This window comes from Streptomyces sp. NPDC104367 (assembly GCF_055583825.1).
Genome location: NZ_JBVJND010000027.1, coordinates 1 through 57671 on the forward strand (window position 1 = coordinate 1; position 57671 = coordinate 57671).

The 57671-nt window shown below is 73.4% G+C and carries 46 protein-coding genes and 1 pseudogene (1 of these 47 running past the window's edge); 21 read left to right on the top strand and 26 right to left on the bottom strand.

From position 1 onward, the window contains the following. Positions 1 to 309, top strand: a 309-nt coding sequence (locus ACZ619_RS32780) for a LuxR C-terminal-related transcriptional regulator (RefSeq protein WP_469606688.1), incomplete at its 5' end; no start/stop codon positions are given. A gap of 67 nt (positions 310 to 376) precedes the next feature. Here ACZ619_RS32780 and ACZ619_RS32785 read toward each other — a convergent pair. Genes ACZ619_RS32785 through ACZ619_RS32795 form a run of 3 tightly spaced genes read right to left on the bottom strand, consistent with a single transcriptional unit; the run spans position 377 to position 3438 of the window. Continuing rightward, positions 377 to 2248, bottom strand: coding sequence for a rhamnogalacturonan lyase (locus ACZ619_RS32785; protein WP_469606691.1), 1872 nt, complete (start codon positions 2246 to 2248; stop codon positions 377 to 379). A gap of 36 nt (positions 2249 to 2284) precedes the next feature. Next, positions 2285 to 3127 (bottom strand): class I SAM-dependent methyltransferase, encoded by an 843-nt coding sequence (locus ACZ619_RS32790; RefSeq protein WP_469606694.1) that lies wholly within the window; start codon positions 3125 to 3127, stop codon positions 2285 to 2287. A 5-nt stretch (positions 3128 to 3132) separates the two neighbouring features. Then, the gene (locus ACZ619_RS32795; protein WP_469606697.1) at positions 3133 to 3438 is read right to left on the bottom strand and encodes a 4a-hydroxytetrahydrobiopterin dehydratase; all 306 of its coding nucleotides are present in this window, start codon (positions 3436 to 3438) and stop codon (positions 3133 to 3135) included. Between the two features lie 315 nt (positions 3439 to 3753). Between ACZ619_RS32795 and ACZ619_RS32800 the strand changes: the two genes are divergently transcribed. The 6 genes from ACZ619_RS32800 (at position 3754) to narI (ending at position 12025) form a co-directional block, all read left to right on the top strand. Continuing rightward, a complete protein-coding gene (locus ACZ619_RS32800) occupies positions 3754 to 4617 on the top strand; it encodes a helix-turn-helix domain-containing protein (protein WP_469606699.1) in 864 nt (287 codons plus the stop codon). A gap of 12 nt (positions 4618 to 4629) precedes the next feature. Continuing rightward, on the top strand, positions 4630 to 5445 hold the full coding sequence (locus ACZ619_RS32805; protein WP_469606701.1) for an SAM-dependent methyltransferase: 816 nt from the start codon (positions 4630 to 4632) through the stop codon (positions 5443 to 5445). A 79-nt stretch (positions 5446 to 5524) separates the two neighbouring features. Continuing rightward, entirely contained in the window at positions 5525 to 9208 is a 3684-nt protein-coding gene (locus tag ACZ619_RS32810; protein ID WP_469606703.1) for a nitrate reductase subunit alpha, read from the top strand. Then, complete coding sequence (gene narH / locus ACZ619_RS32815; protein WP_469606706.1) at positions 9208 to 10812, top strand: nitrate reductase subunit beta; 1605 nt, start codon at positions 9208 to 9210, stop codon at positions 10810 to 10812. The genes ACZ619_RS32810 and narH overlap by 1 nt, the downstream gene beginning before the upstream one ends. After that, positions 10812 to 11306, top strand: coding sequence for a nitrate reductase molybdenum cofactor assembly chaperone (gene narJ / locus ACZ619_RS32820; protein WP_469606708.1), 495 nt, complete (start codon positions 10812 to 10814; stop codon positions 11304 to 11306). Before narH ends, narJ begins: the two co-directional genes overlap by 1 nt. Beyond that, positions 11303 to 12025 (top strand): respiratory nitrate reductase subunit gamma, encoded by a 723-nt coding sequence (gene narI, locus ACZ619_RS32825; protein WP_469606711.1) that lies wholly within the window; start codon positions 11303 to 11305, stop codon positions 12023 to 12025. Before narJ ends, narI begins: the two co-directional genes overlap by 4 nt. Positions 12026 to 12046: 21 nt before the next feature. On the opposite strand, the gene dnaK is transcribed toward narI, so the two are convergent. Beyond that, positions 12047 to 13894 (bottom strand): molecular chaperone DnaK, encoded by a 1848-nt coding sequence (dnaK, locus tag ACZ619_RS32830; protein ID WP_469606714.1) that lies wholly within the window; start codon positions 13892 to 13894, stop codon positions 12047 to 12049. Positions 13895 to 14030: 136 nt separating this feature from the next. Next, positions 14031 to 14456, bottom strand: a complete 426-nt coding sequence (locus ACZ619_RS32835) for an OsmC family peroxiredoxin (RefSeq protein WP_469606717.1) — start codon at positions 14454 to 14456, stop codon at positions 14031 to 14033. Positions 14457 to 14606: 150 nt separating this feature from the next. Between ACZ619_RS32835 and ACZ619_RS32840 the strand changes: the two genes are divergently transcribed. From ACZ619_RS32840 to ACZ619_RS32850, 3 genes are read left to right on the top strand one after another with little or no spacing between them, the layout of a single operon-like run. Next, entirely contained in the window at positions 14607 to 15383 is a 777-nt protein-coding gene (locus tag ACZ619_RS32840) for a hypothetical protein (protein WP_469606720.1), read from the top strand. Next, positions 15373 to 17883, top strand: coding sequence for a VWA domain-containing protein (locus tag ACZ619_RS32845; RefSeq protein ID WP_469606721.1), 2511 nt, complete (start codon positions 15373 to 15375; stop codon positions 17881 to 17883). The genes ACZ619_RS32840 and ACZ619_RS32845 overlap by 11 nt, the downstream gene beginning before the upstream one ends. Positions 17884 to 17940: 57 nt before the next feature. Continuing rightward, positions 17941 to 18327 carry a hypothetical protein gene (locus ACZ619_RS32850; protein WP_469606724.1) on the top strand — a complete coding sequence of 129 codons (387 nt, stop codon included), beginning with the start codon at positions 17941 to 17943 and terminating at the stop codon, positions 18325 to 18327. 16 nt (positions 18328 to 18343) lie between these two features. Here the strand turns inward: ACZ619_RS32850 and ACZ619_RS32855 are convergent, their stop codons facing one another. Further along, a complete protein-coding gene (locus ACZ619_RS32855; protein WP_469606893.1) occupies positions 18344 to 20464 on the bottom strand; it encodes a PT domain-containing protein in 2121 nt (706 codons plus the stop codon). A 132-nt stretch (positions 20465 to 20596) separates the two neighbouring features. Next, positions 20597 to 21028, bottom strand: coding sequence for a hypothetical protein (locus ACZ619_RS32860; protein ID WP_469606727.1), 432 nt, complete (start codon positions 21026 to 21028; stop codon positions 20597 to 20599). Between the two features lie 84 nt (positions 21029 to 21112). Here ACZ619_RS32860 and ACZ619_RS32865 point away from each other — a divergent pair, with 84 nt between their 5' ends. Beyond that, complete coding sequence (locus ACZ619_RS32865; protein ID WP_469606729.1) at positions 21113 to 21886, top strand: MBL fold metallo-hydrolase; 774 nt, start codon at positions 21113 to 21115, stop codon at positions 21884 to 21886. Positions 21887 to 21900: 14 nt separating this feature from the next. Beyond that, positions 21901 to 22527 carry a DedA family protein gene (locus ACZ619_RS32870; RefSeq protein ID WP_469606896.1) on the top strand — a complete coding sequence of 209 codons (627 nt, stop codon included), beginning with the start codon at positions 21901 to 21903 and terminating at the stop codon, positions 22525 to 22527. An 18-nt stretch (positions 22528 to 22545) separates the two neighbouring features. Here the strand turns inward: ACZ619_RS32870 and ACZ619_RS32875 are convergent, their stop codons facing one another. From ACZ619_RS32875 to ACZ619_RS32885, 3 genes are all read right to left on the bottom strand, one after another. Further along, a complete protein-coding gene (locus ACZ619_RS32875; protein WP_469606731.1) occupies positions 22546 to 23703 on the bottom strand; it encodes an MBL fold metallo-hydrolase in 1158 nt (385 codons plus the stop codon). Further along, positions 23700 to 25022: an aminotransferase class I/II-fold pyridoxal phosphate-dependent enzyme gene (locus ACZ619_RS32880; RefSeq protein WP_469606734.1), complete on the bottom strand. Its 1323-nt coding sequence runs from the start codon at positions 25020 to 25022 to the stop codon at positions 23700 to 23702. Before ACZ619_RS32880 ends, ACZ619_RS32875 begins: the two co-directional genes overlap by 4 nt. A gap of 272 nt (positions 25023 to 25294) precedes the next feature. Beyond that, entirely contained in the window at positions 25295 to 25606 is a 312-nt protein-coding gene (locus ACZ619_RS32885; protein WP_469606737.1) for a hypothetical protein, read from the bottom strand. A 1061-nt stretch (positions 25607 to 26667) separates the two neighbouring features. Here ACZ619_RS32885 and ACZ619_RS32890 point away from each other — a divergent pair. Then, the gene (locus ACZ619_RS32890) at positions 26668 to 27048 is read left to right on the top strand and encodes a DUF2795 domain-containing protein (protein ID WP_469606740.1); all 381 of its coding nucleotides are present in this window, start codon (positions 26668 to 26670) and stop codon (positions 27046 to 27048) included. A gap of 34 nt (positions 27049 to 27082) precedes the next feature. Here ACZ619_RS32890 and ACZ619_RS32895 read toward each other — a convergent pair. The 3 genes and pseudogenes from ACZ619_RS32895 to ACZ619_RS32905 form a co-directional block, all read right to left on the bottom strand. Continuing rightward, a pseudogene (locus ACZ619_RS32895) lies at positions 27083 to 27366 on the bottom strand (DUF6158 family protein); the annotation flags it as partial. Positions 27367 to 27424: 58 nt separating this feature from the next. Further along, entirely contained in the window at positions 27425 to 29044 is a 1620-nt protein-coding gene (locus ACZ619_RS32900) for an ABC-F family ATP-binding cassette domain-containing protein (protein WP_469606742.1), read from the bottom strand. Positions 29045 to 29243: 199 nt separating this feature from the next. Continuing rightward, complete coding sequence (locus ACZ619_RS32905; RefSeq protein WP_469606744.1) at positions 29244 to 29903, bottom strand: histidine phosphatase family protein; 660 nt, start codon at positions 29901 to 29903, stop codon at positions 29244 to 29246. 70 nt (positions 29904 to 29973) lie between these two features. On the opposite strand from ACZ619_RS32905, the gene ACZ619_RS32910 reads away from it, so the two are divergent. Together ACZ619_RS32910 and ACZ619_RS32915 are read left to right on the top strand one after the other, a co-directional pair. Further along, positions 29974 to 31455 (top strand): phosphatase PAP2 family protein, encoded by a 1482-nt coding sequence (locus ACZ619_RS32910; protein WP_469606747.1) that lies wholly within the window; start codon positions 29974 to 29976, stop codon positions 31453 to 31455. A gap of 124 nt (positions 31456 to 31579) precedes the next feature. Beyond that, positions 31580 to 32401: a class I SAM-dependent methyltransferase gene (locus ACZ619_RS32915; RefSeq protein ID WP_469606750.1), complete on the top strand. Its 822-nt coding sequence runs from the start codon at positions 31580 to 31582 to the stop codon at positions 32399 to 32401. A 22-nt stretch (positions 32402 to 32423) separates the two neighbouring features. Here ACZ619_RS32915 and ACZ619_RS32920 read toward each other — a convergent pair whose 3' ends face one another. Both ACZ619_RS32920 and ACZ619_RS32925 read right to left on the bottom strand, forming a co-directional pair. Next, positions 32424 to 33098 carry a GvpL/GvpF family gas vesicle protein gene (locus ACZ619_RS32920; protein WP_469606753.1) on the bottom strand — a complete coding sequence of 225 codons (675 nt, stop codon included), beginning with the start codon at positions 33096 to 33098 and terminating at the stop codon, positions 32424 to 32426. Next, a complete protein-coding gene (locus ACZ619_RS32925) occupies positions 33095 to 34942 on the bottom strand; it encodes a transketolase (RefSeq protein ID WP_469606756.1) in 1848 nt (615 codons plus the stop codon). Before ACZ619_RS32925 ends, ACZ619_RS32920 begins: the two co-directional genes overlap by 4 nt. 200 nt (positions 34943 to 35142) lie before the next feature. On the opposite strand from ACZ619_RS32925, the gene ACZ619_RS32930 reads away from it, so the two are divergent. After that, a complete protein-coding gene (locus tag ACZ619_RS32930; protein ID WP_469606758.1) occupies positions 35143 to 35493 on the top strand; it encodes a VOC family protein in 351 nt (116 codons plus the stop codon). 46 nt (positions 35494 to 35539) lie between these two features. On the opposite strand, the gene ACZ619_RS32935 is transcribed toward ACZ619_RS32930, so the two are convergent. From ACZ619_RS32935 to ACZ619_RS32980, 10 genes are all read right to left on the bottom strand, one after another. Further along, positions 35540 to 37441 carry a DUF5107 domain-containing protein gene (locus tag ACZ619_RS32935; protein WP_469606759.1) on the bottom strand — a complete coding sequence of 634 codons (1902 nt, stop codon included), beginning with the start codon at positions 37439 to 37441 and terminating at the stop codon, positions 35540 to 35542. 74 nt (positions 37442 to 37515) lie between these two features. After that, positions 37516 to 38139 (bottom strand): GNAT family N-acetyltransferase, encoded by a 624-nt coding sequence (locus ACZ619_RS32940; RefSeq protein WP_469606762.1) that lies wholly within the window; start codon positions 38137 to 38139, stop codon positions 37516 to 37518. 44 nt (positions 38140 to 38183) lie between these two features. Beyond that, positions 38184 to 39107 carry a S66 peptidase family protein gene (locus tag ACZ619_RS32945; protein WP_469606764.1) on the bottom strand — a complete coding sequence of 308 codons (924 nt, stop codon included), beginning with the start codon at positions 39105 to 39107 and terminating at the stop codon, positions 38184 to 38186. Further along, positions 39104 to 41035: a S9 family peptidase gene (locus ACZ619_RS32950; RefSeq protein ID WP_469606767.1), complete on the bottom strand. Its 1932-nt coding sequence runs from the start codon at positions 41033 to 41035 to the stop codon at positions 39104 to 39106. Before ACZ619_RS32950 ends, ACZ619_RS32945 begins: the two co-directional genes overlap by 4 nt. Before the next feature lie 8 nt (positions 41036 to 41043). Then, positions 41044 to 42348, bottom strand: coding sequence for a M20/M25/M40 family metallo-hydrolase (locus ACZ619_RS32955; protein WP_469606770.1), 1305 nt, complete (start codon positions 42346 to 42348; stop codon positions 41044 to 41046). Continuing rightward, positions 42341 to 43174, bottom strand: coding sequence for a M55 family metallopeptidase (locus ACZ619_RS32960; RefSeq protein ID WP_469606773.1), 834 nt, complete (start codon positions 43172 to 43174; stop codon positions 42341 to 42343). The genes ACZ619_RS32955 and ACZ619_RS32960 overlap by 8 nt, the downstream gene beginning before the upstream one ends. 122 nt (positions 43175 to 43296) lie before the next feature. Then, positions 43297 to 44022 carry a class I SAM-dependent methyltransferase gene (locus tag ACZ619_RS32965; RefSeq protein WP_469606776.1) on the bottom strand — a complete coding sequence of 242 codons (726 nt, stop codon included), beginning with the start codon at positions 44020 to 44022 and terminating at the stop codon, positions 43297 to 43299. A 136-nt stretch (positions 44023 to 44158) separates the two neighbouring features. Beyond that, the gene (locus tag ACZ619_RS32970) at positions 44159 to 46606 is read right to left on the bottom strand and encodes an ATP-binding SpoIIE family protein phosphatase (RefSeq protein WP_469606778.1); all 2448 of its coding nucleotides are present in this window, start codon (positions 46604 to 46606) and stop codon (positions 44159 to 44161) included. Between the two features lie 162 nt (positions 46607 to 46768). Then, the gene (locus ACZ619_RS32975; RefSeq protein WP_469606780.1) at positions 46769 to 49168 is read right to left on the bottom strand and encodes an MFS transporter; all 2400 of its coding nucleotides are present in this window, start codon (positions 49166 to 49168) and stop codon (positions 46769 to 46771) included. Between the two features lie 156 nt (positions 49169 to 49324). Continuing rightward, the gene (locus tag ACZ619_RS32980; RefSeq protein WP_469606782.1) at positions 49325 to 49768 is read right to left on the bottom strand and encodes an SRPBCC family protein; all 444 of its coding nucleotides are present in this window, start codon (positions 49766 to 49768) and stop codon (positions 49325 to 49327) included. 182 nt (positions 49769 to 49950) lie between these two features. Between ACZ619_RS32980 and ACZ619_RS32985 the strand changes: the two genes are divergently transcribed. Together ACZ619_RS32985 and ACZ619_RS32990 are read left to right on the top strand one after the other, a co-directional pair. Beyond that, positions 49951 to 50988, top strand: a complete 1038-nt coding sequence (locus tag ACZ619_RS32985) for an Rv2578c family radical SAM protein (RefSeq protein WP_469606784.1) — start codon at positions 49951 to 49953, stop codon at positions 50986 to 50988. A 199-nt stretch (positions 50989 to 51187) separates the two neighbouring features. Continuing rightward, entirely contained in the window at positions 51188 to 52756 is a 1569-nt protein-coding gene (locus ACZ619_RS32990) for an alpha/beta hydrolase (RefSeq protein ID WP_469606785.1), read from the top strand. A gap of 111 nt (positions 52757 to 52867) precedes the next feature. Here the strand turns inward: ACZ619_RS32990 and ACZ619_RS32995 are convergent, their stop codons facing one another. Continuing rightward, complete coding sequence (locus tag ACZ619_RS32995) at positions 52868 to 53443, bottom strand: adenylosuccinate lyase (protein WP_469606787.1); 576 nt, start codon at positions 53441 to 53443, stop codon at positions 52868 to 52870. Between the two features lie 382 nt (positions 53444 to 53825). Between ACZ619_RS32995 and ACZ619_RS33000 the strand changes: the two genes are divergently transcribed. From ACZ619_RS33000 to ccrA, 3 genes are all read left to right on the top strand, one after another. Beyond that, complete coding sequence (locus ACZ619_RS33000; protein ID WP_469606790.1) at positions 53826 to 55631, top strand: 3-hydroxyacyl-CoA dehydrogenase family protein; 1806 nt, start codon at positions 53826 to 53828, stop codon at positions 55629 to 55631. Between the two features lie 136 nt (positions 55632 to 55767). Further along, positions 55768 to 56577, top strand: a complete 810-nt coding sequence (locus tag ACZ619_RS33005) for a TetR family transcriptional regulator (protein WP_469606792.1) — start codon at positions 55768 to 55770, stop codon at positions 56575 to 56577. A gap of 405 nt (positions 56578 to 56982) precedes the next feature. Beyond that, positions 56983 to 57671 carry the 5' portion of a crotonyl-CoA carboxylase/reductase gene (gene ccrA, locus ACZ619_RS33010; protein ID WP_469606794.1) on the top strand. 655 nt of this gene lie beyond the right edge of the window, so only the first 689 of its 1344 coding nucleotides appear in the window; it begins with the start codon at positions 56983 to 56985; the stop codon falls past the right edge of the window.

Sequence of the window (57671 nt, forward strand, 5' to 3'; positions counted from 1 at the left end):
ACGGTGGCCTCCGGCCAGTCGATGCTGGACCCGGCGACCACGGCCCGGCTGATGCGTTCGCTGCGCGCCGAGCCCGCCGAGACGCCCTCCGTGCCCGCCGAGCTGGCCAGCCTGTCGCCCCGCGAGCGCGACATCCTCGCCCTGATCGGCGACGGTCTCACCAACCGCGAGATCGGCCGGAAGCTCTACCTCTCCGAGAAGACCGTGAAGAACCACATCTCGCGGCTGCTCGCCAAGCTGGGCGTCCAGCGCCGGGTGCAGGCCGCCGTCCTCGCCACGCACCTGGAGCAGCCGCCGGAGTCCCGGTGAGGCGGGCGGGCGCGTGCCGCGGGGGCACGCGCCCTCCCCTGCCTCAGGGGTTTCAGACCGCGGGCCCTCAGGGGGTGTAGACCGCGGGCCGCGGCGCCGTGGCCATCCCGTCGCCGATGAAGAAGCTCGGGTGCGGCGGCTGGTTGTAGGCGGTGTTCTGCCAGGCCAGGGCGGTGCGGTACTGGGTGTCGTGGAGCAGGGTGGTGATCCTGGTGCTCGTCTCGTACGGCGTCGAGTAGATCCGCAGGGCCGTGTTGTCCGTGGTCGGCCAGACGACCTCCTCGCGCCAGTCGCCGAGGATGTCCCCGGACAGCGACGGGGTCGCCTTGGTGCTGTTGTTGGAGTGGACACCGGCGCCGGTCAGCAGGCGGGTGTCGGACGAGGTGCCGTACTTGTCGATGTGGGTGTCGTCGAGGAGTTCGCGGACGGTGTCCCCGTCCCACCAGGACAGGAAGTTGATGCTGGAGGGCTTGCGGTCGGCGACCACCGTGCCCTTGGGGTCGCGGACGCCGTCCGCGTGCGAGGACCAGGACTCGGCGCCGGCGCTGCCCGCCCAGATGTCCCCGCAGACGCCCCGCCCGTTGTCGCCGTCGGCGTCGGTGGACCAGAGGATCTCGCCGGTCTTCGCGTCGGCCATCCAGGACGAGGGCTTGGAGCTGTCCTCGTCCACCTTGAACTCCTCCAGGCCGGACCGGGACGGGTCCAGGTCGCCGACGTGCATGGCGTCGCCGTGGCCGTTCTTGGTCGTCCACAGGCCGGAGCCGTTGTCGTCGACGGCCATCGAGCCGTACACGATCTCGTCCTTGCCGTCGCCGTCGACGTCCGCGACCGACAACTGGTGGTTGCCCTGGCCGTCGTACCCCTTGCCGCTGTTGGTGGAGGAGTTGGTGTCGAAGGTCCAGCGGCGGGTGAAGGCGCCGCCCCGCCAGTCCCAGGCCGCGACGACGGTACGGGTGTAGTAGCCGCGCGCCTCGATCAGCGAGGGCCGGGAGCCGTCGAGGTAGGCGGTGCCGGCGAGGAAGCGGTCCACCCGGTTGCCGTACGAGTCGCCCCACGAGGAGACCGTGCCGCGTGCCGGGACGTAGTCGACCGTGCCCATGGCCTTGCCGGTCTGCCCGTTGAACATGGTCAGGTACTCGGGACCGGACAGGACGTAGCCGCTGGAGTTGCGGTAGTCGGCCGTCGAGTCGCCGATCACCGCGCCGGTGCCGTCGACCGTGCCGTCGGCGGTCTTCAGGGCGATCTCCGCCTTGCCGTCGCCGTCGTAGTCGTAGGCCTGGAACTGCGTGTAGTGGGCGCCGGAGCGGATGTTGCGGCCCAGGTCGATGCGCCACAGGCGGGTGCCGTCGAGCTTGACGCCGTCGAGGATCGTGTCGCCGGTGTACCCGGACTGGGAGTTGTCCTTGGCGTTGGTGGGCTGCCACTTGAGGACGAAGTCCAGGGCTCCGTCGCCGTCGAGGTCGGCCACCGAGGCGTCGTTGGCCTCGTAGGTGTAGGAGACGCCGTCGGGGGTGGTCCCGCCCGCCGGCGGGGTGAGGGGGACGTCCTTGTAGCCGGCGCGGAACTGGATCGCGTGGACCGAGTCGGCCTGTTCGACGCCGTCGACGACGGCGCGGACCGTGTAGTCCGCCTGGGCCGGGGCGCCGGAGTGGAAGTAGTTCGTGGAGCCGGTGACCGGGGTCGGGTTGACCTTCGTACCGGCGCGGTAGACGTTGAAGGAGACGCCGTCGGGGTCGGTGCCGAGCCAGCGCCAGCTGACCAGGTTGCCGGCGTCGGTGTGGACGCTGACCACGCCCCGGTCGAGGGCCTCGACCTGGCGGGCGGTGGCCGCCGCGGCGGGGCCGGCGGACAGGGCGGTCAGCCCTGCGCCGACCAGGGCGGCCGCGGTGATGAGCGCGGCCAGGGCCGCGGAACGTCGTCTGCGATGCGGGTGCTGCACGTGGGGTACCTTCCGGGAGTCGGACGGGTTCTGCTGTCAGTCGCAGCCGTCCGCACCGGAGTTGCCGTGTCTTTCGGCCAGTCGGGGCGTGATCTCGCCCCGGCCCACCGCCGGTTTCGTGAACGCCCGGACGGCGAAGCGGGGGTCGGGGCGGCGGCGGTCCTGGTCCGGCAGGGCCGCGAGCCGCTCGGCGAAGTGCTCGATGCGCGGATCGCCGGGCCGCAGCAGGGTGAACCAGCCGCGCCGCAGGTCGGCGATGGTGGAGCGGGGGCTGCGGCCCTGGCCGACGCCGGTGAAGGCGGCCTGCCCGGCCGGGTGCAGACCGCTCGCCACGGCCTGCGCGGTCACGTGTCCGGCGGCGTCGGGGGCCGGGCGGCGCGGGCGCGGGGCGAGGACCGCGTCGATGTCACTGCCGACGTCGTGCGCGGCGGCCTTGTCGACGGTGGTGACGTAGACGCCGCCGGGCCGCAGCACCCGCGCGCACTCGCCGACGATCGCGCGGATCCCGGCGGGGTCCTCGATGAGGTGGAGCAGCCAGACGGTGGTGACCGCGTCGAACGTGCCGTCCGGGAAGGGCAGTCGGCGGCTGTCGGCCAGCAGCACGCGGCCCGGCATCCGGTCCGCCGCCATCCGGGCCATGCCGTGGGCGCGGTCCGCGCCGGTGACCCGGAGCGCGGGGCGGGCCGCGGCCAGACGGCGGGTGACGATGCCGGTGCCGCAGGCGAGGTCGAGGAGCCGGCCGGGACGGTCCGGGCCGCCGCCGGGGTGCCGGGGGCGGTCGGGGATCAGGCTGAGGACGGCGTCGGCGGCCGCCTCGGCGCGGGGCTCACCGCCGCGCGAGGCGTCGTAGCGGCCGGCTTCCTCGTCGTAGTCGAGCACATGCCTCAGTGTGCGCCGTGGCCTGGGGCGATGTCCTCCACTTTGCGGGCGAGCGCGAAGTCCAGGTCCGTGACGGCGCCGCCGACGCTGTGGGTGTTCACGGTGAGGGTGACGGTGTGGTAGCCGAGGGTGAGGTCGGAGTGGTGGTCGAGCTCGTCCTGGATGCGGGCGATGTGCACGACCAGGGCGGTGGCGGCGAAGTGCGAGTCGAGGCGGTAGGCGCGGGCGAGCCGGTCGCCGTCCAGCGACCAGCCGGGCAGTGCGGCCAGCCGGTCCTCGATCTCCTCCTGCGGCAGCGGTACGACGGCCATGGCGCGGTTTCCTTCCCTGTGACCGGCGGGTACCCGACCAGCCTGCCACGGGCGGGCCCCGAGGGTCCGGCGCCGCGCGTCCGCGACCCGCGCGCGTGGCGCGGGCACCGGGTGCCGTCGTTCGGAGCGCCGGTCCCGACGCTAGGCACACCGAAGGACGGTGACGGACGGTGACGGTCTCCGAGTCGGCCGGGTGACCCAAGTGTCCCGTGTTGAAACGTCGGTTCGCCCGTGAGTCTGGCTCGACCGCGTGTGCGAGGCGGCAACGCGTGGCACACTGCTCCCCGTACTTGTGCACGTAAGGGGAGGCGTGGCGTGAGTGAGCGGCGTGCTGCGCCCACCGTAGGTCAGGTCGTGCTCGGAAAACGGCTTCAGGAACTGCGTGAGGCGGCGGGTCTGGGCCGTGACGAGGCGGCCCAGGTACTGAGGGTGGCCCAGGCGACCGTACGGCGGATGGAGATGGCCGAGGTCGCGCTGAAGATCCCGTACGTGCAGGTGCTGCTGGAGACGTACGGGGTGGCCGAGGAGGAACAGGCCGCGTTCGTGCGGCTGGCCGAGGAGGCCAACCAGCCGGGCTGGTGGCAGCGGTTCCACGACGTGCTGCCGGACTGGTTCAGCATGTACGTGAGTCTGGAGGGGGCCGCGCGCGTCGTCCGCTCCTACGAACCGCACTTCTTCCCCGGGCTGTTGCAGACCGAGGCGTACGCGCGGGCCGTGATGGAGGCCGGCACGATCGGCCACGCCGATCCCACCGCGGTGGAGCGGCACGTGGCGCTGCGGATGACCCGGCAGCGGCTGCTGGAGCAGGACGATCCGCCCCACCTGTGGGTGATCATGGACGAGACGGTGCTGCGGCGCCCGGTCAGCGTCGACCCCACGGTGATGCGCGACCAGGTCGACAAGCTGCTCGCCTTCGTCGAGCGGGACCGGATCACGCTCCAGATCGCCGAGTTCGCGAGCGGCCCGCACCCGGGGACGTACGCGCCGTTCACACTGTTCCGGTTCGCCGAGCCCGAGCTGCCCGACATGGTCTTCACCGAGTACCTGACCGGCGCGCTGTACCTGGACTCCCGTGACGAGGTAGGGGCCCATCTGGAGGTCCTGGACCACATGACGGCCCGGGCGGCGTCGGCGCAGCGGACCGCGGAACTGCTGCGGGAGTACCTCGACAAACTCTGAGGAGCAGACACAGTGACCGCATCCGAGCCCGCGCCCACCGCCGTCGACACCGGCCGGCCGCATCCGGCGCGGGTGTACGACTGGTGGCTGGGCGGCAAGGACAACTACCCCGTGGACGAGGAACTCGCCCGCAGGATCCTCGCCGTGGACGGCACGGTGCTGCGCGGGGCGCGCGCCAACCGCCGGTTCATGCAGCGGGCGGTGCGCGCCGTCGCCGAGTCCGGCACCCGGCAGTTCCTGGACCTGGGCACCGGCATCCCCACCGAGCCCAATCCGCACCAGGTGGCGCAGGGCGTCGCGCCGGAGTCGAGGGTGGTGTACGCGGACAACGACCCGATCGTGCCGCGGCACGCCGAGGCGCTGCTGCGGGGCACGCCGGAGGGCAGCACCGCGTACGTGCACGCGGACGTCCGCGACATCGACACCCTGCTGGCGCGGGCCGCCGAGACGCTGGACTTCGGGCAGCCGGTCTGCCTGTCGCTGGTGGCGCTGACCCACTACCTCGACGACGACCCGGCCGGTGACGACGTGTACGGCCTGCTGAGCCGGTACGTCGAGGCGCTCGCCCCGGGCAGCCACCTGATCCTCTCCCAGGTCACCCCGGACCTCAGCCCGGCGGCCGTCGAGCAGGCGGCCGCGAACTTCCGGCGCGGCGGCACGCCCTTCCACCCGCGCGCGCTGCCCGCGTTCGCCCGCTTCTTCGACGGCCTGAAGCTGCTCGGACCCGGGGTGATCCCGGTCTCCGGCTGGCGCCCGGCCCCCGAGGACGTGGCCCTCCAGCAGGAGGGCATCGTGCCCGTGTACGGCGCGGTGGCCCGCAAGGTCTGACCCGTCCGGGTGCCTTGAACAGGTGCGTTCCCGCGCCCGCCCCTAGCGTCGAAGCGACAGGGTGAGCAAGGGAGCGCAGGTGACGGACACGGAGACACCCCCGAAGGAGCCGGGCGCGGCGCTGCTGGGCGCCGCCCGGTTCTTCCGGCCCGGCACGCCCTCGCCCGACCTGCACAGTGTGGCCCTGACCGGTGGCCGGGAGGCGGACGCCTTCTACCGGGACCGCTGGAGCCACGACAAGGTCGTGCACTCCACGCACGGGGTGAACTGCACCGGCTCCTGCCGCTGGAAGGTGTACGTCAAGGACGGGATCATCACCTGGGAGACCCAGGAGACGGACTACCCGTCGGTCGGCCCCGACCGCCCCGAGTACGAGCCGCGCGGCTGCCCGCGCGGTGCCGCGTTCTCCTGGTACACGTACTCGCCGACGCGGGTGCGCCACCCGTACGTGCGGGGCGTGCTGCTGGAGATGTACCGGGAGGCGAAGCAGCGGCTCACGGACCCGGTCCTGGCGTGGGCCGACATCCAGAACGACCCGGAGCGCCGCCGCCGTTACCAGCGGGCTCGCGGCAAGGGCGGCCTGGTGAGGGCGAGTTGGGACGAGGCGGTGGAGATCGTCGCCGCCGCCCAGGTGCACACCATCAGGACGTACGGCCCGGACCGCATCGCCGGCTTCTCCCCCATCCCGGCGATGTCGATGGTGTCCCACGCGGCGGGCGCCCGCTACCACTCGCTCATCGGCGCCCCGATGCTCTCCTTCTACGACTGGTACGCCGACCTGCCCGTCGCCTCCCCGCAGGTCTTCGGCGACCAGACCGACGTGCCGGAGTCGGGCGACTGGTGGGACGCGGCCTATCTGATGATGTGGGGCTCGAACGTCCCGGTGACCCGTACCCCGGACGCCCACTGGATGGCGGAGGCCCGCTACCGCGGCCAGAAGGTCGTGGTGGTCGCCCCCGACTACGCGGACAACGCCAAGTTCGCCGACGAGTGGCTGCACCCGCACCCCGGCACGGACGGCGCGCTGGCCCTCGCGATGGGGCACGTCATCCTCAAGGAGTTCTTCGTCGACCGTGAGACGCCGTTCTTCACGGACTACGTGAGGAAGTTCACCGACCTGCCCTTCCTCGTGACGCTCACCGAACGGGACGGCGCGTACGTGCCGGGCAAGTTCCTGCGCGCGGCCGACCTCGGCCAGGAAGGCGAGGGCGCCGAGTGGAAGACGGTCGTCCTGGACTCCGCCTCCGGCCGCGCGGTCGTCCCGAACGGCTCCCTGGGCTTTCGCTGGACCGAGACGGGCAAGGGCCGCTGGAACCTCGAACTGGGCGACATCGAGCCGCAGTTGAGTCTGTACGGCAGCGAGTTCGCGGCCGGTGTCGAGGTGCTCCTGCCGCGCTTCGACACGGAGGGCGGCGAACACGGCCAGGGCCGCGGCGACGTCCTGCGGCGCGCGGTGCCGGCGACCCGGCTCGGCGGCCCGGACGGCCCGCTGGTGACCACCGTCTACGATCTGCTGCTCGCCCAGTACGGCGTCTGGCGGCACGGGCTGCCGGGCAGCTGGCCCACCCACTACGAGGACGCGCGCACCCCGGGCACCCCGGCCTGGCAGGAGCGGCACACCTCGGTCCCGGCCGCCAAGTGCGTCAAGATCGCGCGGGAGTTCGCGCGGACCGCGGAGCGCTCCAAGGGCCGCTGCATGATCCTGATGGGCGCCGGCACCAACCACTGGTTCCACTCGGAGACCATCTACCGCGCCTTCCTGGCCCTGCTCCAGCTGACCGGCTGCCAGGGCCGCAACGGGGGCGGCTGGGCGCACTACGTCGGCCAGGAGAAGTGCCGCCCGTCGACCGGCTGGGCCTCGCTGGCCTCCGCGGGCGACTGGTCCCGGCCGCCGCGCCAGATGATCGGCACCGCGTACTGGTTCCTCAACACCGACCAGTGGCGCTACGACCGGTTCGGCGCCGACGTCCTGGCCTCCCCGCTGGGCAGGGGCGCCTTCGCCGGGATGACCGGCGCGGACTGCCTCGCGCTGTCGGCCCGCTCGGGCTGGATGCCGTCGTACCCGACCTTCGACCGCAACCCCCTCGAACTGGGCCAGGCGTTCGGTGACCCGGTGGCCACAGCGGTCGCCGAACTCCGGGCGGGGACCCTGAGGTTCGCGTGCGAGGACCCGGACGCGCCGGAGAACTGGCCGCGGGTGCTCACCCTGTGGCGGGCCAATCTGCTCGGCTCCTCGGCGAAGGGCGCCGAGTACTTCACCAGGCACCTGCTGGGCACACACTCCTCGCTGCGCGCCGAGGAGGCGGCCCCCGGGGAGCGCCCGCGTGACGTGGTCTGGCGGGACGAGGCGCCCGAGGGCAAGCTCGACCTGCTGCTCTCGCTGGACTTCCGGCAGACCTCCTCCACCCTGCTGTCGGACGTCGTGCTGCCCGCCGCCACCTGGTACGAGAAGCACGACCTGTCGTCGACGGACATGCATCCGTACGTCCACTCCTTCACCCCGGCGGTGGACCCGCCCTGGCAGGCGCGCACCGACTTCGACGCCTTCAAGGCGCTCGCGGAGCGGCTGAGCGAGCTGGCCGTGCGCCACCTCGGGGTGCGCAAGGACCTGGTGGCCGCGCCGCTCCAGCACGACACACCGGGCGAGATCGCCCAGCCGGGCGGGGTGGTGCGGGACTGGAAGCGCGGCGAGTGCGAGCCGGTCCCCGGGCAGACCATGCCGAACCTGACGGTGGTCGAGCGGGACTACACGGCGATCGGCGCCAAGTTCGCGGCGCTCGGCCCGCTGGTGGAACAGCTCGGCCTGCCCGCCAAGGGAATCGCCCTCCAGCCGGACCAGGAGGTCGCCTACCTGCGGGAGCTGAACGGCACCGGGTACCAGGGCCGGCCGTCCCTCGACACGGCGGTGAAGGCGGCCAACACCATCCTGGCGCTGTCCGGCACCACCAACGGACGGCTCGCCACCCAGGGTTTCCGGACCCTGGAGCGGCGCACCGGGCAGGAGATGGCCCATCTCGCCGCCGAGCACGAGGGCAAGCGGGTCACCTACGCCGACACCCAGGCGGCCCCGGTTCCGGTCATCACCTCGCCGGAGTGGTCGGGCAGCGAGTCCGGCGGCCGCAGGTACACGGCGTTCACCCTCAACACCGAGCACCTCAAGCCCTGGCACACCCTCACCGGCCGCCAGCACCTCTTCCTCGACCACGACTGGATGCACGAGCTGGGCGAGGCGCTGCCGGTCTACCGGCCGCCGCTCGACATGCACCGGCTCTTCGGCGAACCGCGGCTCGGCCCGGACGGGCAGCGCGAGGTGACGGTCCGTTACCTCACCCCGCACAACAAGTGGTCCATCCACTCCGAGTACCAGGACAACCTGTTCATGCTCGCGCTCTCCCGGGGCGGCCAGAACATCTGGATGTCCCCCGAGGACGCGGACGCCATCGGGGTCGCGGACAACGACTGGATCGAGGCGGTCAACCGCAACGGCGTGGTGGTGGCCCGCGCGGTGGTCTCGCACCGGATGCCGGCCGGCACGGTCTACATGCACCACGCGCAGGAACGCACGGTGGCCGTCCCGAAGGCGGAGACCACCGGCATGCGCGGCGGCATCCACAACACGCTGACCCGGCTGATCCTCAAGCCCTCGCACCTGATCGGCGGCTACGCCCAGCTGTCCTGGGCCTTCAACTACCTGGGCCCGACGGGCAACCAGCGCGACGAGGTGACGGTGATCCGGCGCCGCAGCCAGGAGGTCGAGTACTGATGCGTCCCATGGCCCAGATCGCGATGGTCATGAACCTCGACAAGTGCATCGGCTGTCACACCTGTTCGGTCACCTGCAAGCAGGCGTGGACCAACCGGCGGGGCATGGAGTACGTCTGGTTCAACAACGTCGAGACCCGTCCCGGGCAGGGCTACCCGCGCCGCTACGAGGACCAGGAGACCTGGCGCGGCGGCTGGGAGCTGAACCGGCGCGGCGCGCTGAAGCTCAAGGCGGGCGGACGGCTGCACAAGCTCGCCGGGATCTTCTCCAACCCGAGGCTCCCGGAGATCAAGGACTACTACGAGCCCTGGACGTACGACTACCGGAACCTCACCGACGCCCCGCTCGGCGACGACTACCCGGTGGCGCGGCCGGTCTCGCAGCTCGACGGCAAGCCGATGAAGATCGAGTGGTCGTCCAACTGGGACGACAACCTGGCCGGCGCGCCCACCTACGGCGACCTCGACCCGATGGTCGAGCGCACCCGCGAACAGGCCTCCGAGAAGGTGCGGTTCGAGTTCGAGCAGACCTTCATGTTCTATCTGCCGCGGATCTGCGAGCACTGCCTCAACCCGTCCTGCGTGGCGTCCTGTCCGTCCGGGGCGATGTACAAGCGGGCCGAGGACGGCATCGTCCTGGTCGACCAGGACCGCTGCCGGGGCTGGCGGATGTGCGTGACCGGATGCCCGTACAAGAAGGTCTACTTCAACCACGCGACCGGCAAGGCCGAGAAGTGCACGCTCTGTTACCCACGGCTGGAGGTCGGTCTGCCGACGGTCTGCTCGGAGACCTGCGTGGGCCGGCTGCGCTATCTCGGGGTGGTCCTCTACGACGCGGACAAGGTGACGGCGGCGGCCGAGACCAAGGACGAGAAGGCTCTGTACGAGGCCCAGTTGGGGGTCTTCCTCGACCCGCACGATCCCGGTGTGCAGGCCGCCTGCGACGCGGCGGGCATCCCGTACGACTGGATGGAGGCGGCCCGCCGCTCCCCGGTCCGGGCGCTGATCAGCGAGTACCGGGTGGCGCTGCCGCTGCACCCGGAGTACCGCACCATGCCGATGGTCTGGTACATCCCTCCCCTGTCCCCGGTCGTGGACGCGCTCTCCGGTACCGGCCACGACGGCGAGGACGCCGGCAACCTGTTCGCCGCGATCGACACGCTCCGCATCCCGCTCGAGTACCTCGCCGAGATGTTCACCGCGGGCGACACCGCCCCGGTGCGCTCCTGCCTGGAGAAGCTCGCGGCGATGCGTTCCCACATGCGCTCGCTCAACCTCGGCGAGGAACCCGACCCGCGGACCTGCGCCGCCGTCGGAATGACCCCGCAGGAGATCGAGAAGATGTACCGGCTGCTGGCGATCGCCAAGTACGAGGACCGGTACGTGATCCCGACGGCGGCCGTCGGCGACGCCCGCCGGCTGGAGGAGTCCGCGCTGCCCGAGGGGTGCAGCCTCGACTACGACGGCGGCCCCGGCATGGGCGGCGACGGCCCCTTCGGCCAGGACTCGGGACGCACCCTGCTCCCCCTGGTGTCGGTGGAGAACTTCCACGCCCTGCGCAGACGGCAGACCGCCGACACCCCCGACCAGGCGAAGGAGGACTGATGCCCGCGGACGCGGTGTTCTACCAGGCGGCGGCGCTCTGCCTCACCTACCCGGACGACGACTTCACGGCAAGGCTGCCGCTGCTGCGCGAAGCCGCCCCGCAACTGCGGGAGTTCACCGACCACGCGTCGGTGACACCACCGCAGGAGCTGGCCGCGCACTACGTGGAGGTCTTCGACTTCAGGAACCGGCACAGCCTCTACCTCAGCTGGTGGCACGACGGCGACACCCGCCGCCGGGGCATGTCCCTGGTCCGCTTCAAGGACGTCTACAAGGCGTACGGCATGGAGTTCACCGGCGAGGAACTCCCCGACTTCCTGCCCGCCGTGCTGGAGTTCACCGCCCGCACCGGCAACACCGACCTGCTCACCGAGCACCGGGACGCGCTGGAGCGGCTGCGGGTCCGGCTGACGGAGTGCGGTACGCCGTACGCCAGTGTCGTCCGCGTGGTGTGCGACGCGCTGCCGACCGTGTGCAAGGGGCGGCGCGGATGACCACCCTGCTGTGGGGCGCCCTCCCCTACATCGCCTTCGCCCTCCTCGTGGCCGGCCTGGTCTGGCGCTACCGCTACGACAAGTACGGCTGGACCACCCGCTCGTCCCAGGTCCACGAGTCCAGGCTGCTCAACATCGCCTCCCCCGCCTTCCACTACGGCATCCTCTTCGTCCTCGCCGGCCACCTCGTCGGGCTGTTCGTCCCGGCGTCCTGGACGCAGGCGCTCGGCGTCGGCGAGCACGCCTACCACCTGCTGTCCCTCTACGGCGGCACCCTCGCGGGCGTCCTCACGGTGGCCGGCCTGGCCCTGCTGATCTACCGCCGCCGCACCCGCGCCCCCGTCTTCCGCGCCACCACGGCCAACGACAAGGCGATGTACCTGTTCCTGGTGGCCGCGATCGTGCTGGGCATGACGGCCAAGCTGAGCCATACCTCGGGCGACGGCTACGACTACCGCCGGACGATCGCCCCCTGGGCCCGAAGCCTGTTCACCCTGCGGCCGCGGACGGAGCTGATGGCGGACGTCCCGGTGCTCTACCAGGTCCACGCGGTCGTCGGCATGGTCCTCATCGCCCTGGTCCCCTACACCCGCCTGGTCCACATGTTCAGCGCCCCGCTCCAGTACCTCTTCCGCCCGTACGTGGTGTACCGCAGCAGGGACCCGAGGCAGCTGGGTCCCCGCCCGGACCGCCGGGGCTGGGAAACGACCCGCCGCTGACCCGTCCCGTTCCGGCGGCGCCTACCCGGCCGTGCCCTTCTCGTCGTCCACGATCTCGGCGTCCACCACGCCCTCCTCGTCGGCTTCCGGCGCCCGCTGCCGCTCGGCCGAACCGCCGGAGGCACTCGCGTACATGGCCTGCCCGACCCGCTGGCTGACCGTCGCCAGCCGCTCCACGCCCTGCCTCAGCTCCGCGGTGTCGGCGTCGCGCTCCAGCAGTGCCCTGAGCTCGGTGATCGCCGTCTCCACGTCGGCCCTGGTGTCGGCCGGCACCCGCTCCGCGTTCTCCCGCAGGAAGTTCTCGGTCTGGTAGACGAGTTGCTCCGCCTGGTTCCGGGTCTCCGCCGCCTCCCGGCGCCTGCGGTCCTCGTCGGCGTACTGCTCGGCCTCGCGCATCATGCGGTCGATGTCGTCCTTGGGCAGGGCGGAGCCGCCGGTCACCGTCATCTTCTGCTCGCGGCCGGTGGCGAGGTCCTTCGCCGAGACGTGCATGATCCCGTTCGCGTCGATGTCGAAGGCCACCTCGATCTGCGGCACACCGCGCGGTGCCGGCGGCAGACCGGTCAGGTCGAAGACGCCGAGCTTCTTGTTGTAGGCGGCGATCTCCCGCTCGCCCTGGTAGACCTGGATGCCGACCGAGGGCTGGTTGTCGGTGGCGGTGGTGAAGATCTCCGAACGGCGGGTCGGGATCGTGGTGTTGCGCTCGATCAGCCTGGTCATGATGCCGCCCTTGGTCTCGATCCCCAGGGACAGCGGGGTGACGTCGAGCAGCAGTACGTCCTTCACGTCCCCGCGGATGACGCCCGCCTGGAGGGCCGCCCCGACCGCGACCACCTCGTCGGGGTTGACCCCCTTGTGCGGGTCCTTGCCGGTGAGTTCCCTGACCAGGTCGCTGACCGCGGGCATCCGGGTCGAGCCGCCGACCAGGATGACGTGGTCGATCGCGGACAGCGGTACGCCGGCGTCCTTGACGGCCTGGTGGAACGGCTTCTTGCAGCGGTCCAGCAGGTCCGCCGTCAGCTCCTGGAACTGGGCCCGCGTCAGCTTCTCGTCCAGGTGCAGCGGGCCCTCGGCGGAGGCGGTGACGTACGGCAGGTTGACCGAGGTCTCCGTGGACGACGACAGCTCGATCTTCGCCTTCTCCGCGGCCTCGCGCAGCCGCTGCACCGCCATCCTGTCGTTGCCGAGGTCGACGCCGTGCTGCCCCTTGAACCGCTTCACGAGGTGCTCGACGATCCGCTGGTCCCAGTCGTCGCCGCCGAGCAGGGTGTCCCCGTTGGTGGCCTTGACCTCGATCACGCCGTCGCCGATCTCCAGCAGGGAGACGTCGAAGGTGCCGCCGCCGAGGTCGAAGACGAGGACGGTCTGCTCCTCGCCCCGGTCGAGGCCGTAGGCGAGCGCGGCGGCCGTCGGCTCGTTGATGATCCGCAGCACCTTCAGGCCGGCGATCTCCCCGGCCTCCTTGGTGGCCTGCCGCTGGGCGTCGTCGAAGTACGCCGGCACGGTGATCACCGCGTCGGTGACGTCCTCGCCGAGGTAGGCCTCGGCGTCCCGCTTCAGCTTCTGCAGCACCCGCGCCGACAGCTCCTGGGCCCGGAACCGGGTGCCGTCCACGGAGCCGCCGTCCGGGAACCGCCAGGCCGCGTCGCCCATGTGCCGCTTCACCGAGCGCGCGGTGCGGTCCACGTTGGTCACCGCCTGCCGCTTGGCGACCTCGCCGACCAGCACCTCGCCGTTCTTCGCGAAGGCCACCACCGACGGGGTGGTGCGCGCCCCCTCGGCGTTCGCGACGACGGCGGGCTCACCGCCCTCCAGGACCGCCACCACCGAGTTCGTCGTACCGAGGTCGATACCGACCGCGCGTGCCATGTCCGTCCCCTTCCGCCCGGGCGTCCCCGACTCCAGCACAAAACTTGAGCGGGCCGTTGTCAATGCCGGGTACCCCGGGGAACGACGATGCCGCGTCCCGCCGGGCGGGACGCGGCATCGCGAGGGGAGGCGAAGGTCAGGCGAGCTTCGCGTCGAGGGTGATCGTGGTGCCGGCCAGGGCCTGGCTGACCGGGCAGTTCTTCTTGGCGTCCTCGGCGGCCGCGGCGAAGCCGGCCTCGTCCAGGCCGGGGACCGCGCCCTCGACGGTCAGGTGGATCCCGGTGATGCCCTCACCCGGCTGGAAGGTGACGTCGGCGTTGGTGACCAGCTTGGTGGGCGGGGTGCCGGCGCCGGCCAGGGCGTGCGACAGGGCCATGGAGAAGCAGCTGGAGTGGGCGGCCGCGATCAGCTCCTCGGGGCTGGTCTTGCCGTTCGCCTCCTGCGAGCGCGAGGCCCACGTCACCGGCTGCTGGCCGATGCCGGAGGAGTCGAAGGTGATGACACCGTTGCCCTCCAGAAGACTGCCTTCCCAGACGGTGTGTGCGGTGCGCGTGGTTGCCACGGTGAATCCTTCCGAATTCAGGCTGTTCCTTGGGACCCCCCATCCGATCACATCCACCCGTCCTCCACCCGTCGATCGAGGCGTCGACCTGCCGGGAAAGGTCTGTGAATCCGGTGCCGGACGACAATCGGAAGCCCTACAGTCCCTCCCATGGTGGAACTCTTCCAAGTCCTCGGGGGAATAGCCGGATTTGGTGGGATCGCCCTCGGCGTTCTGTACCTGCTGTACCGGGATCTCGTACGCGACATCATCCGCAACCGGATGTTCCGGACCCTGAGCTCCGCGCAGGCCACCGCGCTGTTCGGCGCGGTCGTCGTGCTGGCGTTCGTCATCGCAATCCTCGGCGTCTTCGCGACGCTCGCCGAGAGCAGGGGCGTACTGCAGTTCCTGGTGCTGGTGGGCATGCTGCTGCTGTTCCTGCTGGCGGCTCTGCTCATCGTGGTCAGGGTGGCCACCGCCGCCTCGCGCGCGCCTGCCGGGACAGACCGGGCCGAACGCTCTCTGACGACGGTGCGCCGTCATGTGGAGGCCGACGAGCCCGACGCGGCGGAACGCGCCCTGGAGGCCTCGCGGCTGGACCGGGAGTCGGAGGAGTTCTGGTACTGGAAGGCACGGATCGCCCTGGCCCGGGGCAATCTCGTGGTCGCATCGGGATACGTCGAGGAGGCGTTGCAGCTCGACCGGACGAGCCCGCACAGCCTCGCCCTGAAGATCGCACTCCTGCTGCTCGGCAACGACACGGCGGGACGGGACCGGGCCGCGCGCCTGGCGGACGACAGCACAGGGCTCAGCGCCGACCTCGACGCCTGGCTGAGGCGGCTCCGGGCGGAAAACATGTTCGATGACAGCGGGATGCGCACACGCACGCAGCTGGAGACGCGGTGTCCGCTCCCCACGCGCACGACGGAGAGATCTCATGCCGAGTGAAGACAGCACGGGGGCCGCGGCACGAACGGCGATCCTGTACGCAGGCCCGGAGCCGGGTGCCACGGCCGAGGAGGAACGGAAGGTACGCGCCTGGGCCGCCGAGCTGACGCTGGCCCCGCTGGAGACGGCGGCCCGGACACCGGAGGAGGTCGACGCGCTGCTCGCGGAACATCCCGAGGCCGTGCTCCTGGTCCGCCCAGGGCCGTACCGCACGGCGACGGGCCCGGGGAGCGGGGGCGCGGTGTGGAACTTACTCCGTGCCGGGGCGGGCCTGTGGATGTGCACCCCGGCGCGGGCCACGGCGGAGGACGGGCTCGTAGGGCTGCTCGGCCATCAGGCGATCGTATGGGCCGCCCCCGGGGTGCCGCCGGCCGCCCGCCGGGAGGTCGCGGACCGGCTCGGCCTCAGCATCGAACACACGCTCACCGGCACCGAGGGTCTGCCGGACTCGATCCGGCTGGTCCGCAGGCTCACCGGTTACGGCCGACGGACGGCGACCGTGCTCATCCACCCGGACGTGCCCGCCCCGGACCCGTCGGATCCCGATTCGATGCTGTGGTCGTGGCTGGAGCGAGGTGTGCCGGTCGTCTCCTGGGAGCCGCGACGCGTCACCCGTGGAGCGGCGGCGCCGGGCCGGTTCGATCGCCCGGAGCCCCTGGGCGCGCCCGGTCCGACGACGCCCGCCGACATCACCGGACCGCACCTCAGGGACCTGGAGAGCATGCGGGGCAGGCCGGAGTCGCTCGTGGTGGGGAGCATGCGCGAGCCCGACACCTCCGCGCCGCCCGGCCGCGACGAACACGCGACGGCGGCCCCCATGAGCGCGATGCCGAGGTCGTACAGCTACGACTCGCACCGCCTCTCCGCGCCCGCCGCACCCACGTCCGCCGCGTACCCGCCGCCGCGCGGCCCCGGTCACACCCCCCGCGACACCAGCCGCCCCCTCCCCCGCGACGGCCTCTACGTCCGGCGGAACAACGCCTTCGGGACGCGCTCCGTGCTCGGGGCGAAGGAGCTGATCGAGCAAGGCGTGATCATCGGCCAGGAGCACATCCGGTTCGACGACTTCTTGGTGTCCCGTGACGGGCAGGTGCCCGGCCCCGAGACCGGGGAGGCGGTCTCGGTGAGTCACGGGCTCGCCGCCGTCTCCGGGGAGTTCAAGGCCAACGAGGCGACGACCCACTTCGTGGAGATCGCGGTGAAGGCCGCCCGGACTCCGGCCGCCCCAGGCCCCGCCGCCCAGCCGCTGCCGGTCAACTTCGTGTTCGTCGTGGACACCAGCGGTTCGATGTCCGGCGCCAAGCTCGACACCGTCAAGTCCGCCCTGCACACCATCTACGGCCGACTCAGCCCCACGGACTGCCTGGGCATCATCACCTTCGACCACACGGTGCGCACCGTGCTGCCTTCCGCGACGAAGGAGGCCCTCGACAGGTCCGGTGCGTTCACCGCGGCCCTGTCCGGTCTCAGAGCCGGCGGCGGGACCGACATCAACCTCGGCGTCGGCTACGGCATCGACGAGATCAGCCGCAACGCCGCGGGCGGCCGTACGGTCAACTGCCTCTACCTCTTCTCGGACGGCGACCCGACCTCCGGCGAACGCGACTGGATCAGGATCCGCACCAACATCGCGGCCCGGCTGCGCGGTGATCTCACCCTGTCCTGCTTCGGCTTCGGCTCCGACGCCCGGATGCCCGAACTCGCCGCGCTGGCGGGCCTGGCCGGAGGTCACTCGACCTTCGTCACCCGCCCCGAGCAGGTTCAGACCGACCTCCTAGGCGATCTGAACCGGAGGGACCATCTGGCGGCGATCGACATCCAACTCCGGCTGGACATCGACCCGGCCGTCGAGGTCTGGCACATGTACGGGCACGACCTGGTGACCGACCCCCGGGCCAGGGCCGCGGTGTTCCAGGAGGTACGGCAGGCGGGTGCCCTGGCCCGGCAGGACTACGGCACCGCGGCACTGCCCGACATCGTCACCGACGAGCACGGCATCAGGATCTTCGCCCCGGACCTCGCCTTCGAGGAGACGTACTGGGTGGTCCTGGAGGTCAGGGTGCCCGCCGCACACGATCCGTCGAGCCTGGGAACGGCGGTGGTGCAGTACGTCGACACCCAGGCCCGCGAGAGCCGCCGGCACACCCTCGATCTGGCCCGGGGGCACACGCTCGCGGAGGAGACGGTGATGGTGCACGGCATCGGGCTGTGGACCAGCGAGGTCACCTTCTACGCGCTGGACGATCTGTACGACCGTGACAAGGACGCGGCGAAGAAGAGGCTGGAGCGCCACGTGAGCGCGTTGCAGCACGTGCACAGCCGGCTCCCGGCCCCGGAGTTCAGGGACGACTCGGTGACCCTGCGCAAGTTCATGACGCTCGCCGACGGTCTGGGCGCCTTCGTGTCGTTCAGCGACGGCCACGGTGACGGCCCCGGCCCCGCGATCCGCGTGATGAACGAGTTCGGCAGGGTGCGGTCGGGGTTCTGGGCCCGCAGCTGAACCCGGTCGGCCGATGTCCGCGTACCCTGTGCCGTCGTATGCGGGGAGGGCATGTTCATGCGATTCAGGCGCGAGGTCGGGGTCAGGGTCGGGCGGATCGTCGAGGGGGCTGTCGTGGCCGTGGCCGCCGGTGTTCTGGTGAGCGGCTGTTCGTCGCAGGATCCGGCGCGGGCCGAGGAGTGGCGGCGGGAGTACTGCACCGCGCTCGGGTCCTGGCAGGACGCGGCGCACGCCACGGCGCCGGGCGGGGCGGACCCCGCGTCGGTGGGACGGACGGTCGTCCGGGCCGCCGGAAAGCTCGACCGGGCCGGCCTGGACAGCGGTGGCACCCGCATCCTCGACGACACCGTCGACGCGGTCGGCGGCGACTCCGGGGCCGAGGCCCGCGCGGTGTCCTACTGCGACGACGCGGGCTTCGAGACCCTGGTGGGTTCGTTCGGGTAGGACGCCTCGGCGCGGGCTACGCGGCCTGTTCCTCCTCCGGCAGGGGGACCTGCGGTCCGTGGGCCTCCCGGAGCCAGCGGCGCAGTACCCGGTGCACGGCCTCGGCGCCGACGAGCTCCCGGTCCGCCGGCGGGGAGAAGCCGAGCGGCGAGAGCAGGAAGGGGCGGGCCTGGGCGCCGCCGAGGCCGCCGTGCGAGCCGATCTGCTCCTCGAAGGCGAGGACCTCGCCGTCCTCGGGGTCGTACCAGGAGTTGACCATGATGTCGGCGGTGTGCGGGAAGGAGTGGGTCCGGCGTACCGCGTCCGCGGCGCCCGGCCCGAACGGGACCAGCGGTCCCGGATGGCCGTCGAGCCGGTCGAGCGGGATCTCCGCGCCGTACGCGCCGAGCACGACCCCGCCGTGCTCCGCGCTTCTGACCAGCAGGAAGCCGACGCCCGGGTGGTTGGCGAGGGTGGTGAGCAGCGCCGGGTAGCGGGCGTCCAGCTCCTCCTTGGTCATCCGGTGCGGCACGTCGGGGAAGGAGATCAGGCCGAGGTTGCCGGAGGCGAGCACGATCGGCTCGGAGCGCCGGGTGGGGCGGTGCCGCTCGCCGCCCTCCTCGACGGGCCGGCGCAGGGCCGCGCGGACGGCGGCCCGCGCCTCGGTACCGCTGTGCGTGCGCTCGGCCCGGCGCGGCACGTGCAGCCCGCAGCCGGCCCGGACCAGGTCGCCGAGGGTGAGTCCGTAACGGGAGCGGAAGGTCTCGCCGGGGCTCTGGCCGTGGTCGGAGAGGACGACGATCCGGTACTGCCGCGGGGCGTGCTCGGCGACCTTCTCGATCAGCGCGAGCGCGCGGTCGAGGCGTTGCAGCACCTTACGGGCGTCGCGGCTGTGCGGCCCGGAGTGGTGGGCGACCTCGTCGTAGGCGACCAGGTCGGCGTAGACGGCGCTGCGGCCGGCGAGCAGGTCGCCCATGACGGCGGCGACGACGACATCGCGCTCGACGACGGTCGCGAAGGCGCGGACGAAGGGGTAGAGGCCGCCGCGCCTGACGCGCGGGCGCTGCTTGCGGAGCCGGGCCCGGGTGGACTGGGCGATCTCGCGGCCGACCTCGGCGAAGAAGGAGAGGGCGGTGCGGACGGCGTTGGCGGGGTCGGAGAAGTAGGCGAAATAGCCCGCGCGGGAACGATTCTCCCGGCCTCGGCGGCGGGCGGCGATGGACAGCACGAGGGCCTGTTCGCCGGCGCCGCCGCTGAAGAGGTTGCCGCGGCTGGCGCCGTCCAGGGTGAGCAGTCCCCCGTCGGCGGTGCGCTCGACGGCCCGGCGCTGGAGTTCGGCGGCGCTGGTCGGCCGGTTGCAGACCACCACCTCCCGGTGCTCCTTCTCGTACCAGCGGAAGGCGGGGACGTCGAAGTTGGAGCCGTGCAGGATGCCGAGCTGGCTGGCGCCGGTCTGGCTGGACCAGTCGGTGCGCCAGGCGGTCAGCCGGTGGGTGGGGCCCTGGGTGAGGCCCTGGGCGGGGCCTTGCGTGGGGCCATGTGTGGGGCCTTGCGTGGGGCCGTGTGTGGGGCCAGGACCTTGGGTCGGGCCCTGGACGGGGTCTCGGGTGGGGGCGGGGGCGGGGGTGGCGAGCCAGCGGGCGACCGTGGGCATCAGGCCCTCGGCGACGGCGGCGGTGAGAACGTCGTGGCCGACGCCGTCGAACTGGAGGAAGACGGTGCCGGGGGCGTCCGGACAGGGCGGGTGGGATCTGCGGCGGCGGGTGGCGAGCCGGGAGAGCCGGCGCCGGTAGGCGTCGTCGTCGCGGACCGCGAGCGCGCCGCCCGTCGCGGAGGCGACCGCGGACATCACGGCGGCCACGATCACGGCGGTCTCCGGCGCGGCCGCGCTCTGCCCGGAGGGGTTGATGCGCAGGGCGACGAGGAGCAGGGAGCCGTTCAGGAAGAAGACCAGCAGGCCGAGCACGAGGGCGGGCACCAGCAGCAGCAACCGGACGAGCAGGGGCCACACGACGGCCGACAGCACACCGAAGGCGCCGGCGCCGAGGGCCGCGGTCACCGCGATCCGGGTGGCGCTGTCACCGTCGGCGGACTGGAGCTGGAAGTCGGGCAGGATCCCGGCGAGCACCAGCATGGTGACGGTGGACACCGCCCACACCACGACGCTCCGCCCGATCTGACTGACGACCCGCCGCCACCGCACGCCCCACCGACCTCACGTCCGCGCCCCGCGCCGGCCGCGGGTCTGCTTCCGTCAACACTGTCACACGGCGGTACGGAACGAGCGGGCTCACCTCCCGTCGTACCCGGCCGTCGGCATGGACAGGCGGCGGTGGACACTGGCCTTCATCTGGGCGTCGTAGCAGGGCTCGGCCCGGCCGACGGTCTCCACCCGCACCCCGCGCCGCGTGCACTCCGCGGTGAAGTCGTCGACCGACGACAGCGCGCTCTCCAGGACCCGTCGGCTGGGGGCCACGAAGAGGTCGAGGCCGGACCGCACACCGGTCCACAGCGCGCTGTGGTCGTGGCGCAGGCCCCGGACGAGGAGTTCGCGGGCGATGACGTACCCGTGCTCCAGGGCCCAGCGCGCGCACATCGCGTGCTGGCTGCGGGAGTCGACCAGGAACGGGTCGATCTCCAGTTCCTCCAGGGGCGTCAGACTCGCGATCGCCGTCACCCGTACCGGCGCGAGCCCGCGGTAGGCACCCCGCAGCTGTCCCATGGCGTCCCCCTCACCTCAGGGTTTCGCCGCCGACCATACTCCTGCCCGTAGGCTTCGGGGAGTCGCGCGAAGGAGGCAAAGAAGGTGCCGGTGGAGATCACCTGGTGGGGTCACGCCACCTGCACGATCGAGGATTCGGGCACACGCGTGATCACCGATCCCCTGTTCGCCCGCAGGCTGGCGCACCTGCGCCGCCGCCGGGGCGCCCCGCCGCCGCCCGAGGCCCGCCACGCGGACCTCGCGCTCGTCTCCCACCTGCACGCCGACCATCTGCACGTCCCCTCGCTCGCCGCGCTCGCCCCGGGCACGCGCCTACTCGTGCCCCGGGGCGCACCACGGGCGGTGCCCGCGCTCCGGCGGCTGCGCCACCTGCGCCTCACCGAGGTCGGCGTCGGCGACGAACTCCACCTCGGGCCGCTGGTCGTGCATGTCGTCCCCGCACGTCACGACGGCCGCCGGCTGCCGGTGGGCCCGCACCGCTCCCCCGCCCTCGGATACGTCGTCGAGGGCGCGGCGCGCACCTACTTCGCCGGTGACACCGGCCTGTTCGAGGAGATGGCCGAGGCGGTCGGGCCGGTCGACGTGGCGCTGCTGCCGGTCGGCGGCTGGGGCCCCTACCTCGGGGAGGAACACCTGGACGCGGGACGTGCGGCGCGGGCGCTGGCCGCGCTGGCGCCGCGCAGCGCGGTGCCGGTGCACTACGGCACGTACTGGCCGATCGGCATGGACGCGGTGCGCCCGCACGAGTTCCACGCGCCGGGCGACGAGTTCGTGCGCCTCGCGGCCGAGTGCGCGCCGGAGGTGGCGGTGCACAAGCTCGGCCACGGGGAGGGTGTACGGCTGGAGGTCGCACGGTGAGACTGCTGGTGGTCATGGCGGCCGCCGCCGGTTCCACGGCCGCGACCTCGCCGTCCACCGAGTCCACCCAGCAGGCGATCGGCTATCCGACGCTGTTCCTGCTGGTGCTGGTGGGGGCGCTGGTTCCGGTGGTGCCGACGGGGGCGCTGGTCAGTTCGGCGGCGGTGGTGGCGTTCCACCAGACGGCGCCGTTCGCGCTGGCGCTGGTGTTCGTGACGGCGTCGCTGGCGGCCTTCCTGGGGGACGCGGCGCTGTACTGGCTGGGGCGGCGCGGGCTGGGGTCGAGGAACGGGTCGCGGTGGCTGGAGGCGATCCGGGCGCGGGCGCCGCAGGACCGGCTGGAGCAGGCGCAGGGGAAGCTGGCCGACCACGGCATCACCGTGCTGGTGCTGTCCCGGCTGGTGCCGGCCGGCCGGATCCCGGTGATGCTGGCGTGCCTGCTGGCCGACTGGCCGCTGCGGCGCTTCGCGCGCGGGAACCTGCCCGCGTGTCTGGCGTGGGCGGCGACGTATCAGGTGATCGGGATCCTGGGCGGGTCGTTGTTCCCGGAGCCGTGGGAGGGGGTGGTGGCGGCGGTGGGTCTGACCGTGGCCATCAGCGTGGCGCCGAGTGTGTGGCGACGGACGCGATCCACCGGGTGACGCCTCGCCGCGAGGTTCTCAAGGGGTGCTCCACTCCAGCACCTTCGACGCGCCCACCGGCAGGTCCCACAGGTCCTCCCTGTCCCTGCCCGCTCTCTCCCAGGCCGCCCGTACCCGCGTCAGCGGTTCCAGGACCGGCTCCGCCGACAGCACGAACGTGCCCCAGTGCATCGGGGCCATCCGCCTCGCGCCCAGGTCCGCCGTCGCCCTGACCGCCTCCTCCGGATCGCAGTGCACGTCGCTGAGCCACCAGCGGGGGTCGTAGGCGCCGATGGGGAGGAGGGCGAGGTCGATGCCGGGGTAGCGGCGGCCGATACGGGAGAACCAGTGGCCGTAGCCGGTGTCGCCGGCGAAGTAGACGCGTGCGCCGTCGGGGTCGGTGAGGACCCAGCCGCCCCAGAGGCTGCGACAGGTGTCGGTGAGGGTGCGCTTGGACCAGTGGTGGGCGGGGACGAAGTCGAAGCGGACGCCGGACAGTTCGGCCGCCTCCCACCAGTCCAGCTCGGTGACGGTGGTGAACCGGCGGCGCCGGAACCAGCGGCCCAGGCCCGCCGGCACGAACACGGGTGTGTCGCGCGGGAGCAGGCGCAGGGTGGGGGCGTCCAGGTGGTCGTAGTGGTTGTGGCTGATGACGACCGCGTCGACGCGGGGCAGCCGCTCCCAGGGGACGCCGACCGGGGTGATACGGGCCGGGGTGCCGAGGATACGGCGGGACCAGACGGGGTCGGTGAGCACGGTCAGCCCGCCGATCCGGACCACCCAACTGGCGTGTCCCGCCCAGGTGACGGCGACCGTGCCGGGGTCGGCGCGGGGCAGCGGGCCGGGTTCGTAGGGCAGTCGGCGGATGTCGGCGAGCCCCTCCCGGCCGGGGCGGACGGAGCCCTCGCGGGCGAAGCGGGCCATGGCCCCCAGGCCGGGCAGCGGGGCGGTGAGCCGGTCGTGGAAGGTCCGCGGCCAGAACCGGAGTTCACCCAGCGGGCGGGGTTCGGCGAGCGGCGGGAACGCGGGCGCGGAGGAGGCCGGGGCCGCGCGCGTCACGGCTCCCGGGGCCGCGGGCCCGGCAGCGGTCGGGGCGGTCGTCGTGGGGACCGTCGTGGTGGGGACCGTCGTGGTGGGGGCGGTCGTGGTGGGGGCGGTCGTCGTGGCGGGTCCTGACTCTTGCGTCTGCTGCGTCATCGAGGAGGCTCCCATCGCTGAGCGTCGTCGCGGAGATCGTCCAGTACCGACCTCAAGGACATCAACGCGCGTTGCACGTGTGGCAGTTCCAACGGTGCGGGTGACGTGAGGCATTCCAGGCGTTCGGCGTCGGTCGTGCCGAGCAGCGGCCCGGTGGCGATCCGGACGCGCAGCGCGGCGAGGTCGTCGCCGAAGCGGTGGCCGCCGGGTGCGGGCATGCCGAGCCGGGCGCCGAGGAAGTCCTCCAACTCCTGTGCGTCGCCGACCCCCTGCGCGCCGAGCGCGGCCCGCAGCGGTTCCAGGTCGGCGTACAGGTGACGGCCGGCCTGCGGCGGCCTGGCCAGCGCCCCGCCCGCGACCACCGCGGTGTGCGCGGCGGCGGCCACGCGCGCGTGCAGGCGGACGGCGGCCTCCCTGCGGGCGACGACGGGTTCGGGCTCGCCGAGCGCGTAACCGGCGGCGACCGCGACCGGTCCGGCGAGCCGGGCGCCCATCGCGGTGAGCACGTCGAGCACGCGCGCGTGCAGGGCCTTCGCGGTGTCGCCCTCCGGGAAGCGGGCGACGGCGGCGGGCCAGCCGGGCGGCAGCAGGGCCCCGGCCAGGTCGGCGACGACGGTGACCCGGTCGGGGTGCATCTCGGCGGGGCTGAGCAGCACGGTGTCGTGCGGGGCGTGCAGGGTGTCGCGCCAGGTCTCGTCGCTGACCAGGTGCAGCCCCTCGCCGGTGGCCGCCTCCACGGTCTCGTGCAGGAGTTCGGGCGGGGCGACGGTGGCGGTGGGGTCGTCCGCGACCGACAGCACCAGCAGCCGGGGGTCACCGCCCTCGTCCCGGACCCGGCGCACGGTCTCCAGCAGCGCGTACGGGTCGGGTGCGCCCCCGGACTCGGCCGGGGTGGGCACGTGGAAGACGGGCCGGCCGAGCAGCCGGGCGTACGGCGCCCACCAGGCGGCGCAGGGGCGCGGCACGAGGACGTCACCGCCGAGGGCCGCGGTGAGCGCCAGCAGCAGGGCGGGGGCGCCGGGTCCCGCGGTCACCCTGCCGGGCGGGGCGGGCAGTCCGCGGCGCTCCCAGTAGCCGCGGGCCGCCTCCAGCAGCGCCGGCCCGCCGCCGACGGGTTCCTCCCCTCCTCGGCCGGCCGCGGCGGCCAGTACGGCGGAGAGCTCGGGCAGGACGGGCAGGCCGTCGTCGGGGAGCGCGGGGCCGTACCGGACGGGGCCGTGTCCCCGGGCCGGGGCGTCGGCCGGGGCCGGTCCCCGGTGGGCCGCGGGTATGTCCTGGTCGGGGCAGTGCCCGTGGCCGTCGGGATCCCTCCGCCGCATGTCCGCCTCCGCGCAGTCCGTGGTGCCGTGTGCTGTCCGGGCCGAGCCGGGCCGGTACGGTCCGTGAGCCGTCGGGTCAGCCGTCCGCGCGGTGCCGGCCGCCCCACACCCGGTACGCCGCGCCGCCGCACGCGGCCGCGATCAGCAGCCCCCCGACGACCAGCGCAGGCACCGACCCACTGAACGCGCCCCCCGCCCCGGCCTCCACTCCCCCCTGCACGGTCGGCGCATCGCACGACCCCCCACGACACTCGTCACCGCCACCGTCACCGTCAGCACAGACGCCGGAGGACTTGGAGAAACCTGAACCGGAGGAGCTGGAGGAACCGGCCGAGCTGGAGAAACCGGCCGAGCCGGAGGAACCGGAGGAGCCGACGGAGCCGGTTGACGTCGACGAGCCGGCGGAGCCGGAAGAACCGGTGGACGTGAAGGATTCGGTGGAGCCGAAGGCCGTGGACGAACCGGCGGAGCCTGAGGACGTGGACGAACCAGAGGAGCCGGAGGACGTGGACGAGCCGGAGGAGCCTGAGGAGCCCGAGGACCTGCGGAAACCGGAGGATCCGGGTTCCCGTGCCGAGGCGCATTCCCGCCCGTCCTCGCCGCACGCCTGCTGCCCCTTCGAGCAGGGCCGCTCACCGCTCCCGCCTGAGTCCGCACCCGAGCCCGTCCAGGAGCCCGCACCCGAATCGGCCCCTGAATCCGCCCCGGGCTCCGTCCCCGAACCCACCCACGCATCCGCCCCGGAGTCACGCCCGGGTTCCGTCCCAGAGTCCCGCCCGGATTGCCCACCGGAATCCGCCCCGGAGTCCCGGCCAGAGTCCGCCCCGGAGTCACGCCCCGGCGCCGTCCCCGAGTCCGCCCCGGAGTCACGCCCGCGTTCCGCCCCCGAGTCCGCCCCGGAGTCACGCCCGCGTTCCGCCCCCGAGTCCGCCCCGGAGTCACGCCCAGGCGCCGCCCCGGCGTCCGCTCCCGATCCCGTCGGGGCCGTCCAGGTGTCCGGTCCGGGGGGCGTCCCGGTGTTCGTCTCCGGGGTCGTCCAGGGGTCCGCCCCGGTATCCGTCGCGGAACGGGCTCCAGGAGCCGTTCCCGGACCGGTCCACGGAGCCGCCCCCGAGTTCGGGCCGGTCCCCCGAGCCGCCCCCGCATCCTGGCCGATCCCCGGGACTGCCCCCGGGACTGCCCCCGAGACCGGGCCGGTCCCCCGAGCCGTCCCCGCACCCTGGCCGGTCCACGGGGCCGCCCCCGAGTTCGGGCCGTTCGCCGGGGAGGCGCCCGTGGTCGCGGTTCGGGGCGGGCAGGCGGCGCCGGGGGGCGTGGGCGGCCGTCCCCCCGTCGCCGCGCAGCTCGCGGGCGCGGCGGCGGTGGCCGCGGCGGCGGGGCCGGCCACGGCGGCACCCGCCAGGACGGCGGCGGACAGGGCGCGAGCGGTGCGGCGCATGGCGTGGGCTCCTAGGGACGTACGGCTGCGGGGACACGCGGCTCGTGCCCCCGCAGCCATCACAGCCCGCCCCGTGCCGGGCCGCGCGCGGCCGGACCCCATTCGCGGGACGCGCGCGCCCCTTCGGGTGAAGCCCCGGCGGATTCCCGAGTCGGCGCACCGTCCCCGGGTACGCGGACGGCACCCCTGGAGTGCCTGGAGGGAGACATGCAGCGAGGCAGCGCCCGGTTGAGCGTCCACCGGGACGAGGAGATGAAGCACGAACTGCGCGGGCTGCTGAGGTCCCGGCATCCGACCCGCACCGAGGACTGGAACGACCCCGAGCCGCCCGCCGAGGACGATCCGGAGGTGTACCGCGCCCCGGTGGTGCCGTGGACCGGCGAACGGCCGTCACCGGCGACGGTGCGGCTGGAGCTGGCCCGGTACCTGAACCGGCACGACTTCCCGGCGGCCCCGCGCGATGCGGCCCGGCTGCTGCGCCGCGGCCACGCGCCCGACGCCCTGGTCGAGCGGGTCTCCCGGCTGCCGCGCGCGACGCGCTACGGCAGCCTGCTGGAGCTGGCCGACGCCGTGGCCGGCTCCGGGTGAACGGGACGGCGCCCGCGCCCGCGCGGCGCGGGCGTCAGCCCGCCGGGGTGCGCGGTGCCGCCGCCTCGGCGCAGTTCCGCTCCCGGGCGCCCTCCCGGGTGCGGCCGGCCGCCACGAGACGGCGGGGGTTGCGGCGCAGGTACTCGCCCTCCAGCTGTGCCATGCGCTCGTTGTGGGCCCGCAGCGCGTCGTTGGAGCCGTACAGCAGGGTGTCGTGGCGCGTCCGGTGGATGGTCTCCAGCTCCTTCATGAGCTGCTGGTCGTCCAGCCGGCTGGGGTCGACTCCGGTCATGGTGTACCCCGCTCGTCGTGTCCGTCCCGGCGGTCCGGATCCCTGCATCCACTGTACGAACATCCGGGCGTCCGGGCCTGTCGCCTACCGCGCCCGCTCCACCCGGCGCTCGTCCCACACCGGCTCGGGGGTCTCGCGGACCCTGCCGTCGCTGCCGAAGACCAGGTAGCGGTCGAAGGAGCGGGCGAACCAGCGGTCGTGGGTGACGGCGAGCACCGTGCCGTCGAAGGCCTCCAGCCCCTCCTGGAGCGCCTCGGCGGACTCCAGGTCGAGGTTGTCGGTGGGCTCGTCGAGGAGCAGTGCCGTCACACCCTGGAGCTCCAGCAGGAGGATCTGGAAGCGGGCCTGCTGGCCGCCGGAGAGACGGTCGAAGGTCTGTTCGGCCTGGTTGGTGAGCTCGTAGCGGCGCAGCCGGGACATGGCGGCGCCCCGGTCCTGGGAGTGTTCCGACCACAGGATGTCGAGCAGCTCGCGGCCCCGCAGCTCGGGGTGGGCGTGGGTCTGGGCGAAGTGTCCGGGCACGACCCGGGCGCCCAGCTTCCACTGCCCCGAGTGCGTCACGTCCTCGCCGGCCAGCAGCCGCAGGAAGTGCGACTTGCCGGAGCCGTTGGAGCCGAGGACGGCGACCCGTTCGCCGTAGAAGACCTCCAGGTCGAAGGGTTTCATCAGGCCGGTGAGTTCGAGTCCGGCGCAGGTGACGGCCCGTACGCCGGTGCGGCCGCCCTTGATGCGCATCCTGATGTCCTGCTCGCGCGGCGGCTCCGGCGGCGGGCCGGCCTCCTCGAACTTGCGCAGGCGGGTCTGCGCGGCCGCGTACCGGGACGCCATCTCGTGCGAGACGGCGGCGGCCTGCCGCAGAGTCAGCACCAGCTTCTTCAGCTGGGCGTGCTTCTCGTCCCAGCGGCGGCGCAACTCCTCGAAACGGGCGAAGCGTTCGCGCCGGGCCTCGTGGTAGGTGCCGAAGCCGCCGCCGTGCACCCAGGCGTCGGCGCCGGTCGGCGAGGGCTCCACGGAGACGATCTTCTCGGCGGCGCGGGAGAGCAGCTCGCGGTCGTGGGAGACGAACAGGACCGTCTTGCGGGTCTCCCCCAGCTGCTGTTCCAGCCAGCGCTTGCCGGGGACGTCGAGGTAGTTGTCCGGCTCGTCGAGCAGCAGCACCTCGTCGGTGCCCCGGAACAGCGCCTCCAGCACGAGCCGCTTCTGCTCGCCGCCGGAGAGGGTGCGCACCTGGCGCCACTGGGCCTTGTCGTACGGCACCCCGAGGGCGGCCGTGGTGCACATGTCCCAGAGCGTCTCGTGCTCGTAGCCGCGCACCTCGGCCCAGTCGGCGAGGGCCTGCGCGTACGCCAGCTGGGCGGCCTCGTCGTCGACGGTCATGAGGGCGTGCTCGGCCTTGTCGACGGCGCGCGCGGCCTCCCGGATCCGGGGGTCGGCGACCGACACCAGCAGGTCGCGGACGGTGGACTCGTCACGGACGGAGCCCACGAACTGGCGCATCACTCCGAGGCCGCCGCTCACGGTGACGGTGCCGCCGTGGGGCTTCAGCTCGCCGGAGATCAGCCGCAGCAGGGTGGTCTTGCCGGCGCCGTTGGGACCGACCAGGGCGACGGCAGCCCCTTCGCCCACCCGGAAGGACACGTCGCCGAGCAGCGCCCTCCCGTCGGGGAGGTAGTACTCGAGGTGCGCGGCTTCCAGATGTCCCATGGTCACGGATTGTGCGGGTCGGCCCCGTCCCGGGGCAAACCGTTATCGAGACACCGTCGTCTCGCGGGTGCGGGTGGGCGGGGGCTGGTCGCGCAGTTCCCCGGCGCACTTGAGCGGGGCCACGGCAGCGCGCCGTGAAGGCGCGCGGGGAACTGCGCGAGCGCCCCCACCCGCACCCGCCGACGGCGCCCGGCCGACGTCACTCGGCGGCCGGCTCCAGCGCTTCTCCGGTGGGGCCGCTCGCGCCCGCCGGCTCGACGACCGCGCCCTCCCAGGACAGCGCCTTCCAGCCGTCCGCCGGGGAGCCCTCCAGGATCACGACGCCGGTGTTGTCCAGCGGGCGGGACGCGGCGAAGGGAACGTCGACGTTGTCGGCGCGGGCCGCGGTCCACAGGCGGATCACCGCACCGTGGCTGACCATGGCGACGGTTCCCGCGCCGCTCGCGGCGGCCTCGGCGACCACCGCGTCGTAGCGGCCCAGCGCCTCCGCTCCGGACTCGCCGCCCGGCATGCGCAGGGCGGTGTCCCCGTCCGCCCAGGCGAACACCGTCCGCATGTAGAGCTCACCGTGTTCGGAGTGGCCGGGCAGCATCTCCAGGTCGCCGGCGGCGACCTCCCGGATGCCGTCGCGGACGTTCGGTTCGAGGCCCCGGGCGGCGGCCAGCGGGGCGGCGGTGAGCCGGGTGCGGGTCAGGGTGGAGACGTAGAGCGCCTCGATGTCCTCGTCGGCGAGGGCCCCGGGGAGGGCCGCCGCCTGCCGCAGGCCGAGGGCGGTCAGGCCCGGCCCCGGTACGGCCGTGTCGAGCAGGTGGTCGACGTTGGTCGGGGTCTGCCCATGACGTATGAGGAGCAGGCGCATCCGGGGTTCCTCTCACTCGACCGCACCGCATGCCGACAAGAAACGGCGACTTCAGGGTAACCGGACCCGCATGAGCCCAGACGTCGACCTCACCGCCCCCAAGCCCGGCCGGCACGCGCTGCGTGACCGGCTGCTCGCCCTCGACTCCCGGCTGTTCGAGGTGGCAGCCGAACGGCACTGGCCCGGCGCCTCGGAGGTCCTGCCCCGGCTGAGCCGCGGCGCCAACCACGGGGTGCTGTGGTTCGCCGCGGCCGCCGCGATCGCCGCCTCCCGTACCCCCCGCGCCCGTCGCGCCGCCGTCCGCGGCGCGGCCTCGCTCGCCCTGGCCTCCCTGACCATCAACACCCTGGGCAAGCGTTCGGTGCGCCGCCCGCGGCCGCTCCTGGACCCGGTGCCGGTGGCGCGGCAGCTGAAGCGGCAGCCGATCACCACCTCGTTCCCGTCCGGTCATGCCGCGTCGGCGGCGGCCTTCGCGGCCGGGGTCGCCCTGGAGTCCCCGGCGTGGGGCGCGGTGGTGGCGCCGGTGGCGTTCTCGGTGGCGATGTCCCGGGTCTACACGGGTGTGCACTTCCCGAGCGACGTGCTCGCGGGCGCGGCCCTGGGCGTGGGCGCCGCCTTCGCCGTACGGCGGCTGGTGCCGACCCGGGCGCAGACCGGTCCGCCGCCCCGGCCGCGCGCCGACGCCCCGGCGCTGCCCGACGGGGACGGTCTGGTGGTCGTCGCCAACCGGGCCTCCGGCAGCTCCGACCGGGTCCGGGCGCTGCGCGACAAGCTGCCGAAGGCGGAGCTGGTGGAGTGCGAACCCGAGGAGGTGAAGGCCGAGTTGGAGAAGGCGGCGCTGCGGGCGCGGGCGCTCGGGGTGTGCGGTGGCGACGGCACCGTGAACGCGGCCGCGACGGCCGCGCTGCGCCACGGCCTGCCGCTCGCGGTGCTGCCCGGGGGCACCCTCAACCACTTCGCGTACGACCTGGCCGTGGAGGACGGCCGTGATCTGGGCCGGGCGGTGCGCGAGGGCGACGCGGTCCGGGTGGACGTGGGCCGCTTCACCTCCGGCGGCCGGACCGGTGTCTTCCTCAACACGCTCAGTCTGGGGGTCTATCCGGAGCTGGTGAGGGAGCGGGAGCGGTGGGCGCGCCGGATCGGCGGCTGGCCGGCCGAGGTGCTCGCGGCGGTGCGGGTGCTGCGGGCGGACCGGCACCCGCTGGAGGTCGAACTCGGTGGCGGGAAGCATCCGTTGTGGCTGCTGTTCGTCGGCAACTGCGTCTACCGCCGGATGGGGCTGACGCCGGGCCGCCGCACCGACCTGGCGGACGGGCAGCTCGACGTCCGGGTGGTGCACGGCGGCCGGTACCCCGCGCTCCGGCTCCTGTCCGCCGCCGTGGCGGGCCCGCTGACCCGCTCGCCCATGCACGCGGAGGTCAAGGTGAGCCGGCTGCGCCTGACCGGCCTCGCGGCCGGGACCGGTCTCGCCTACGACGGTGAAGTCACGGACGTGGCGGGCGAGATGACCGTGGAGAAGCTGCCGCGGGCGCTGACCGTGTACCGCCCCTGACGAATCGTCAGTCCACATGGTAAAACGCAGGTCTCACCATTCGGCATGCGGGCGTAGCGTTGCGGATACCGCGGGACGGGGTCGTCCGGCCCCGTCCGCCGGTGTGACGCGAAGGGGTTGAGTCATGTCCAAGCCGCAGGAGACCGCCGTCTACACGCACGGGCACCACGAGTCGGTGCTGCGCTCCCACACCTGGCGCACCGCCGCCAACTCCGCCGCCTACCTGCTCGGTTCACTGAAGCCGCACATGAGGATCCTGGACATCGGCTGCGGCCCGGGGACCATCACCGCCGACCTGGCGGAGCTGGTCCCGGACGGCCGGGTCACCGGTGTCGACCACGCGCCGGGCGTCCTGGAGCAGGCCCGGGAGACCGCCGCCGCGCGCGGGCTGACGAACGTGGACTTCGCGGTCGCCGACGTGCACGCCCTGGACTACCCGGACGACACGTTCTGCGTGGTCCACGCCCACCAGGTGCTCCAGCACGTCGGCGACCCGGTGCGGGCGCTGCGCGAGATGCACCGGGTGACCAAGCCCGGCGGTTTCATCGCCGTACGCGACTCGGACTACGCGGCGATGACCTGGTACCCGGCGGTGCCCGGCATGGACGACTGGTCGGAGCTGTACCGGCGGGTGGCCCGCGCCAACGGGGGCGAGCCGGACGCCGGGCGGCGGCTGAAGTCCTGGGCGCTGGCGGCGGGGCTCACCGACATCACCGCGACCTCCGGCACCTGGACGTACAGCACGGACGCGGAGCGGGAGTGGTGGGGCGGGCTGTGGGCGGACCGTACGGTCGCCTCCGCCTACGCCGAGCGGGCCACGAGCGGCGGGCACGCCACGACCGAGCAGCTGCACGGCATCGCGGCGGCCTGGCGGGAGTGGGCGCGGCAGGAGGACGGCTGGTTCGCCGTGCTGCACGGGGAGATCCTCGCCCGCAAGTCCCGGTGACGGGCCGGCCGCCGGGTACCCCTCACCGGGTCCCCGGCCGCCCCGCCGCCTCCGGCCGCTCCGTGAAGGAGTAGGCCGCCCGGGGGCCGCCGAGTTCCAGGCGGGCCCCGGGTGCCCCGGTCTTCGCGCGGTCGACGGTCTCCACGAATTCCTCGCACTGCGCGCGGGGGACGAGGTAGGCGGCGTCGAACGCCTTCGCCCCCCGCGGGGCGCGCAGCCGGACGTCCTCGGCGAGCCGGGCGAGCCGTTCGTGCACCTCGCGGGCGAACTCCCCGGCGGCCCGGTCGCCCTCCTGCCCGGCGTACACCGCCACGCGCCATTCGACCCGGCCGGCGAGCCGGTCGAGGGTGCGCAGGAACTCGGTCTCGCGCGCCTCCAGCATCGTGCGTACGGCGCTGTCGTCGCGGAAGACCGTGGCGGGCCGCAGCGGCAGCGGGGTGGTGACCGTGGTCAGCGCGTCGACGACGCCCTCGTGGGCCCGGACGGTCGCGGCCCACCAGTCGGGGTCGGCGAGCCGGGCGCGCAGCGGCTCCTCGGCGAACTCCGCCTCCGGGACCGTGCTGACGACGGCCACCAGTCCGTGGTGCCGGAGCAGGCCGGGCGGGGCGTCGGCCACGCCGGTGAGCTGGGCCTGGAGGGCCGCCTCGAACGGCCGGCAGACGGCGTAGACGTATCTCGGCCCGCGGCGGGCGGTCATCGCACCACCGCTTCCTCCACGAGGAGCCGGCCGGCCGCCGCGATCGCCATGGCGTCGATGCCGGCGGCGTGCAGCTGCTCGTCGGGCTCGGCCGAACCGGGCATCGTCCGCACGGCCAGCCGGACCAGGCGCGGCACCGGCCTGCCGTCGGTGAACGCCTCCGCGACCGCGTCGCCGAGCCCGCCCTCCTCGTGGTGGTCCTCGACGGTGAGCAGGCAGCCGGTCTCCTCGGCGGCCCGGCGCAGCGTCCGGCGGTCGGCGGGCTTGACGGAGTACAGGTCGACGACCCGGACCGCGATGCCCTCCTCGGCGAGCGCGTCGGCGGCCTTCAGCGCCTCGTGCAGGGTGACCCCGGCGGCGACCACCGTCAGCCGGTCCGCGTCCGAGGAGCGCAGCACCTTGCTGCCGCCGACCGGGAACTCCTCGTCCGGCGGGTAGATCACCGGGCTCGCCCCGCGCGTGGTGCGCAGGTACCGGATGCCGTCCAGTCCCGCCATGGCCGCGACGAGCCTGGCGGTCTGGTTGGCGTCGCACGGGTAGAGCACGGTCGAGCCGTACACCGAGCGGAACATCGCCAGGTCCTCCAGGCCCATCTGGGAGGGCCCGTCCTGTCCGATCGCCACGCCCGCGTGCGAGCCGACCACGTTGATCCCGCTGCCGCTGATCGACGCCATGCGCACGAAGTCGTGGGCGCGGGTGAGGAAGGCGGCGAAGGTGGCGGCGTACGGCACCCAGCCGCGCGCGGCCATGCCGACGGCGGCGGCGAGGAGTTGCTGTTCGGCGATGTAGAACTCGAAGTAGCGGTCGGGGTGTTCCTTGCCGAAGAGTTCGGTGCGGGTGGAGTCGCCGACCTCGCCGTCCAGCGCGACGACGTCGGCGCGGGCGGTGCCGAGCGCGACCAGCGCCTTGCCGAAGGCGTCGCGGGTGGCGACCTCGTCGCCCCGCTCGTAGCGCGGGAGTTCGAGGGCGCCGGTGGACACGGAGTGCAGTGCCCGGGCGGCGGGCGGCTCCTGCACATGGACCCTGAGGTCGCGCACGCCGCCCAGTTCGGCGACGGCCTCCTCGGGGTGGGGCAGCGGCTTGCCGTGCATGCCCTCGCGGTCCTCGACGGAGGCGACGCCCCGGCCCTTGCGGGTGCGGGCGAGGATCGCGGTGGGCTGTCCGGCGATGCCCCCGGCCTCCCGGAAGGCCCGGTCGACGGCGTCCACGTCGTGGCCGTCGACCTCCACGGTGTGCCAGCCGAAGGCCTGGAAGCGGCGGGCGTAGGCGTCGAGGTCGTGGCCGTGCCGGGTGGGGCCGCGCTGGCCGAGCCGGTTGACGTCCACGATCGCGGTGAGGTTGTCGAGGTGCTCGTACCCGGCGTGTTCGGCGGCCTCCCACACGGAGCCCTCCGCCAGTTCGCTGTCCCCGCACAGCACCCACGTCCGGTACCGGCTGTGCTCCAGCCGCTTCCCGGACAGCGCGATGCCGACGCCGACCGGCAGGCCCTGCCCGAGGGAGCCGGTGGCGGTCTCGACCCACGGCAGCCGGCGCGGGGTGGGGTGCCCCTCCAGGTGGGAGCCGAGCCTGCGGAAGGTGAGCAGTTCGGCGTCGTCGATGGCGCCGACGGCCTTGTAGGCGGCGTACAGCAGGGGTGAGGCGTGGCCCTTGGAGAGGATGAGGCGGTCGTTGCCGGGGTGGGCGGGGCGGTCGAAGTCGTAGCGCAGGTGGTGGGCGAGCAGGACGGCCATGAGATCGGCGGCGGACATCGAGGAGGTGGGATGCCCGGACTCGGCCGCGGCGGCCGCCCGCACGCTGTCCACGCGCAACTGCTGGGCGAGTTCGACGAGTTCGGCGGTGTTCATGGGGCTCCTTCCCGGGGGTCGTCCGCGGCGGGTTCCGGTGCCCTCGGCGGCTGGGGCGAGGGCCGGCCGGTCACGCGACGGAGTCGGACGCTCACCCTGTGCCTCCGGCGGGCGCGACTCGCCGACGCCCCTCGCGTAACCCTAGGCGGGACGCTCAAACACCGCCCGTCGAGAGCCCCGCCACCCCCTAAGCTCGTCGCATGGAGATTCTGGGCGCCTCCCTGCGCATCTGCGTCGACGACCTCGATACCGCGATCCCGTTCTACGAACGCCTCTCCGGCGGCAGAGCCCTCCGGTCCGAACGCGGCGGCGTCCAGGTCGCCGCGGTGGGCTCCTTCCTCCTGATGAGCGGCCCGCCGGAGGAGCTGGAGGTGCTGCGCAAGGTGGCCGCGACGATCGCCGTGAAGGACGTGGAGGCGGCTCACCGGCTGCTCAGCGGTCTCGGCGCGCGGATCATCGCGGGGCCGGTGCCCACCCCCGCCGGCCGCAACCTGATCGCGATGCATCCGGACGGCTCGATCTTCGAGTACGTCGACCAGCACTCCGGCTGAGCCCCGGCGGCCCGGGGCGACCGGGGCGCCGCCGGTCAGGGACCGGTCAGGGACCGGGCGGGCGCGTCCGGAAGTCGTAGCGGGCGGGCAGCGGCTCGTCACCGAGCCGCCGCCACAGCCGGCCGACGGCGTCCGAGCCCTCCCGCAGGTCGGCGACCTCGAACCCCTCGTCGAACACGGCGCGGGCGTCCGCCCGTCGGCCCTCCGCGAGCAGCAACTCCGCTTCCAGCAGCCGGAACCGGCCGCGCCGCCGGGTGGTGGGCGGCAGCGCCTCCCACACGGCGCGGGCGTCCGCGGCCCGCCCCACCCGCAGCAGCGCTTCGAGGGCCTCGCGGCCGAGCGCGGCGCCGGCCGCCGTCCAGACCTCGCCGTCGTCCCGCCGCTCCCGGCACAGGTCGTCGAAGGCGTCGGCGTAACGGTCGGCGGCCCGCTCGTGCTGCCCGTACTCCTGGTCGGCGACGGCGAGGCAGCGCAGCGACGGCCACAGCGACGGGGCGAGCCGGAGCGCGCGCTCCCAGCTGCGGACGGCCTGGGCGCGGTCGCCCGCGTGCCACTGGGCGACACCGAGGTGGTACTCGGTGTGCGGGGTCGCGGGCGCCGTCTCCAGCATGTCCCGCCAGTGCGGGGCGACCAGGGTCGGGCCGGGCGGCCGCACCCTGCGGGGTTCGGGCAGGGTGCCGGTGCGCAGCAGCTCCCGCCAGGGCGCCTGGTCCTCGCCGAGCGTGCTCTCGGGGAAGGGCGTGCCGGGCAGCTTCCGGTCGGCGCGCAGCACTTCGAGGGCGCCCCAGCCAGATCCGCGGGCGAGGAGTTCGCCGGGCTCGGTGTCGGCGCACGGCAGCCAGGCGGCGTGCGCGGCGTCCAGTCCGGCGCGGGGCAGGGCGAGTTCCAGCGCGCGCTCGGCCTGGTCCGGCGGTGCCGACAGAGGTCCGTACGCCTCCAGCCAGGTCACCTCGCTCTCCGCCGCCAGCCGGACGTGCTCCGGCCCGGTGCGGGCGAGCCCGGACCGGATCTCGCGGTAGCCGCCGGTGCCGGGCTCGGTGAGCCACTCCTGCCAGCGCCGGCCGCCGGGCCCGGAGCCCCACACGAACTGCCCGCGGCCCCTCGGTCCGTCGGTCGACGCCTGCGCCAGCCCGTGCCCGTCGGCGTCCAGCGCGGCGATCCAGCGCCGCCGCCCGTCCGGGATGTCGTAGAACCAGTCGGTGGCGTACGGGGGCTGGGGGCCGTGCGGTGGGACCGGCACCCGGCGCGGTGGCCGCCCGGGCCCGGACTCCCAGGCCTCCTCGGCCGGGACGACGACCCGGCGGTCCTCCGGCACGGCGGTACTGGACCACCAGTGGAGCGGTACCGGGTGTTCGTGCGGGTTGCGGACGCGGACGCCGACCCGGAGGAAGTCGGAGCCGTCGGGGAGCCAGAGGTCGACCTGGAAGGGCAGGTCGCTCACTCGCTCCCACTCCCAGAGGCGCAGCATCTCACCGCCGTCGGGGGCCGGGACGCGGGCCGCGTGCACAGGGGCGCAGGCGAGGGTGGTGCGGCCGGTGGCGCCGATGTCCCATGCGATGCCGCCGGAGTACCAGGCGCCGTCGAGGGCGAGGCCCGCGGGCTGGAACACCGGGTTGCGGTAGAAAAGTTCGCGTCCGGTGGGCAGGTGGACGAGGGAGGCGACGCGGCCGCCGAGGCCGGGCAGGACGGTGGCCCGCAGCCGGCCGTTCTCGATCACGAGGGCGTCGAGGGCACGGGGCTCGCGGGCTCTGCCGTAGCCGTCCCGGATCCGTACGGGCAGCACACCGCGCGGCGGGCCGTAGCCGCTCTGCCGGGCCGTGTCGCGCGGCAGACCGTCGCGGTCGTCCGGGCGGTGCGTCCCGTCGGGGAGCCGGAGCGGGGGCAGCGGGTTGTCCGGGCCCGGCTCCGCCGCGGGCAGGGTCAGTACCTCACGTCGGATCCTCGTCACGATCACATGGAACCCGCAGTGCGGTGAACCGGCCAGGGGATCTGCCGGTCAGGATTGCGCAAAGGCCGTCCGGTTCAGCCCGTGGTCCGCAGCTCCGCCGTGATCGCCCACCGCTCGTGGTCCCGCCAGGCCCCGTCGATGTAGATCATTCCGGGTGAGAAGCCCTCCAGCCGGAACCCGGCGCCGCGGGCCAGCGCGATCGACGCCGCGTTGCCCGGCTGGACGTTGATCTCCAGGCGGTGCAGCCGCATCGGCCCGAAGGCGTGGTCGACGACGAGCCCCAGGCCCTCGCGCATCAGGCCCCGGCCGACCGCGTGCGCGAACGCGCCGTACCCGAGGGCGCCGCACTGGAAGCCGCCCTCGACGATGTTGTTGATGTTGATGAACCCGGCGATCGCCCCGCCGGGTTCCGCGCCGTGTGCCGCACCGCGGTCTGCGCCGTCTTCTGTGCCGTTTTCTGTGCCGCGTTCCGCGGTGTCCTTCTCGCAGACCAGGAACCCGGCCTTGGTGCGGTCCTCGATCAGCCGTCCCGCGTAGCCGGCGTACGCCGCGTCCGTGGTCGGCGGGAACAGCCAGGGCTGGTGGAGGTCCTTGCTCTCCCTGGCCCGGCCGATGAACTCGGCGCCGTCCTCGTAGGTGTAGTGCCGGATGCCCACGCGTGGGCCCTCGGCGAGGAAGCGGGAAGCGGTGTGCGGCATCCCGCCACCCTACGCGCAGCCGGATCCCGGTGGCGCGGGTGATCTCAGCGCAGGGCGGGCTCCGCCAGGGTGAGCGTGCCCGCGTCCGCGTCCAGCTCCGCCGCCACCCCGAGCGGGACGGTCAGGCCGTTGTCGCAGTGCCCGAACCCGAACTCCTCCAGCACCGGCACGCCCAGCCCGCCGAGCCGGTCGGCGAGCATCGCCCGCACCTCGTCGTAGGGTCCGCACCGGTCCCAGGAGCCGAGCAGGATCCCGGCGACACCGTCGAGCCAGCCGGAGCGCAGCAGCTGGGTGACGCTCCGGTCGAGGCTGTACGGCTGCTCGCCCACGTCCTCCAGGAGGAGCAGTCCGCCGCGCGCGCCGGGGTGGGTGTGCGGGGTGCCGAGGCCGGTCGCGAGCAGGCGCAGGCAGCCGCCGACGGTGACGCCCCGGGCCCGGCCGGGGACCAGCGCGGTGCCGCGCGCGGTGATCGTGCGGACCGTCTCCGGGGCGAGGAGCGTGGCCCGCAGGTGCTCCTGCGCCTCGGCGCTCTTGACGAAGTCGGCGCCCGCGGCGACCGGCCCGTACAGGGTGGCGAGCCCCAGCCGGGTCGCGAACGCCTCGTGCAGCACGGTCGCGTCGCTGAAGCCGACGAACACCTTCGGTCCGGCGGCCCGCAGGGCGTCCCAGTCGAGCAGGTCGACGACGCGCTGGGCGCCGTAGCCGCCGCGGGCGCAGAGCACGGCGGCCACGGACGGGTCGCACCAGGCGCGCTGGAGGTCGGCCGCGCGGTCGGCGTCGCGGCCGGCGAGATAGCCCAGCCGCCGGTCCCGGTCGAGGACATGGGGTGCCACCACCGGGTCGAGGTCCCAGCCGCGCAGGATGTCGAGGCCGGCCTGGAGCCGCTCCTCCAGGACCGGCCCGCTCGGCGCGACGATGGCGACCCGGGCGCCGGGCGTGAGCCTCGGCGGCCTGACGAGTTCCGTCACTTCTGCCACTCCAGTCCGGGGATGCCGGGCACGTCCAGTCCGAAGACATGGGCGTACAGGGCGAGTTCGGCCTCCAGGGCGCGGACCATGGTCTCGGCGCGGCGGAAGCCGTGGCCCTCCCCCTCGAAGGTGAGGTAGACGTGCGGGACGTGCCGTCCGTCGAGCCTGGCGAGGAAGCGTTCGCACTGCACGGGCGGGCAGATCACGTCGTCCAGGCCCTGGAGCAGCAGGAACGGCGCGGTGAGCCGGTCGGCGTGCTCGCTGGGCGACCGTTCCCGGTACCGCTCGGGCACCTCGGCGAGGGGTCCGATCAGGGACTCCAGGTAGCGGGACTCGAAGTCGTGGGTCTCGCCGGTGCCCCAGCCGGTGAGGTCGAGGATCGGGTAGCTGATGGTGCCGCAGGCGTAGACGTCGGTGCCGGTCAGGGAGGCGGCGGCGGTCCAGCCGCCGGCGCTGCCGCCCCGGATCGCCAGGCGCCCGCGGTCGGCGGTGCCCTCCGCGGCGAGGGCGAGGGCGACCGCCGCGCAGTCCTCGACGTCGACCACGCCCCACTGTTCGCGCAGCCGGTTGCGGTACGCGCGCCCGTAGCCGGTCGAGCCGCCGTAGTTGACCTCGGCGACCCCGATGCCCCGGGAGGTGAAGTAGGCGATGGCCAGGTCGAGGACGAGGGGTGCCCTGCTGGTGGGGCCGCCGTGCGCCCAGACGACGTACGGGGGCAGTTCGCCGTCGGGGGCGGTGTGGCCGGGGTGGTGGGGCGGGTAGAGGTGGGCGTGCACCTCGCGGCCGTCCGGGCCGGCGAAGGTGCGGACCTGCGGCTCGGGGTAGAGGGCGGGGTCGACGGGGTCGTGGTGCGGGGTGCCGACGCACCGGGCCCGGCCGCCGGCGGTGTCGAGTTCCACGACCTCGGCCCCGGTGCGCGGGCCGGCGCCGACCGCGAGGACGCGGGAGCCGTGCACGGCGAGGGTGGGCGCGAACTCGGTCCAGGGACCGGCCGCGTCGGCGACCTCGCCGGACTCCGGGTCCAGTATCCCGAGCGCGGCCGCCCCGCGCCCGTGGACGACGGCGATCAGTCCGTTGTCCAGCGGTGCGAACCAGCGCTGGCCGAGTTTCCAGAGCGGTCCGGCGAACTCCTCCTCGCGCGGGCACAGCGGGGTGCCGTCGCGGTAGAGGTTCCACCAGCCGCTGCGGTCGCTCGCGTACAGCAGCCGGCCGTCCGCGGACCACTCGGCCTGGGCGACGGACTCCTGCGGTCCGCCCGCGACCGTGCGGGGCTCGCCCAGCAGGCCGTCGGCGCCGACCTCGGCGACCAGCAGTTCCGTGCCGTCCCAGGGCATCCGGGGATGGTCCCAGGCGAGCCAGGCGGCCCGGCGGCCGCCTGGCGAGAGCCGGGGTCCGGTCACGAACCGGTGCCGCTCGGGGGTGAGTTCGCGGACGGCGGCCCGGTCGGTCCCGGCCGAGCCGTCCAGCGGTACGGCGGCGAGCACCCGCCGTACGTCACCCGGCCCGTCGCCGGTGGACTCCTCCAGGACGCACCAGACTTCGCCTCGGTCCAGCAGCAACTGCGGCTCGGCCCAGCGGAGTCCGGGCGGGGTGAGCGGACGGGGTTCGCCACCGGGTTCCCACCGGTACAGCCGCTGGTCGTCGAAGTGGACGAAAACCAGCAGCGGGCGGCCGTCGGCGCGCACCGCACCGGCCCAGGGCCGGCCACCGTACTCGATGACCCGGCTGCGGACGTTCCAGGGCGCGGGCAGCACGGACTCCCGGGTGCTCCCGCGCACCAGGGTCCGCCGGCCGCCCTCGGCCGGGCGGGGTTCGGTCCACCAGCCCTCGTCGCCGACGAAGCCCACCCACTCGGGGTTCCCGTCGTGCGCGGCGGCCAGGGCCGCGTCGACGGGTGAGGGCCAGGAACCGTACGCCTTCGTCTCCACCGTGTCTCCTATGCCGTGCGCAGGAATCGGTCCAGGACCCGGACGCCGAAGTGCAGTGCCTCGACGGGGACGCGTTCGTCGACGCCGTGGAAGAGCGCCTGGTAGTCGAGCCCCTCGGGCAGCTTGAGCGGGGCGAAGCCGTAGCCGGTGATGCCGAGCCGGGAGAACTGCTTGGCGTCGGTGCCGCCGGACATGCAGTACGGCACCACATGCCCCTCGGGCGCGAACTCCTCGACGGCGGCCCGCATCCGGGCGTAGGTCGGTGAGTCGACGGGTGCCTGGAGGGCGACCTCGCGGTGGTGGAACTCCCAGTCGACGTCGGGGCCGGTGAGCCGGTCGAGGGTGGCGCGGAACTCGTCCTCGGTGCCGGGCAGATAGCGTCCGTCGACGAAGGCGACGGCCTCCCCGGGGATGACGTTCACCTTGTAACCGGCGTCCAGCATCGTCGGGTTGGCGCTGTTGCGGACGGTGGCCTCGACCAGCTTGGCGGCCGGGCCGAGCTTGTCGAGCAGCAGGTCGACCTCGTGCAGGTCGGGCTCGATGCCGTAGAGGGCGGCGAGTTCGGTGAGGGCGGCGGTGACCGTCGGGGTGAGGCGCGGCGGCCACTGGTGCTCGCCGATACGGGTGACGGCGGCGGCGAGCCGGGTGACCGCGTTCTCCCGGTTGACCTTGGAGCCGTGTCCGGCCCGGCCGCGCGCGGTGAGCCTGAGCCAGCCGGTGCCGCGCTCCCCGGCGGCGATCGGGTAGAGGTGGCGGCCGGTGCCGTCGTGGAAGGTGAAGGCGCCGGACTCGCTGACGCCCTCGGTGCAGCCCTCGAACAGCTGGGGGTGGTGGTCGGCGAGGAAACCGGAGCCGTCGACGGCGCTGGCCTCCTCGTCGGCGGTGAAGGCGATGACGACGTCCCGGCGCGGCCGTACGCCCTCGCGGGCCCAGGACCGCACCACCGCCAGGATCATCGCGTCCATGTTCTTCATGTCGACGGCGCCCCGGCCCCACACGACCCCGTCGCGGACCTCCCCGGAGAAGGGGTCGACGCTCCAGTCGTCGGCCTGGGCGGGCACGACGTCGAGGTGGCCGTGGACCAGCAGGGCGTCGGCCGTCGGGTCGGTGCCCTCGATCCGGGCGACGACGTTGGTGCGGCCCGCGGTCCGCTCCAGCAGGACCGGTTCCAGGCCGGCCCCGGCCAGCCGCTCCGCCGCGTACTCGGCGGCGGGCCGCTCCCGGCAGTCGCCGCCGCCGAAGTTGGCTGTGTCGATGCGGATCAGTTCCGAGGTGAACCGGACGACCTCGTCCAGCGCCTGCTCGTCAGCCATACTGCTCCTCCACCGCGGCCGAGACGATCGTGGTGACGGCCTTGAAGGTGCGGATGCCGTCGTACATGGTGCCCTCGGTGTACGCCACCTTCCGCTCGCCGGTGCGCTCGACGCCGGGGACGACGGTGGCGGCGAGGGCGAGGTGCTCGGCGTCGAACTCCATGGCGAGGGTGAACGGGCCGCCGGTCACGGGTTCGTGCCGGACCGCGAGGCGGGCCGCGTCCTTGGCGGCGGCGCGGATGTCGGCGGCCGTCCTGGCGGGCGTCCGGCACACGGCCGCGTAGCGCGAGACATGGTCCTTGACGGCGACCTTGAGCGCCTCGGGCGCGTAGCCGAGGGCGTCCTCGCAGGCCACGTCGTCGCCGGTGACCAGGACGACGGGGACGCCGTACTCGGCGACGACGTGCGCGTTGAGCAGGCCCTCGCTGGCGCGGACGCCGTTCAGCCAGACGCCGGTGAGGGAGTTGGCGAGGTAGGTGTGGGCGAGGACGCCCTCCATGCCGGCGCCGGCGTGGTAGCCGACGAAGGCGATGCCGTCGACGTCGCCGTGCTGGACGCCCTCGACCATGGAGAGGGACTTGTGGCGGCCGGTGAGCATCTCGGCGCGTTCGTCGAGGTGCTCCAGGAGCAGGTTGCGCATGCTCCAGTGGGCCTCGTTGATGAGGACCTCGTCGGCACCGCCGTCGTAGAAGCCGAGCGCGGCGGCGTTGACGTCGGAGGTGAACATCGACCGGCAGCGCTCCCACTGCGGCGCCCCGGGCAGCACGTCACCGGGCCAGGTCACCCCGGTGGCGCCCTCCATGTCGGCGCTGATGAGGATCTTCATGGTCGGTCACGTTACGCGCCGGAGCGCGCCGGGGCCACGGTACGACGGGCGGGGGTGCCCCCATCCAGGTGACGTGCCGTCAGGCCCTGACGGTGCCCGGGTCCGCCCCCGCCCCGGGTCCGTCAGTTCTCCCGGCCCGCCAGCAGCCACTTCGACGGGAGCACGATCGGCTCCCCGTCCGGGGTGAACTCGGTTGTCTTCAATGGGAGTTCTCCGCTTTCGAGGACGGTGAGGCCGGCGGTGCGCAGGTAGGCGGGGAAGGCGTCGTCGGCGACCTCGCCGGGGGCTATGCCGTGGCGGAAGACCGGGGCGAGCTTGGGCGGCGGACCGGACGGGCTCTGGGCGAGGCCGCTGAGGATGGGGCGGGCGGCCTCGGAGAGTTCGACGAGGAAGGCCCGGCCGCGGTCGCCGACCAGCGTGGCGATGGCGTCGATCATCGGCTGCCGGTCGTCGGGCTCGCACTGGTGCAGCACGCCCCGCATGTAGACGTTGGCGTCGCCCAGTTCGGCGTGCAGCGCCTCGGTCTCGGTCTTGTCGGCCGCGTCCAGGCACCGGTAGCCGGCCTGTCCGGCGGGGTCGGCGTGCCGGGCGTGTTCGAGGGCGGCCTCGGCTATGTCGGCGCCCAGGACGCGCGGGAAGTGCTGCGCGAGGAACCGGGTCTGGGTACCGTTTCCGCAGCCGAGGTCGACCATGGGCAGGCCCGGGTCGGTCAGTCGCCGTTCGAAGAGGGAGACGTGGACGGCGGCGGTCACCCCCGGCTCGGCGTCCCAGAACACCGCCCCCTGCTCGTCGGGCGCCTCGCGCCAGAATCCCTCCCAGGCAGCCCGGTACCGACTCGTCACGCTCATGGCCAACTCCCCAGGGTGCAACCGCAGATGACCGTCGTGAGTGACGGGCGAGTACGGTCTACCGTGCCCCGGTTACAGCCACAAGCGCCCGGCGCGTTCCTTCACCCCCTCTTCGATGAACGCGCGCCCCCTGTGGTCAGCGGCGTCCTGAGGTGAGTTCGAACCAGACGGTCTTCCCGGCGGTCGTGCGGCTGGTGCCCCACTCGCGGGCCAGGGTGCTGACGACCCGCAGTCCGCGCCCGGTGTCGTCGAGGGGGCCGGTGCTGAGCAGGGTGGGCAGGGTGTGGTCGTCGTCGTCGACCTCGCACAGCAGGGTCTCGCCGCGGATCAGCCGGAGCTGGACCGGGCGGCTGTGCGAGTACCGCACGGCGTTGGTGACGAGTTCGCTGACCATCAGCTCGGTGGCGTCGGCGAGCCGGGCCAGGCCCCAGTCGTGGAGCTGTTCGCGGACGGCGGCGCGGGCGCGGGTCACCTCGGCCGGGTCGAGGGCGAGCCGCCATTCGGCGACGTCCTCGGGCGCGATGCCGTTGAGCCGGGCCATCAGCAGGGCTACGTCGTCCTTGCGGCCGCCGCGGGTGTTGAGGGCGCGGATGATGGTGTCGCAGGCGTCGTCCATGGAGGCGGCCGGGTGGGCGGCGGACTCGCAGAGGGTGGCGAGGCCGACGCCGATGTCCTCGCCGCGCATCTCGACCAGCCCGTCGGTGCACATCACCAGCCGGTCGCCGGGTTCGACGCGGATCCGCGTCGACTCGAAGGCGACCCCGCCGACGCCTATGGGCGCCCCGGTGGGCAGTTCGAGGAGTTCGCTGCGGCCGTCGACGGCCCGCACCAGCACCGGGGGGATGTGGCCCGCGTTGGCGAGGTGCAGTTCGCTCTCGATCGGGTCGTAGACGGCGTAGAGGCAGGTCGCGAGGTAGGAGTCGCCGAGCCGCTGGGCCAGGTCGTCGAGGTTGCGCAGGAGTTGGGACGGGGGCAGGTCCATGGCCGCCATCGTCTGGACGGCGGTGCGCAGCTGTCCCATCATCGCGGCCGAGTTGAGGCCGTGGCCCATGACGTCGCCGACCACCAGGGCGGTGCGGGCGCCGGGGAGCTTCACGGAGTCGAACCAGTCGCCGCCGACCCGGCCGAGCAGGGTGCCGGGCAGGTAGCGGGTGGCGATGTCGCAGCCCGCCATGCGCGGCGGGATGTGCGGCAGCATGCTGTCCTGGAGGGTCTCGGCGACGCTCTCCTGGTAGGTGTACATGCGGGCGTTGTCGAGCACGAGCCCGGCCCGGGCGGCGAGTTCGGCGCCGGTGACCCGGTCCATGTCGTCGAAGAGCTCGCGCTCGGGGTGGCGCAGCAGGATCATGAAGCCGAGCACGACGTTGCGTGCCTTCAGCGGGACGACCAGCATGGAGCGCCCGGTGATCAGCGGCCGGATGTCCCGCTTCTCGAACTGGGAGGCGATGGCGTGGCCCATCCCCTCGCTGATGCGCGGCACCAGGACCGGGTCGCCGCTGGTCATGCACTGGAAGAACGGGGTGTGCGCCGGGAACGGCATGGCCTCGCCGACCGGTACGACGTCGTCCCAGCGGCCGGGTTCGTCGGTGTGCTCGACGGCGACCCGGTGCCACATGGTGGTGGTGTCGGGCACCCCGTCCGGGAACCCCTCGCCGGCGACGACCTGTTCGCGCAGATAGGTGCCGGCGACGTCGGTGAAGCGGGGCACGACGGCTCTGCTGACCTCGACGATGGTCCGGGACAGGTCGAGCGAGGTGCCGATCTTCCCGCTGACCTCGTTGAGGAACTCCAGGCGTTCACGGACGGCCGCGTACTCCAGGTCCTGGCCCTCGTCGTCGGTGAGTTCCTCGGGCACCGGCAGCCCCTGGGCGGCGGCCATGGCGGCGCGCTCGCGGCGGGCCTTGCGCTCGGTGCGCCGGGTGACGCCCCAGTCGGGGGTGACGGGGACCCGGTCGTTCTGGCTGTACTCCAGGATCGGGTAGCCGAGTTCGAGGACCTGGGCGACGATCCGGGCGCTCTCGTCGACGCTCATGCTGGGCAGGATCTCGGGGAGCCTGCGGGCCAGTTCCTCGGCGCCGGGGAAGTCGGTGTGCAGGGCGAAGGCGGGTGCGATGCGCTCGAAGGCCACGTCCTCGTCGCGCTCGGGCCGGCGCAGCCGCTCGGCGTCGGCGGCGAGCACCAGCAGCCGTTCGTCGCCCGGGCCGACCAGCGGGTACGCCCACCAGAGCACATCGGCGCGGTCCCGTCCCGGCACGGTGAGCCGGGCGCGGCCCGCGGCGGGGAAGTTCAGCCGGCCGTCGAGGGAGGACTCCAGGTCGGGACCGAGTCCGTCGTACGCCGCGTAGGCGCCGTACGGGGTGATCTCGTCGTCCTCGGGCAGGGCGCCGGAGACGGGCAGCAGGTCGAGGACGGAGCGGCCGATGGCCTCCTCCTTGGCGGCGCCGAAGAGTTTGCGGGCGCCGCTGCTCCAGTGCGAAACGTCACCGGCGCGGTCGACGACCACCACGGCCAGGGGGATGCGGGCTGACCCGCCGTCCCCAGCTCCGAGGCTGGGAGGTGCGTCCCGCTCGCTGCCATGGTCCATGGCCCAGGCCCTCTCTCCCCACGGCTCCGCAAAGATCTGTGCCGCCCGCCACTACCGTACGGTGGTGGCCGGTTGCGATGTGTGGCAATCCTGGAATTGGTTTCACCCGATCGCACCGGCGCGCAGGTCCGCGCCCCGGAGCGGCGCGCGTTCCCGCCCCGTTCAGTCCTCGTGGCCGAGCTGGAGATCGCGTTCGGTGCGGCCGCCGCCCGCGACCTGGAGCACCGTCGCGACCGGCGGGTAGCCGGCGGCGATGACCGTGTACTCGCCGGAGGAGAGGTCGACGAACCGGAACGTGCCGTCGGCGCCGGTGGTGAGGGTGTCCACGACGTTCCCGGCGGCGTCGAGCAGGGTCACGCGGGCGTCCTCGACGGGCCGCCCGCCGCCGGCCCGGACCGTGCCCTTCAGCACGGCACCGCCCGCGAGTTCGACGTCCTGCCGGGTCTCCCGGGAGGCCTGCACGGTGACCGGCAGGGCGGCCGGGCGGAAGGCGGGCGCGCTGCCGGCGAGGGTGTACTCGCCGGCCACCAGCTCGCTGATGACGTAGCCGCCCTCGCGTCCGCTGCGGACGCTGGCGACGACCTCGCCGTGCACGTTGGTGAGCGTGACGGTGGCGTCGCGCACCGGGGTGCCGTCGGCGGTGAGCACGCTGCCCGCGAGGCGTCCCGCGCCGCCCAGGACGACGTCCAGCTCGACCGGGCGCTCGCCGACGGTGACGGAGACGGCCTGCGGCTGGTGGCCGCCGGCGGCCGCGATCAGGACGTACGCGCCGGGGCCGGGCGTGGACAGGGCGTAGCGGCCGTCCGCGCCGCTGGCGCCCCGGCCGATCTGCCGGCCGACGGCGTCGATGAGGGTGAGGGCCGCGCGCGGCACCACGGTCCCGTCGGGGTGCTGGACCGTGCCGCAGACGGGGATGCCTGCGCCGGGGTACGCGGCGCGTGCCTGCGGGACGGTGGCGGCCGGGGCCACGGAGACCACGGACTCCGTTTCGGCGGTGGGGTGGGACACCAGCGGTTTCTCCTTGAGGAAGCAGGCGATGAGCAGACCGAGGACGAGCACCGGGACCAGGTAGAGGAAGATCCGGGGCATCGCGTCGGCGTAGGCGCGGATGTAGGCGTCGCGCAGGGCCGGGGGCAGCGCGTGGACGAGCTGCGGGGTGAGGGACTCGGGGTCGGGCAGCCGGGCGCCGGTGTGCGCGGGCAGGCGCTCGCGCAGGGCGTCGGTGAGCCGGCCGGCGAAGAGGGTGCCGAAGACGGCGGCGCCGACGCTGCCGCCGATCTGCCGGAAGTAGTTGTTGGCGCTGGTGGCGGTGCCGAGGTCGGTGGGCCGTACGGAGTTCTGCACGGCGAGGACGAGCACGGGCATCACCATGCCGATGCCGGCGCCGAGGACGGCCATCCAGATGCTGTACTGCCAGCGCGGGGTGGTGACTTCGAGGCGGGACAGCAGCCACATGCCGACGGCGGCCAGGGCGCCGCCGAGCACCGGGTAGATCCGGTAGCGCCCGGTGTGGCTGATGAGCTGTCCCGCGGCGACCGAGGCGCCGACGATCCCGCCCATCATGGGCAGCATCAGCAGCCCGGACCCGGTGGCCGAGGCGCCGTCGACCATCTGGAGGAAGGTCGGCAGATAGCTGGCGGCGCCGAACAGCGCGACGCCGATGACCAGTCCGACCAGCCCGGTGACGTTGAAGACGGAGTCCCTGAACAGCCGGAGCGGGATGAGGGGTTCGGCGGCCCGGTGCTCGGCGAGCACGAACAGCAGGGCGGCGGCCAGCGCCCCCGCGCCGAGCCCGAGGACGACCCGTGAGCCCCAGGCGTACTCCGTGCCGCCCCAACTGGTCAGCAGCACCAGGCAGGTGGAGGCGGCGGCGAGCAGCAGCGCGCCCACCACGTCGAACCGGGCCCGCACCCGCGGCCTGGGCAGCTTCAGCACGGCGGTGACGACGGCGAGGGTGACCAGCCCGAAGGGGACGTTGACGTAGAAGCACCAGCGCCAGGAGAGGTGGTCGGTGAAGTAGCCGCCGAGCAGGGGGCCCGCGACGGAGGCGAGGCCGAAGGCGGCGCCGATCAGGCCCATGAAACGGCCGCGCCGCCGGGGCGGCACGATGTCCGCGATGATCGCCTGCACGCCGATCATCAGCCCGCCCGCGCCGACGCCCTGGACGGCCCGGAAGGCGATCAGCTGGTCCATGCTCCGGGCCCGTCCGGCGAGCGCGGAGCCGATCACGAAGACGAGGATCGCGAACTGGAAGACGCCCTTGCGGCCGATGAGGTCGCCGAGCTTGCCGTAGACGGGCAGGCCGACGGTGGCGGTGAGCAGGTAGGCGGTGATCGCCCAGGACATCCGGTCCAGGCCGTGCAGCTCACCGACGATCTTCGGCAGCGCGGTGGCGACGATCATCTGGTCCAGGGCGGCGAGGAGCAGGGCGAGCATCAGCCCGCAGAACACCAACCGGGTGCGGCGCGGGCCGAGTTCGGGAGCGAGGGCGACGGGGGCCGCGGGTGCGTCCACGGGCACCGCGGCCGGTTCCTCGTACTGCACCAGCGTCGTGCCGCCCACGTTCCGCTCCCCTCGTCGCACCTGCGCGCAATCGGCCACCTGTTTCCCGCTCAGGCGACAACTGCGGGCAAGCACGACGAGTTACGGCACGAGACCGGTCGGAAGTGAGATCCACCCGAACCGGTGAGGGGCCAACGCGCCCCGTGCGCGCGGAGGTTACTTCTCGACCTCGGCGGCCAGCTTGTCGAGCACCGCGCCGTAGATCCGGCCCAGGCCCTTGGGGGCGAAGGTCTTCTCGAAGAAGCCGCCGATGCCGCCGGCGCCCTGCCAGGTGGTGTGCACGACGACCTTGGACCTGCCCTCGCCGGCCGGGGTGACCCGCCAGGTGGTGACCATGGAGGAGTTGCGGTCCTTCTCGACCAGTTCGCCGTCGGTGGGCTCGCTGACCTCCAGCAGGCAGTCGCGGACGCGCTTGCTGGTGGCCTGGAGCCGCCAGTGGACGAGGGTGCCCTCACCGTCGCCGCCCTCGCGCACCTCGTACTCGCTGAAGTGCTCGGGCAGCAGCTTCGCGCGCGTGCCGCTGTAGTCGGCGACCGCGTCGAACACGGTCTCCGCGTCCGCGGCGACGACCCGCTCCGTAGTGGCCTCGACCTGCGCCATTGCGTTCCTCCAGCACCTGGGTTCTCGGGACGGTGCCAAGCCAACCACCCCGGCGTCCGGCCGCCCAAATCGGGGTGCCGGAAGCGATCGGAATCGGGGTCCGGCCGGTCTCCGCGGATCGCCCGCACGATCATGGGAACAGATGTTCTATTGTGGGGCGCAGTGCTACCGAGGAGGCGTCAATGCGCTGGGAGAACCTCACCGAGGAGGCCGAACACGGCCGGGCCGGTACCGCGCTGTTCGGCGCGGAGGCGGTGACGACCCGCACCTTCGACACGCCCGAGTTCCGGGGGATCACGTTCCACGAGGTGCGGGCGCGCTCGATCATCAACCAGGTGCCGGGCGCCTCGCGGATGCCCTTCGAATGGACGGTGAACCCCTACCGGGGCTGTTCGCACGCGTGCGTCTACTGCTTCGCCCGCAAGACCCACAGCTATCTGGACCTCGACACCGGGATCGGCTTCGACACCCAGATCGTGGTCAAGGTGAACGCGCCCGAGCTGCTCCGCCGCCAGCTGGGCTCGCGGCGCTGGCCGGGCGACCACATCGCGATGGGCACGAACGTCGACTGCTACCAGCGCGCCGAGGGCCGCTACCGGCTGATGCCGGGGATCATCTCGGCGCTCACCGACCACGCGAACCCGTTCTCGATCCTCACCAAGGGCACCCTGATCCTGCGCGACCTGGAGCTGCTGCGCCGGGCCGCGGACGTCACGGACGTCGGCATCTCGGTCTCCGTCGGCTTCGTCGACCCCGAGCTGTGGCGCACGGTGGAGCCGGGCACCCCGGCCCCCGAGCGCCGGCTCGACGTCGTCCGCGCGCTCACCGGGGCCGGCGTCGGCTGCGGGGTGCTGATGGCGCCGGTGATCCCCTTCCTGGGCGACCACCCGGCCCAACTCCGGGCCACCATACGGGCGATCGCGGCGGCCGGGGCCACCTCGGTCACACCGCTGGTGCTGCATCTGCGGCCCGGCGCCCGCGAGTGGTTCACGAGCTGGCTGGCCGCCCACCACCCGCATCTGGTGCGGCGCTACGAGCGGCTGTACGCCGAGGGCGCCTACGCGCCCAAGTGGTACCAGCGCCGGATCACCCGTCAGGTGCACGACCTGGCCCGGGAGTACGGCATCGGCCCCGCCCGCACCGGAACGCCCCGCCGGATCCCGGCACCGGCCGCCCCGGAACCCGAACTTCCGGAGCCGACCCAACTGACCCTGCTCTGAGGAAGAGCGTCCAGGCCGAAGGCGCTCGGGCGGGGAGCATCCGGGCCGAAGGCGTTCGAGCCGAAGGCGTTCGGGCGCACCTCTCGGACCAATTGGGTCAATAATCGCCAGAATGCGTTCTTCCGCACCCTGTACCCGGGACGATGCGGCGAGGACCGTGACACGTGCGGTCCGCGACCCTCCGTCCTGGGAGGACCCCATGCGAACACGCGCAGCCGTGCTGTGCGCCGCCGCCGCCGTCGTGGCCGGGTCGGTCACCGCCCTGCCCGCGAGCGCCACCACCCGAGCCCCCGTCCAGGTGTCCCCCGTGACCTGGAAGAAGTGCGGCACCACCGACTACCCGGCACTCCAGTGCGGCACGGTCAAGGTGCCCCTCGACCACGCGCGGCCGGACGGCGAACAGATCACCCTCGCCCTGTCCCGCGTCCCGCACACCGCATCCACCTCGCAGGGGCCGCTGCTGGTCAACCCCGGCGGCCCGGGCGGCAGCGGGCTCTCCCTCGCCGGCTTCGTGGCCGCCACGCTCCCCAAGAAGGTGGCCGCGCAGTACGACGTCATCGGCTTCGACCCGCGCGGGGTCGGCAGGAGCAGCCCGGCGATCGACTGCGTGCCCCGCTACTTCAAGCCGGTGCGCCCCGACTCCGTCCCGGCCGGCCCCGCCCTGGAGCAGGCCAACCTCAAGCGCGTGAACTCCTTCGCCGCGGCCTGCGGCAAGAAGTACGCGCGCGTGCTGCCGTACCTGGACACGGTCAGCGCCGCGCAGGACATGGACGCCATCCGGCAGGCCGTGGGCGCGAGCCGGATCAGCTACTTCGGCTACTCGTACGGCACCTACCTGGGCGCGGTCTACGCGAAGCTGCACCCGGACCGGGTCCGCCGCCTGGTCCTGGACTCGATCGTGGACCCGACCGGCGTCTGGTACGAGGACAACCTGAGCCAGGACTACGCGTTCAACGACCGTCACCGTGCCCTGATGGCGTGGATCGCGAAGTACGACTCGACGTACCGGCTCGGCACCGACCCGGAGAAGGTCGAGGCCAAGTGGTACGCGATGCGGGCCGCGCTGGCCAGGAAGCCGGCCGGCGGCAAGGTGGGCGCCTCCGAACTGGAGGACACCTTCATCCCGGGCGGCTACTACGACGGCTACTGGCCCTACCTGGCGGAGGCGTTCTCCGCCTACGTCAACGGCAAGAAGACGGGGGCGCTGGTCCAGGCGTACGAGAACTTCGCCGCCGTCGACGCCTCCGGCGACAACGGCTACAGCGTCTACGCGGCCGTCCAGTGCCGGGACTCCTCCTGGCCGCGTAACTGGGCGAGGTGGCGCGCGGACAACTGGGCGGCGTACGAGAAGGCGCCGTTCATGGTCTGGAACAACGTCTGGTACAACGCGACGTGCCTGTCCTGGCCGACGAGTTCGCTGCGGCCGCCGAACATCGCCAACGGCAAGCTCCCGCCGGTGCTGCTCTTCCAGGCGACGGACGACGCCGCCACCCCGTACGAGGGCGGCGTCACGGTCCACCGGCTGCTGGCGGGTTCCAGCCTGGTCGTGGAGGCGGGCGGCGGCAACCACGGCATCACGCTGAGCGGCAACACCTGCCTGGACAAGTACCTGGCGGCGTATCTGACCGACGGCACGGTCCCGCGCGGTCACGGTGTCGCGGACGCGGTCTGCCCGAAGAGCCCGGACCCCAAGCCCCTGACCACGAAGACGGCCTCGACGTCGTCCCGCGGCTCGGCCCTGCACGGACTGCTGGGCTTCCGCCGCTGAGCGACGGGCTCCACGGCCCCGGTGACCCGGCTCCCCCGGACCACCGGGGCCGTCCCCTGTCCGGGAAGCCGTCCCCTGTCCCGGGGCCGTTCCCTGTCCGGGGCCCGGGTGTCAGCGGGGTCTGGGGATCCGGGCCAGGGCCTGGACGGCCGCCTCGGCCAGGGGCGGGTGGGCCAGCGCCTCGTTGAGGACGCGGCGGGCGCGCGGGTCGGCGAGGGCGCCGAGCCCCTCCACACAGGCGAGGGCGACCTTGCGGTAGGGGTCGTGGGGGCGCAGCCGGCGCTCCAGGGTGGTGATGAGGGCCGGGACGGACTCCGGGGCCCGCAGCTCGACCAGCAGGCGGACCGGGTGCAGGGCGTAGGCGACGCGCAGTTCGTTGGTGGCGAGGGCGGCGGCCGCCCGGGCGGTGCGCGGGTCCCGGAGCCGGGCGAGGGCCCGGGCCGCCGAGGCGCAGCGCGGCGGGTCGCGGTGGTTGAGGAGGAGCACCAGGGTCTCGAAGGCCCGCCGGTCGCCCGCCGTGCCCAGCCGGAACGCGGCCAGCTCCCGGGCCCACAGGGGCTGTCCGGCGACGGTGAGGACGTCCGCCAGGTCGTCGTGGTCCTCGGTGGCCAGGAGCCGGTCGTAGGCGGCCGTTCCCTGCGCTTCCTGGCGGAGACGCTCCGTGAGTGATCGCAACTCTTCGTCCACGAAGCCCAGCGTAGAGGGGTTGCCCGGACGGAGGGACGTACATCACAAAGTCGGGGGGCTGGCGCGCTCGTTACCGGCCGGTTAAGCTCAATCGAGCGAGTCACCCACTCGCGCTACCGCTCACATCGGTTTGGTGACGCAGCCGCCGTGAGCGTCAAGGTCGGTTCGGTACCCCGGTACCGCAGTACGGCCGGGCTCGGGACAGGGCCGGTCGGAAATCGCCGTCGGCGGGCGTGTGCGCGCCCGGTCCACCGGCACCGGGCGTGTGCGCCAGAAGCCCGGAACCACCCGCATGCACGCAGCACTTCTCCGCACCCGGTGCGCCTCCTTCGGCGTACCCGGGCGCGTTTCCAGTCGTCACCCTCATTCCTGGAGTCCCGCGATGGCCGCTCCCCAGTCCGACCCTTCCCTGTCCCCGCTCAGGACCGTCGCCGTCGTCGGCCTCGGCACCATGGGCACCGGTATCACCGAGGTCCTCGCGAAGGCCGGCCGCGAGGTGATCGGCATCGACGTCAGCGAGGCCCAGGCCGCCCGGTCCCTCGCCGCGCTGGAGACGGCCACCACGCGTGCCGTGGCCCGCGGCAGGCTGACCGAGCGGCAGCGCGCCGACGCGCTCGCCCGGGTCCGCACCGGGACCGACCTCTCGGCCGCGGCCGACGCCGACCTCGTCATCGAGGTGGTCCCGGAGTCGTACGACATCAAGCACCAGGTCTTCCGTGAGCTGGACCGGATCGTGCGCCCGCAGACGATCCTGGCCACCGGCACCAACGCGCTCTCCGTGACCCGGCTGGCCGCCGACTCGGCCCGTCCCGAGCGCGTCCTCGGCCTGCACTTCTTCAACCCCGCCCCGGCGATGAAGCTGGTCGAGGTGGTCTCCTCGGTGCTGACCGCGCCGAACGCCGTCGCCGCCGTCACGGACCTCGCCGTCGAACTGGGCAAGGAGCCGGTCGCGGTCGGCGACCGCCCCGGGTTCGTCGCGGACGGGCTGCTGTTCGGCTACCTCAACCAGGCCGCCGCCATGTACGAGGCCAGGTACGCCTCCCGCGAGGACATCGACGCGGCCATGCGGCTCGGCTGCGGCCTGCCCATGGGCCCCCTCGCCCTGCTCGACCTGATCGGCATCGACACCGCGCGCACGGTGCTGGAGGCGATGTACGCCGAGTCCCGCGACCGCCTGCACGCGCCGGCCCCGATCCTCAAGCAGCTCAGCGAGGCGGGCCTGACCGGCCGCAAGTCCGGGCGCGGCTTCTACGCCTACGAGGCCCCGGGCAGCGCCGCGGTCGTCCGGGACGCGCAGACCCCGCGGGACGGCGCCGCGCCCGGCCAGGGCCGTACGGTCCGCTCGGTGGGCGTCGCCGGCTCCGGCACCATGGCCTCCGGCATCGCCGAGGTCTTCGCCAAGGCGGGGTACGAGGTCGTCCTCGCCGCCCGCAGCGAGGAGAAGGCGCAGGCCGCCAGGGCCCGCGTCGGCAAGTCCCTGGACCGTTCGGTCGGCAAGGGGCGGATGACCGCCGAGGCCGCCGCCCGGACCCTGGACCTGATCACCCCGGCCGGTTCCTACGACGCCTTCGCGGACGTCGACCTGGCCGTCGAGGCGGTCGCCGAGGACCTGGAGGTCAAGCGGCAGCTGTTCCAGGCGCTGGACAAGGTCTGCAAGCCGGGCGCGGTCCTGGCCACCACGACGTCCTCGCTGCCGGTCGTCGCGTGCGCCCGCGCCACCTCGCGTCCGCAGGACGTGATCGGGATGCACTTCTTCAACCCGGCGCCGGCCATGAAGCTGGTCGAGGTGGTCCGGACCGTGCTGACCGCCGAGGACGTCCACGCCACCGTCCGCGAGGTCTGCGTGAAGATCCGCAAGCACGCCGTCGACTGCGGCGACCGGGCCGGTTTCATCGTGAACGCGCTGCTGTTCCCGTACCTCAACAACGCGATCAAGATGGTCGAGGAGCACTACGCGTCGCTGGACGACATCGACGCGGCGATGAAGCTGGGCGGCGGATACCCGATGGGTCCGTTCGAACTGCTGGACGTGGTCGGCCTGGACGTCTCGCTCGCGATCGAGAAGGTCCTGCACCGGGAGTTCCGCGACCCGGGGCTGGCGCCCGCGCCGCTCCTGGAGCACCTGGTGGCCGCGGGTTGCCTCGGCCGCAAGACCGGCCGCGGCTTCCGCGAATATGCCCGCCGCTGACGGCGTCGGCGACTGGTTCCGGGACGAGAAGGACTGGGGCGGGCTGCTCGGCCCCACCGGGACTCCCCCGCCCGCGGCGGGCGGGGGAGAACCCGTGCATGCGCATCAAGCTGCGCACATGCAGTACGTTCGGGTCATGTCCCAGCCCGCCAAGTCCTCACGTACCCCAGCCCCGCCCGACGCGCCGGAGAGCGCCGCGGGCAGCCGCGCGGCGGCCCAGCGGCTCAAGATGCGCCGAGAACTGGCGGCCGCCGCGATGGAGCTCTTCGCGACGAAGGGGTACGAGGCGACCACCGTCGACGAAATCGCGGCCGCGGCCGGGGTCGCCCGCCGCACCTTCTTCCGTCACTTCCGCTCCAAGGAAGAGGCGATCTTCCCGGACCACGACGACACCCTGATCCGGGCCGAGGCGGTGCTCAACGCGGCGCCGGCCCATGAGCACCCGCTCGACACGGTGTGCCGTGGCATCAAGGAAGTCATGAAGATGTACGCGGCGCGGCCGGAGATCTCCGTCGCCCGCTACAAGCTCACGCGTGAGGTGCCCACCCTCCGCGAGGCCGAGATCGCGTCGGTGGCCCGCTACGAGCGGCTCTTCACCCGCTACCTCCTCGGCCACTTCGACGAGCACGCCCACGCGGACGACGCGAACGACGACCCGCTGCTGGCCGAGGTCGCGGCGTCGGCGGTGGTCACCGCCCACAACCACGTGCTGCGGCGGTGGCTGCGGGCGGGCGGGCAGGGGGACGTGGAGACGCAGCTGGACCACGCGTTCGCGATCGTGCGGAAGACCTTCGGGGACGGCATCGGCGCGGGCCGCGAGACGCCGCCGCGCCCGGCCCCCGCCTCCGTGGCCTCGCAGGGCGAGGTGCTCGTGACGGTGGCCCGCACGGACGCCCCGCTGGACGAGGTCATGCGCACGATCGAGCAGGCGCTCAAGGAGCGCTGAGCCACCCTCCGGGAGTGCCCTCGGACACTCCGCCGCTGTGACGACGGCCACCCGCCCGGGTGGCCGTTTTGGCATGTCGGAGCACCTTTTCAGGCGCCTTCACGAGGCCGTTCGATCGATCATCGCTCATTTGTTGCGTAAAGATTTCACCTGAGAGCAAGTTCTGGCACTCGGTGCCTTGCTCCCTGGCACGCGGTGTCATACGTTGAGGGTGTCCGGCCTGTCCCGGCGAACCCACCCGTTCGCCCGCCGGACGCCTGCGTCACAGGCAACCTCCCGCGCCACAAAGCGCTGCCGAAGCACCGCCCCGCCGAACCGACGGCACCTTTCCCGAAACCCTCAGCAGCACCGACGCAACCCTCAGCGCCCCTTCCCTCGGGGGCGCGTATCGCCGGAGGCAACACCGTGACCACTCAGGCCATTCTGGACGCGATCCAGTCGCCGGACTCGACGCCGGCCGACTTCGCGGCCCTCCCGCTCCCCGAGTCGTACCGCGCGATCACCGTGCACAAGGACGAGACGGAGATGTTCGCGGGCCTGGAGACCCGCGACAAGGACCCGCGCAAGTCGATCCACCTCGACGAGGTCGCCCTGCCCGAGCTGGGCCCGGGCGAGGCCCTGGTCGCCGTCATGGCGTCGAGCGTCAACTACAACTCGGTCTGGACCTCGATCTTCGAGCCGCTGTCCACCTTCGGCTTCCTGGAGCGCTACGGCCGCCTCAGCGAGCTGACCAGGCGGCACGACCTGCCGTACCACGTCATCGGCTCCGACCTCGCGGGCGTCGTGCTGCGCACCGGCCCCGGCGTGAACGCCTGGAAGCCCGGTGACGAGGTCGTCGCGCACTGCCTCAGCGTGGAGCTGGAGTCGAGCGACGGGCACAACGACACCATGCTCGACCCCGAGCAGCGCATCTGGGGCTTCGAGACCAACTTCGGCGGGCTCGCCGAGGTCGCGCTCGTCAAGTCCAACCAGCTGATGCCGAAGCCGAACCACCTCAGCTGGGAGGAGGCCGCCGCCCCCGGCCTGGTCAACTCCACCGCCTACCGCCAGCTGGTCTCCCGCAACGGCGCCGGCATGAAGCAGGGCGACAACGT

Coding starts and splice junctions, on each gene's coding strand:
- ACZ619_RS32965 (WP_469606776.1), bottom strand. CDS start 44,022: ATGAGCGTGACGAGTCGGTACCGGGCTGCCTGGGAGGGATTCTGGCGC.
- ACZ619_RS32795 (WP_469606697.1), bottom strand. CDS start 3,438: ATGGCCGTCGTACCGCTGCCGCAGGAGGAGATCGAGGACCGGCTGGCC.
- ACZ619_RS32915 (WP_469606750.1), top strand. CDS start 31,580: ATGTCCAAGCCGCAGGAGACCGCCGTCTACACGCACGGGCACCACGAG.
- ACZ619_RS32985 (WP_469606784.1), top strand. CDS start 49,951: ATGCGCTGGGAGAACCTCACCGAGGAGGCCGAACACGGCCGGGCCGGT.
- ACZ619_RS32960 (WP_469606773.1), bottom strand. CDS start 43,174: ATGAAGATCCTCATCAGCGCCGACATGGAGGGCGCCACCGGGGTGACC.
- ACZ619_RS32970 (WP_469606778.1), bottom strand. CDS start 46,606: ATGGACCATGGCAGCGAGCGGGACGCACCTCCCAGCCTCGGAGCTGGG.
- ACZ619_RS32930 (WP_469606758.1), top strand. CDS start 35,143: ATGGAGATTCTGGGCGCCTCCCTGCGCATCTGCGTCGACGACCTCGAT.
- ACZ619_RS32890 (WP_469606740.1), top strand. CDS start 26,668: ATGCAGCGAGGCAGCGCCCGGTTGAGCGTCCACCGGGACGAGGAGATG.
- ACZ619_RS32860 (WP_469606727.1), bottom strand. CDS start 21,028: ATGGGACAGCTGCGGGGTGCCTACCGCGGGCTCGCGCCGGTACGGGTG.
- ACZ619_RS32955 (WP_469606770.1), bottom strand. CDS start 42,348: ATGGCTGACGAGCAGGCGCTGGACGAGGTCGTCCGGTTCACCTCGGAA.
- ACZ619_RS32990 (WP_469606785.1), top strand. CDS start 51,188: ATGCGAACACGCGCAGCCGTGCTGTGCGCCGCCGCCGCCGTCGTGGCC.
- ACZ619_RS32905 (WP_469606744.1), bottom strand. CDS start 29,903: ATGCGCCTGCTCCTCATACGTCATGGGCAGACCCCGACCAACGTCGAC.
- ACZ619_RS32840 (WP_469606720.1), top strand. CDS start 14,607: ATGGTGGAACTCTTCCAAGTCCTCGGGGGAATAGCCGGATTTGGTGGG.
- ACZ619_RS32870 (WP_469606896.1), top strand. CDS start 21,901: ATGGCGGCCGCCGCCGGTTCCACGGCCGCGACCTCGCCGTCCACCGAG.
- ACZ619_RS32980 (WP_469606782.1), bottom strand. CDS start 49,768: ATGGCGCAGGTCGAGGCCACTACGGAGCGGGTCGTCGCCGCGGACGCG.
- ACZ619_RS32925 (WP_469606756.1), bottom strand. CDS start 34,942: ATGAACACCGCCGAACTCGTCGAACTCGCCCAGCAGTTGCGCGTGGAC.
- ACZ619_RS32910 (WP_469606747.1), top strand. CDS start 29,974: ATGAGCCCAGACGTCGACCTCACCGCCCCCAAGCCCGGCCGGCACGCG.
- ACZ619_RS33000 (WP_469606790.1), top strand. CDS start 53,826: ATGGCCGCTCCCCAGTCCGACCCTTCCCTGTCCCCGCTCAGGACCGTC.
- ACZ619_RS32920 (WP_469606753.1), bottom strand. CDS start 33,098: ATGACCGCCCGCCGCGGGCCGAGATACGTCTACGCCGTCTGCCGGCCG.
- narJ (WP_469606708.1), top strand. CDS start 10,812: ATGCCCGCGGACGCGGTGTTCTACCAGGCGGCGGCGCTCTGCCTCACC.
- ACZ619_RS33005 (WP_469606792.1), top strand. CDS start 55,768: ATGTCCCAGCCCGCCAAGTCCTCACGTACCCCAGCCCCGCCCGACGCG.
- ACZ619_RS32885 (WP_469606737.1), bottom strand. CDS start 25,606: ATGCGCCTCGGCACGGGAACCCGGATCCTCCGGTTTCCGCAGGTCCTC.
- dnaK (WP_469606714.1), bottom strand. CDS start 13,894: ATGGCACGCGCGGTCGGTATCGACCTCGGTACGACGAACTCGGTGGTG.
- ACZ619_RS32880 (WP_469606734.1), bottom strand. CDS start 25,022: ATGCGGCGGAGGGATCCCGACGGCCACGGGCACTGCCCCGACCAGGAC.
- narI (WP_469606711.1), top strand. CDS start 11,303: ATGACCACCCTGCTGTGGGGCGCCCTCCCCTACATCGCCTTCGCCCTC.
- ACZ619_RS32900 (WP_469606742.1), bottom strand. CDS start 29,044: ATGGGACATCTGGAAGCCGCGCACCTCGAGTACTACCTCCCCGACGGG.
- ACZ619_RS32850 (WP_469606724.1), top strand. CDS start 17,941: ATGCGATTCAGGCGCGAGGTCGGGGTCAGGGTCGGGCGGATCGTCGAG.
- ACZ619_RS32940 (WP_469606762.1), bottom strand. CDS start 38,139: ATGCCGCACACCGCTTCCCGCTTCCTCGCCGAGGGCCCACGCGTGGGC.
- ACZ619_RS32845 (WP_469606721.1), top strand. CDS start 15,373: ATGCCGAGTGAAGACAGCACGGGGGCCGCGGCACGAACGGCGATCCTG.
- ACZ619_RS32875 (WP_469606731.1), bottom strand. CDS start 23,703: ATGACGCAGCAGACGCAAGAGTCAGGACCCGCCACGACGACCGCCCCC.
- narH (WP_469606706.1), top strand. CDS start 9,208: ATGCGTCCCATGGCCCAGATCGCGATGGTCATGAACCTCGACAAGTGC.